We start from the raw sequence: 56322 nt of genomic DNA on the forward strand, positions 1-56322 counted from the left end.
CGGGGGCGCTGCCCCCGATGGCGGCCTGAGCTAGAAATCCTCGATCAGCCCTGGAGGGTGAGGAATCCCCTCCCTTCAGGGAGGGGAGGTTTCAAAGCGGATAACCCGTCATGGCAGATACCGTTCGATGGCGCCGGGACCCTCCTCGGCGATCAGACGCCTGGCCCATTCCAGGCTCGACGGGGTGGGCTCCCGACCGGAGGCCTTCACCAGGTCTTCCGGGTCGTACGGCCGCTCGCTACCGGTAAACAGCTCGGCCGGCCGGTGCTGGGCCGGCTGCTCCTTGCCATTGGTCGTCACAGGTCCTCCTCGTGTCCGCGCTCGCCGGGTCGCCGGGACCTCGCTCGGTTCCATCATGGACCGTGGTTCCATCATGGGACCCGCTCCGGGCAGCCGCACGGCGTGCACCGCGCCCCAGGCCGGTCCCGGACCTCCCCGGGCCTCCCGCCGCAGGTCAGTCGACCGGCCTCGGCGCCCCGGGGTACCGCGGCGGAAACGCCTGCTCCGTCCAGATCGTCTTGCCGTACGGCGTGTAGCGGGTGCCCCAGCGCTGCATCAGCTGCGCCACGATGAACAGCCCCCGCCCGCCCTCGTCGTCGGTCGCGGCGTACCGCAGATGCGGCGAGGTGTGGCCGGTGTCCGACACCTCGGTCAGCAGGGTCAGATCGCGCAGCAGCCGCAGATGCAGCGGCCCCGAGGCGTGCCGTACGGCATTGGTGACCAGCTCGCTCACCGTGAGTTCGGTCGCGTACGACAGCTCCTCCAGCCCCCACTCCCGCAGCTGCCCGGTCGCCAGTTCCCGGGCCGTGCCCGCCGCGGCCGGCTCGGCGGGCAGCTCCCAGGCCGCCACCTGCCGGGTGTCCAGCTCGCGGGTGCGGACCAGCAGCAGCGCCGAGTCGTCGTCGCCCGGCCCGCCCGGCAGCAGTGCGTCCAGTGCCCGGTCGCACAGCTCCTCCAGCGGTCTGCGGTGCTCGCCCAGCACCCCGCTGAGGATCTCCAGCCCCTCGTCGACGTCCCGGCCGCGGGCCTCGACCAGCCCGTTGGTGAACAGCGCGAGCAGGCTGCCCACGGGCAGCTCCAGCTCCAGCGATTCGTACGGCAGGCCCCCGAGCCCCAGTGGCGGGCCGGCCGGCAGCTCCGGGAAGCACAGGCCGCCCCCGGCGTCGACCACGGCCGGCGGCAGATGGCCGGCCCGTGCCATGGTGCAGTGCCGTGAGACCGGGTCGTAGACCGCGTACAGGCAGGTGGCGCCGGTGGCCACGTCGTCCGGGCCGGCGTCCGCGCCGACCGTGTCCGCCCGGCCGCCGGCGGTCTGGCCCACCAGGTCGTCCAGCCGGCTGAGCAGTTCGTCGGGCGAGAGATCCAGCTGTGCCAGCGCGCGTACCGTCGTCCGGAGCCGGCCCATGGTCGCCGCCGCCTGCAGCCCGTGCCCGGCCACGTCCCCGACCACCAGCCCGACCCGCGTCCCGGAGAGCGTGATGACGTCGAACCAGTCCCCGCCGACCCCGGCCCGCTGGTCGCTGGGCAGATAGCGGTAGGCGAGATCGACCGCGGACTGCTCGGGCAGATGCTGCGGCAGCAGGTTCCGCTGGAGGGTCAGCGCGGCGCTGTGCTCCCGGGTGAAGCGCCGGGCGTTGTCCAGGCACACCGCCGTACGGGTGACCAGCTCGTCGGCGAGGGCGATCTCGTCCTTGTCGAAGAACGCCGGCTGCCTGCGCCGGACGAAGGTGACCAGCCCCAGCGCGGCGCCACCGGCCCGCAGCGGTACCACCATGGAGCCCTCCGCGCGCACCGTTCCGCCGGACGACAGACTCCGGTACGGGAGCGAGCCCGGCGGGTACTCGATGCGGTACGGGCCGTCCGGCACCGCGTCCGGCGGGTCACCGGCGGAGCGCGTGGCCACCCGGACCAGTCTGGGCAGCCGGCCGTTGCCCGCTTCCGGCTCCTCGCCCGCCAGAACGGACTGGACCAGGTCGACGGCGACCGCGGCGGCGAAGTCCGGGACCGCCACCTCGGTCATCTCCCGGGCGGTGACGGCCATGTCGAGTGTGGTGCCGATCCGGGTGCCCGCCGCGACCAGCAGGTTCAGCCGCTGCTGCGCCTGGTAGCGGGCGGTGATGTCGAAGGCGTCCTCGCATACCCCGATCACCTGCCCGCCGGGGTCGTGCAGCCGGTAGTAGGAGCAGGACCAGACGTGGTCGGGGCCGGGGTCGGAGGGCTGCTGCCCGACGAAGTGCAGATCGAGGACCGGCTCGCCGGACTCCAGGACCCGGCCCATCACCGCGTCCAGCGTGCGCGGATACCCCTCGGTCACGAACCCCCCGTCCGGGTACAGCTCCTCGGCCCGGGTGCCGAGGAACTCCCGCAGCGGCAGCCCGATTTCCTTCACAAACGCGGAGTTCGCCCAGGTCAGCCGGAGGTCCTGGTCGTAGATGCCCAGTCCCACGGGGGACTGGGTCGCCAGCCCCTCCAGCATCGCCTGCTGGGACTCCCAGACCTGCTGGGCATCGAGGTGGGCCGCCACCAGGATGCGGGCCGGCACCCCCGCGGGGGCACCGGCCGCGACGCTCAGCGGGCAGACGGTGACCGCCACCGGCAGCAGCCGGCCGTCCCGGTGCCGTGCCGTCCGCGGTTCGCTGCCGCTGAGCGAGGTCTCCGGCGGCCCTCCGGACCACATGGGACCGGCCGCCTCGGCGGCCGGCAGGAAGGTCGTCAGGGGGCGGCCGATGATCTCCTCCGGCGAGTACCCCAGAAGCCGCCTGGCCGCCGGGCTCCACCCGACGACCAGGTCCCGGGCATCCAGCACCGCGGTGGCCGCCCTGGTCACGTCGAGGGGGCCACGCGAGCCGACCTGCTCCGCCGCGTTCCCTGCGTTCATCGCATCAACCCAGCCCGTTCGGTACCTACAGCATCGATCCTGATCAAGACCGGCACAACCGCGCTGCCCGGCGTCGCGCCCCCTTGGTGCGGGGCAGCGGGGGCGCTGGCACAGTGGGAGGGGGTGCGAGGGAGCGGGAAGCGACAGGAGGCGGATGTCATGTCGGCCGAGGGCCTCACGACGCCGGCACGGGGCGCTCCGTGCTGGGTCAGCCTGCTGGCCCGCGATCTCCAGGCCGCGCAGGACTTCTACTCCGCCGTACTGGGCTGGCGCTTCCGCCCGGCCAGCCTCGGTGAGGAGTTCTCCGTGGCCTTCGCGGACGGCCAGGCGGTGGCCGGCATCGGCGCGCTCGCCCGGAACTTGCGGGTCGCCGTGGCCTGGACCTCGTACTTCGCGGTGGAGAACGCCGATGAGACCGCGGACCGGATCCGCGAGCGCGGCGCCACCGTCGCGGTCGGCCCGATCAAGCTCGGCCCCGGCCGCGCCGCCCTCGCAGCCGACCGGGACGGCGCCACCTTCGGCTTCTGGGAAGGGCAGACGCTCGCCTGGTCCGTCGGGCAGGGCAGCGCCCCGGCGTGCCTGGAGCTCCGCACCCGGGACGCCTTCGAGGCCGCCATCTTCTACGCCGAGGTCTTCGACTGGGCCTCGGAGCAGCCCGGCGGCTGCGCGGTGACCTACGAGGACGACCAGGTCATCGTCCACGACGGTACGCATGTCGTCGCCACCCTGCGCGGCGGTGCCGTCGAGGCCGCCCCGGACCCGCGCGTACGGCCCCGCTGGCACGTCCACTTCCCGGTCGACGACATCGAGAAGGTGGTCGCCGCCGCGGTGGCCGCCGGCGGCACGGTCACTCCCGTGACCCCGACCCCGGACGGGGAGAGCGTCCAGGCCGTGATCCGCGACCCCGACGGTGGTCTCTTCACCGTCACCGCCCCGGGCTGACGGACCGCCCGCGGTCACCGTCCCCGCTCCGACTCCAGTGGCGGACACCACGACGACTGCGGCCGCCCGCCGACCCGGCCGCAGAACCCGGCCTGGACGGGCCTGCCCGTGTCGTCGATGTGCTGTACGGACAGCAGCTTGTCCAGCGGAACCTGGCGGTCCACGTCACCGCCGAAGCCGATGATGCCGCTCGCCCCGTCGAGTGCCTTCTGGCCGTGCACACCGCTGATCGCATGCCAGACCGCCGGCGGGGTCAGCGGCATCCCCGCGGCCTGCTCACGCAGCTGCTTGACCGCGTTGACGTACAGCTTGACGGCGTCGAAGCCGAGCGCCGCATGCCCGTCCAGTGAGGAGCTGGGCACCTTCGCGCAGTCCTCGGGGAAGATCCGGCCGAGCTCCGCGTACAGCTCGCTGGTGCCGTCGCAGCGCGCCGAGCCGAGCGTGAAGTCCAGGAAGTCGTAAGGGATCCCGGGGTACTGCACACGGCGTTCCGCGTCGGCGGCCAGCCGCGCGACGTCGTCCCCGCCGATGAGCACCGGCGGGTCCGAGTGGCAGGACTCGTTGATGCCGCCGAGCAGCGACTCGAAGTCCTCCGAGCGGCCCGCGAAGAACACCACACCCTGGTACGAGCAGGTCTGCCGGCCGACCGTCCCCGGGCCCGGAGCGTCCGAGGAGGGCTCCTCACCCGGCGGCGGGGGCGGCGTGAACAGCGCCTTGGCGGCCGCGAATCCGCGGGACCGGAACTGCTGGGCGACATCCTCGCCGAGGGACCTGCTGTAGGTGTCGCTGGGGTCGGCGGAGCTGATGATCCGCACCGTCCGGACCGGCTTCTTCGCGCCCGGGCCCACCAGGTGATCGGCGTACGCGGCGGCGACCTTCGCCTCCCGGGTGTTCTGCGGCGACACCTGGAAGTACATCGGTGACTGCCGTACCAGCGAATCCGCGGACAGGGTCGTGGCCACCATCGGCAGCCCCGCCGCGGTCAGCCTCCGTATCGTGCGGTTGGTCGCCTCGCGGCTCTGGTCGAGCCCGGTGACCCCGACGATGGACGGATCCTGCTGCCGGAGCCGGTCCAGGATGTCCACCGCCTGCGTACCGAAGCGCATCCCCGATCCGGCGTTGGCCGGGAAGATCCGCAGGATCGGCTCCCCGGGGCCGGTGCCGCGCAGCTGCCGGGACTGGGCGCTGGCCGCGCCCTGCAGCGCCTCGCGCCCGTAGGCGAGCTGGCCGGTGGGCTTGCCCGTGACGCTGAGCAGCGCGGACAGGTGGACGAGGGTGACGAACGGGCGGTCCGGCGCGGCCTGGTGCACCTCCTCGGCGCGCCGGTTCTGCGCGTAGACGGTGCGCAGGGTCTTGTCGAGCGCGGGGTCGGGGGAGTGGAAGGTGAAGCCGTACCGCGCCACCCCGATGCACTCGCCGGTCTCCGCGGTCCACAGCGTCGCCGCGTCCTCGTCGAACCGGCTCAGCCCGCAGTGCTCCTGCCGGTAGGCCCGCTCGGCGCGCAGCACCAGACCGCCACCGCCCAGCAGCGCGACAGCCACCGCGCAGGTCACCGCCAGGGACACCACCCGGCGTGCCCACAGCGGTGGTTCGGGGATCCGCAGCCGGGCGTCCTGGGCGACCTCCAGCCGTCGCGTCAGCTCGTAGCTCCCCTCGGACGGCGGCATCAGCCGGGGCACGGTCACCGGCAGGTACCAGGGCGCGCGGTTACGGGCCCGGCCCTGGTGGAGGAAGGTGTCCCGCCAGCCGCCGTAGAGACGCTCCGAGAGCTCCCACAGTGAGCTGTGGCCCCAGTCCGCCCGCATCCGGGTGCCTTCGGCGGGCGGCTCGGCGCCGCAGCTGATGACCAGCAGCGGGTCGAAGGCGCCGGTCTCATTGCGGACGTCGACGACGGCCCGCAGCAGCGGATAGCCGCAGTTGTCCGCCGCCACGCCGTCGAGCAGCGCCACGCAGTACGCGGTGCGCCGGGCCGTACGGGGCCGCCAGAAGCGGCGGCGGAACGCCACCCGCAGGTCCTCCAGGAACGCGTTGACCATCAACTTCCGCAGCTGGTCCGGGTCTTCGACCTGGTTGTGCGGGGCGGTCAGCCGCTCGGCGAACCCGATGAAGGTACCCGGGTCGCGCGGCGCGAGGTAGGGCTGGTTGAGCAGCCAGCGGTACTCACGTCCCAGCCCGCGGCGGATCCGGAACCACGCGAGGGGGAAGACATGGACCGCGAACAGCCATACCCACCAGGGCACTTTGCCGTCCACCGCGAGCTCGGTCTCCGGGGAGCGCAGCAGCCCGAACACCCTTCGGCGGCGGAACTCCCGCTCCCGCAGGCCCCGCAGCAGGGTGTGGTCACCGCCCTCCATGTCACCGGAGCGGCCGGGACCATCGTCCGCACCCGCCTGCGCCAGCCAGTTGACCAGACCGAACCGGCGGAAGCGGACCCGTCCGTCACTGCCGTTGACACTGAGGGCGAGGCCCTGGGCCAGCCGCTCCAGGGCGCGGCGGGCCGCTTCGACGGACTCGGGGCCGGACGACGCGCCGCCGGTTCCGAGGTCGTACACCACATGCGGCACCCGGCGGGGGTCGGCGTGGCTGAGGAAGTAGCTGATGCCCTTGGCGAGCTGGGCGTGGTCGTCCCCGGCGACCAGGCAGATCACCGGCAGGCCTTCGCGCCCCTGCGCCACTCCGCGGTGCCGCACCGGCTCGGGGCACTCCCGGCGCCGCGGTCGGCGCACCAGGTCGGCGATCAGCCGGAGCAGATGCCCGGCGCCGCGGAAGACGGGGATGTGGGAGGAGAGAGGGGAGGGGAGAGTGGAATCGAGTTCGTCCGATGCCATGGTGCCCCTGAGGAAGGGTCGGGGTCGGATGGCAATTCTGACACCGTCCCACGGGCGGTCGCTATGGTTCCGGCACACTCAGGGGCCCCAGGCGGCTCGGTCAACTCCCTTTTCTCTGCGGTCAGTTCAGCGACATCGATGCGGTGGGTGAGGTGTCGTTCGAGGTGCCGTTGCGGTCCGGCCCGCGGTCGCCGCCCGGCGCGCTGTTGCCGCCCGCGCTGCCGCCACCGGCGCTGCCGCCTCCCGTGCTCTCGTCGCCCCCGGTGCCGATCTGCGCCCCCGTGGCGGCGAGGGCGGCGGTGACCGGCTGGAAGAAGGTCTCGCCGCCCTGGGTGCAGTCACCGCTGCCGCCGGAGGTCAGTCCGACGGCCGCGTCGCCGGCGAACATCGAGCCGCCGCTGTCGCCCGGTTCGGCGCAGACATCTGTCTGTATGAGGCCGCTGACGACGTCGCCGTTCCCGTAGTTCACCGTGGCGTCCAGGCCGGTCACGGTGCCGTCGTGCAGCCCGCTGGTGGAGCCGGACCGCTGCACTCTCATGCCGACGGCGGCCTCCGCGGTCCGGCTGATCGGCTGGGTGCCGCCGTTGCCCAGGTCGACCGCGCTCTGCGGCCGGGCGCCCGGATCGTCGTAGGTGACGAGGGCGAAGTCGGTCCTCGGGAACTGGGAGTCGGTCACCGTACCCAGCGGCCGGCCGCCGCCCTGGTCCGCCGACCAGGTCCGGGAGTCGTTGCCGCAGTGCCCCGCGGTCAGGAAGGCCAGGGCGCCCTGGACCGTCACGTTGAAACCCAGTGAACAGCGGGCGCCGCCACCGAAGATGGCGCTGCCGCCGACCGGCCCGGCGGCCGCGCCGCCGCTGCCTTGACCGTCATCGCCCTGCCCGCCGGCTGCTTGTCCGTCGCTGCCGCTGCCCGGACTTCCTGAGGCCGTGCCTCCGCCGTCGAACCGCCGGAACTCGCCCCGGGAGTGTTTGACGGTGACCATGTCCGCACCCAGCCTGTCCGTGACGCCGGTGAGCGTGGCCATCCTGGCGCCGGTGACCGTCCGGTCGGCGAGCACCACGATCTTGTTGGTCGTGGGGTCGATCGACCACGCCGTACCGGGCACCGCGGCGGTCTCGCGCAGGGTCCGCGTACCGGACTTCAGCGCGGTCAGGCTGTTGTGGACGACCCTGGCCACCGCGCCCTTCGCCCGGACGCCCGCGGCGTCGTCCTCGGACAGCACGTTCATCACCAGGTGACCGTTCGCACCGTCCAGGTACCAGCCGGCGGCCCGGTCCCCGAGGTCCGCCTTCAAGGCGGTAGCCAGCCGGCCGGCCGCGGGGGCGCTGAACGTCCGCAGGGCCGTGGGCCGGTCCGTGCTCGCACTGGCGTCGGGGAGCAGGATCGCCGCGCCGGTGATGGCGACCGCGGCCGCGCCGGCGATGACGCCCGTCCGCTTGTTCACGTGTCGGTGGCTCACTTCACAGACCTCCAGGGACGCACAGGACGAGGCACACGGAGGCCGCGGTGCGTCACGCCGGCATCCGTGGGGGGTTGCCACCCAGTCCTACGCAGCCCCGCCCGCCTCGTCGCGTGGCCGCGCAACCTGTGATGAATTCCGGCATTCGCGATGGCGGCGCCCTACACTCCCCGGCTCGGCCCGGGCCCGTCCCCGGCCTGCCCCGGGCGGGCGTAAAGGCCAGCTGCGACCGTGCTTAAGAAATCCTCGATGGACCTGGCGGCGCGAATACGGGAGATTTCCTGACGAAGTTCGGGTGGCCCGGGTGTGGCCCCTGGCAGGTCACTTTCTCTTTTCTTTCGGGAGCCGTAGCGGTGAAGGCACTGGTCAAGCAGAAGGCGGAGCCGGGCCTGTGGCTCACGGACGTGCCGGAACCGGCGGTCGGCCCGGGGGACGTCCTGATCAAGGTGCTGCGCACCGGCATATGCGGCACGGACCTGCACATCCGTGCCTGGGACGGCTGGGCCCAGCAGGCCGTGGACACCCCGCTGACCCTCGGGCACGAGTTCGTCGGCGAGGTGGTGGAGACCGGCCGCGATGTAGCCGACATCAAGGCCGGCGACCTGGTCAGCGGCGAGGGACACCTGGTCTGCGGCAAGTGCCGCAACTGTCTGGCCGGCCGCCGTCATCTGTGCCGCGCCACGATCGGGCTCGGCGTCGGCCGGGACGGTGCCTTCGCCGAGTATGTGGCGCTGCCGGCCGGCAATGTGTGGGTCCACCGGGTCCCGGTCGACCTCGACATCGCCGCGATCTTCGATCCGTTCGGCAACGCCGTGCACACCGCGCTGTCGTTCCCGCTGGTCGGTGAGGACGTCCTGATCACGGGAGCCGGGCCGATCGGGATCATGGCGGCGGCCGTGGCCCGGCACGCCGGTGCCCGCAAGGTCATGATCACGGATGTCAGCGAGCCGCGGCTGGAGCTCGCCCGCAAGGTCGGCGTCAGCCTCGCGCTCAACGTCGCCGACCGCACGATCGCCGAGGGCCAGCGCGAACTGGGCCTGCGGGAGGGCTTCGACATCGGGCTGGAGATGTCCGGACGGCCCGAGGCGATGCGCGACATGATCGCCAACATGACGCACGGCGGCCGGATCGCCGTCCTCGGCCTGCCCTCCCAGGACTTCCCCGTCGACTGGTCCCGGATCGTCACTTCCATGATCACGATCAAGGGCATCTACGGCCGGGAGATGTTCGAGACCTGGTACGCGATGTCCGTGCTGCTCGAAGGCGGCCTGGACCTCTCGCCCGTGATCACCGGCCGGTACTCCTACCAGGATTTCGACGCCGCCTTCGACGACGCCGCCAGTGGCCGCAGCGGCAAGATCATCCTCGACTGGACCGCCTGACCCCGCACCGGTCCGCCTCCGGGCGTCCCGCCCCGTCGGCCCACTCGCCCTCACGCACCTTCAGGAGACCCCATGTTCGACTCCGTACGCGACGAACTGCGCACCACCCTCGACGAGATCCGCGCCGCCGGACTGCACAAGCCCGAGCGGGTCATCGGCACCCCGCAGTCCGCCACCGTCGCGGTCACGGCGGGCGGCAACCCCGGTGAGGTGCTGAACTTCTGCGCCAACAACTACCTCGGCCTCGCCGACCACCCCGAGGTCGTCGCCGCCGCCCACGAAGCGCTCGACCGCTGGGGCTACGGTCTCGCCTCGGTCCGCTTCATCTGCGGCACCCAGGAGGTCCACAAGGAGCTGGAACAGCGCATCTCCGGCTTCCTCGGCCAGGAGGACACCATCCTCTACTCCTCCTGCTTCGACGCCAACGGCGGTGTCTTCGAGACCCTGCTCGGCCCGGACGACGCGGTGATCTCCGACGCCCTCAACCACGCCTCCATCATCGACGGCATCCGGCTCTGCAAGGCCCGCCGCTTCCGCTACGCCAACCGCGACCTGGCCGACCTGGAGAGCAGGCTGAAGGAAGCCACCGAAGGCGGCGCCGGCCGCAAGCTGATCGTCACCGACGGCGTCTTCTCCATGGACGGCTATGTCGCCCCGCTGCGCGAGATCTGCGACCTCGCCGACCGCTACGGCGCCATGGTCATGGTCGACGACTCGCACGCGGTCGGCTTCGTCGGCCCCGGCGGCCGCGGCACCCCCGAACTCCACGGCGTCATGGACCGCGTCGACATCATCACCGGCACCCTGGGCAAGGCGCTGGGCGGCGCCTCCGGTGGCTATGTCGCCGCCCGTGCCGAGATCGTCGCCCTGCTGCGCCAGCGGTCCCGGCCGTACCTGTTCTCCAACTCCCTCGCCCCGGTCATCGCCGCCGCCTCCCTGAAGGTCCTCGACCTGCTGGAGTCGGCCGGCGACCTGCGCGAACGGCTGCACGCCAACACCGCGCTGTTCCGCTCCCGGATGGCCGAGGCGGGCTTCGACATCCTCCCCGGCGACCACGCCATCGCCCCCGTCATGATCGGCGACGCCGCCGAGGCGGCCCGGATGGCGGAGCTGCTGCTGGAGCGCGGGGTGTACGTCATCGGCTTCTCCTACCCCGTGGTCCCGCAGGGCCAGGCGCGGATCCGCGTCCAGCTGTCGGCCGCGCACTCCACGGAGGACGTCAACCGCGCGGTGGACGCCTTCGTGGCGGCGAGGTCCGCGATGGAGGCCGAGGCGAAGCCCGTCCGCTAGCCCCCCGGGGAGCGGCTCGGCCGGTGGTCCCGGCCTGAGAAAATGGCCGCATGATCGAAGCACGCCGGCTGCACATCCTGCGTGCGGTGGCCGACCACCGCACGGTCACCGCCGCGGCCGCCGCGCTCTACCTCACCCCGTCGGCGGTCTCCCAGCAGCTGGCCGCCCTGGAGCAGGAGACCGGGCACCGCCTGGTGGAGCGCGGCGCCCGCGGAGTACGGCTGACCCCCGCGGGCGACATCCTGCTCACCCACGCCCATGCCGTCCTCGCCCAGCTGGAGCGCGCCGAGTCCGAGCTCGCCGCGTACGGCTCGGGCGAGGCCGGCACGGTGACCGTCGCGGCCTTCGCCACCGGCATCTCCCTGGTCGTCGCGCCCGCGATCACCGCGCTGGCCCACTCCGCGCCCGGCATCCGGGTCCGGGTCCAGGACGCCGAGGGAGACGCCAGTCTGCGGATGGTGCTCGACCGGCAGGTCGACGTCGCGGTGGCCGTCGAGTACCGGGGCGCGCCCCGCGCGGACGACCCCCGGCTGACCAGGGTCCCGCTCTACGCCGAACCGTTCGACGCCGTCCTGCCGCCCGGGCACCGCCTCGCCGACGCCGCCCGGGTCGCGGTCGCCGACCTCGCCGACGACCCCTGGATCGGCCCCTACCCGGGCAACCCCTGCCATGACGTGGTCGTTCTGGCCTGCGAGTACGCCGGCTTCCAGCCCCGCCTGGAGCACTCCTCGGACGACTTCCGCGCGGTGGTCGCGCTCGCCTCGGCCGCGGCCGGGGTGGCCCTCGTCCCGCGCTCGGCGCTGCGCGATATGGACCTCACGGGCGTGACGGTGCGGCCCGTCGACGCCGCCGCCCCCACCCGCCGGGTGTTCGCCGCGGTGCGGCGGGGGGCGGAGGAACATCCGCTGTTCGCGCAGGTGCTGGCTGCGCTGCGCAAGGCGCTCCGCTAGGGGCTTCCCACGTTGTCGTCTGCGGCGCCGTGCTTGTTGCTCGCCGTTGCGCCTGCGGCGGGCGTGGGTTGGTCGGGCGCGGGTCCGCTCCTCCGGACTTCGTCCTGCGGAGCGGCCCCTCCCGGGAGTGGGAGGGAAGACGGTGAGTGGGGGTGTGCCTGAGTGGTCCACTGCGCGCGCATGACGGATGACGTGTACCCCCACCGGTCTCTTTCCACCCACCCACGGGAGGGGGCGCACCGCAGGACGAAGTCCGGAGGGGCGCACCCGTGACGTACAGCCCCGCGCAGCGGCAACAGCCCGCCGCAGGCGACACGGCGAGGAACGCCAAGAACAAACGGGGCGCCGCGACGGGCGCAACGGCGAAACGGAGGTACGGCGGGAAAGCCGAACACGTGGGAAGCAAGCCAAGCGCAGCGGAACGGCCGACAACGTGGGAGATATGCGAAGGTAGCCGCATGGCCACACTGTTCGACGCGATGCCGCCCGACCGGAGCCGGCGGCTGCACGAGATCGCCCATACGGTGTCGCTGCCCCGCGCCACCCGTGTCTTCGAGGAGGGCAGGCGGGCCGACCGGTTCTGGATCATCCGCAGCGGGCAGGTCGCCCTCGACCAGCGGGTTCCCGGGCGTCGCCCGGCGATCGTGGAAACCCTGGGCCGGGACGAGCTGCTCGGCTGGTCCTGGGCCTTCCCGCCCTACCTCTGGCACCTGGGCGCCGAGACCGTCGGCCCTGTGGAGGCGGAGGAGTTCGACGCCACGGTCGTCCGCGCCCTGTGCGAGTCCGATCCCGTCATCGGCCGGGCGATGTACCGCTATGTCGCCGAGACGGTGGCCGACCGGCTGCACGGCACCCGTACCCGTCTCCTCGACCTCTACGGACCCCAGGGCAGACCCCTCGAACCGTGACGCGCCCTGCCCGGCGGTCAAACCCAGTTAGTCGGGCCGGGACGCCGCCGAGTTCCGGCCGTGCGGCGGGACAAACCTCACGTGGCGAGGAGCCCGTGATCGGCCCCTCGGCGCCGCCGTCACCTGCCACGATGGCGCGATGTCCAGCTCTCCGGCCGACCGCCGTCGGCCTCCGCTTCCGTCTGCCGTCCGTACGTTGTTCGCCCGGCCGGTCCTGGCCTTCATCGCGCTGCTGGCGGTGCTCTTCGCGCTGTCGTACGAAGCCGGTGCACTCGTCGGCCCGGTGGCCCCCGGTCTGCGCCCGGCCGGCGGGACCGGGACCGGTACGGGGCCCAACGCCCCTGCCGACGACGGCGACATGGGCGACATGCACGGTATGCATGGCATGGGCGAGGTACGCGGTACGGGCGCGATACGCGGCATGGGTGCCCCGGCTCCCCGCTCTGTCACCGTAGGGGCGGCGACGCGATGACGCCCCCACAGCCCCCACAGCCCGCACCCCGGCAGCACAAAGCCGCCCCGGCACCGTCCCCCGCCCGTACCACCACCCTCACCATCGGCGGGATGACCTGCGCCGCCTGCGTGGGCCGGGTGGAGAAGAAGCTCGGCCGGCTGGACGGTGTGGAAGCCGCCGTGAACCTGGCCACCGGCCGGGCCACCGTCCACCACCCCGCCGCGGTGTCCGTCACCGACCTCGTCACCACCGTCGAGGCGGCCGGATTCACCGCGCGGCTCCCCGAACCCGAACGCGACCCCGAACACGACCCTGAACGCGGACCTGGGCCCGAGGGCCGGCCCGCCCCACGGCCGGACGTCCAGGACGACGACGGTGCCCGTGCCGAACGCCACCGGCTGCTGATCACCGCCCTGCTCTCGCTCCCCGTCCTGGCCCTGTCGATGGTGCCCGGCTGGCAGTTCCGCAACTGGCAGTGGCTCTGCTTCGCGCTCGCCGCCCCCGTCGCCGTATGGGGAGCCGCGCCGTTCCACGCCCGTGCGCTGCGCGGACTGCGGCACGGCGCCGCCACCATGGACACCCTGGTCTCGCTCGGTGTGGTCGCGTCGTTCGGCTGGTCCGGCTACGCGTTGTTCCTCGGCGGGGCCGGAGCACCCGGGATGACCATGCCGTTCAGCCTGCTGCCCACCGCCGGGGGCGGCACCGCGCACCTCTACCTCGAAGCCGCCGTCGGCGTCCCGCTGTTCGTGCTGGCCGGGCGGCGGATGGAGGCCAGAGCCCGGCACGGCACCGGGTCCGCCCTCCGGGCGCTGGCCGAGCTCGCCGCCAAGGACGTCGCGGTACGCACGGCCGACGGTGAGCGGAGCATCCCGGCCGACCGGCTCCGGGTGGGCGACCGCTTCCTGGTGCGCCCCGGCGAACGCGTCGCCACCGACGGCACCGTCGTCGAGGGCAGCTCCGCCCTGGACCTGTCCCTGATCAGCGGGGAGAGCCGGCCGGTCGAAGTGGGCCCCGGCTCGGCGGTCGTCGGCGGCGCGGTCAACTCCGGTGGTCTGCTGGAGGTGCGTGCCGACGCGGTCGGTGCCGAGACCCAACTCGCCCGGATCACCCGGCTCGTCGAGGACGCCCAGACCGGCAAGACCCGCGTCCAGCGGCTCGCCGACGCGGTCGCGGCCGTCTTCGTCCCCGCCGTACTCACCGTCTCGGTCACCGTCCTGGGCTTCTGGCTCGGCGCCGGAGCCGCCCCGCAGGCCGCCGTCACCGCGGCGGTCGCGGTCCTCGTCGTCGCCTGCCCCTGCGCGTTGGGGCTGGCCACCCCGACCGCGCTGCTGGCCGCCACCGGCCGCGGCGCCCAGCTCGGGATCCTGGTCCGCGGACCGCAGGCGCTGGAGCGGCTGCGCCGGATCGACACCGTCGTCCTCGACAAGACCGGCACCCTCACCACCGGGCGCATGAGCGTCACCGCCCTCACCGTGCGCCCCGATGGCCTGGACCCCGCCGAGGCGCTGCGCCTCGCCGCTCTCGTCGAGCAGGGATCCGAGCATCCGCTGGCCCGCGCCATCGTCGCCCACGCCCGTGCGCAACATCCACAGGACGGCCAACTCCTGGCGCCTGTACGTGACTTCACCGCGACACCCGGATACGGCGTACGCGGCGGGACGGACGACGGGCGCTTGGTGGAGTGCACCCGGCCAGGCACGCCGGCCGGGCTGCCGGCGCCCCTCGCGGATGCCGTGCGGGCGGCCGAGACCGCCGGCCACACCGCCGTCCAGCTCACCGTGGGCGGCACACCGGAAGCGGTCCTCGCCGTCGGCGACACGCTCCGTCCCGACAGCTACCGTGCCGTCCACCATCTGCGGCGCCTGGGCCTGCGGCCGGTCCTGGCCACCGGGGACCGTGCCGTCACCGCACAGACCGTGGCCGGGCACCTCGCCATCACCGAGGTCCACGCCGAGGCCCGCCCGGAGGACAAGGCCGCCCTCGTCGCCACCCTGAAGGAGCAGGGCGGCCGGGTCGCCGTCGTCGGCGACGGCGTCAATGACGCCGCGGCCCTGGCCCTGGCCGATCTGGGCATCGCCATGGGCAGCGGTACGGACGCGGCGATCGGCGCCGCCGATGTCACCCTCGTACGCGAGGACCTCCAGGCCGTCCCCGACGCGGTACGGCTGGCCCGGCGCACCCTGGCCACCATCCGCACCAACCTCGTCTGGGCCTTCGGCTACAACCTGGTCACCGTGCCGCTCGCCGCCATCGGGCTGCTCAACCCGATGCTCGCGGCCGCCGCGATGTCCGTCAGCTCGCTGCTCGTCGTCGGCAACAGCCTCCGCCTGCGCGCCTGGCGCCCGGGCGGCACGGAACGGAGAGCGTCGAGGAGGGCGTCGAGGAGGGTGTCGACAAGGACGGCCGCATCGAGGACGGCCCCTTCCGGGGCAGCCGCGTCCGGGACAGCCGCGTCCGGGACCGCCGTATCCAGGGGAGAGGCCGTATGAACCGCCCGTCCGTGGCATCGCTCGCCGTGCCGCTGGTCACCTGCCTGGCGACCCTGGGCATGCTCACCGCCTGGACCGTCACCGGCAACGCCGGAACTCCCGCGCAACTGACCGTCACCGAGGGCCTGGTGCTGGTCCCCTCCGGCTCCGAGGCCACCGCCGCGTTCTTCACCATCCGCAACAGCGGCGGTGCGGACGACGTGCTCACCGGCGTCACCGGCCCGGCCGGGCACCGGGCGATGCTCGGCCGCACCGTCGACATCGGGCGGAACGCCCGCAGTATGGCCATGGTCCGGACGGTCACCGTCCCGGCCGGCGGCATCGTGCGGATGACACCGACCACCCTGGACATCATGATCAGCCCGCCGCCGGCGCTCGCACCGGGTGACCAGCTCACCGTCACCCTGCACTTCCGCGACAGCCCGCCACAGACCGTGCGGGCCCGGGCGGTACGCCCCGGAGACTGACGCCGCGGGCACGGCATGAGGACGGGGTTCATGGCCCCACACCGGGAGCCATGAACCCCGTCGCCCGTCAGGCCATCGCTTCGCCCGTCAGGCCGCCGCTCCGGCCAGCTCCCGCTCCTCCGTTCGCTCCGCCGCCGTCACCAGCGCGACCAGCGTCTCCCGGGCCCGTGCCACCCGGGACCGTACGGTCCCCACCGGGCAGCCCACCACCCCGGCGGCCGCCGCGTACGGCAGCCCCAGGAGCTGGGTGAGGACGAACGCCTCCCGCCGCTCCGGTACCAGCGCGGCGAGCAGCTCGGCCAGCGCGATGCCCTCGTCGAATCCCGGCACGTCGTGCGGCTGCACCCGCTCCGCTGCCGACTGCCAGTCGTCGGTCGCCGCCAGCCGGGGCCGTACCGCACGGGACCGGATCCGGTCCGCGACCACCCGGCGGGCGATGGTCATCAGCCAGGTCCGGGCCGACGACCGGCCCTCGAACCGCGGCAGACTCCGCAGCGCCCGTACGTAGGTGTCCTGCACCAGGTCGTCGGTCGCCTGGGGGTCACCGCTGAGGTGCGTCACATAGCGCCGCACATCGAGCTGGGTGGCCCGGACGAACTGCTCGACGGCCCGCTCGTCGCCGCCGCGGGCGGCCAGCGCCCAGCCCGTCACCGCCTCGTCATTCCGCATACCGCGACCGCCCGTCACCGTGCCCCGGGGCTTCCGGGAGGATGGCCCCATGCACTGCTCGCGCGTCCGTACGGCCCTCTCCGCCCGCCTCGACGGGGAGGCGCTGCCCCCGGGTCTCACCGCCCGTGGGCTCGACGAGCATCTCGCGCGGTGCCGGGACTGCCAAGGGTGGGACGGGCGGGCACGAGCGCTGACGGCGCGCCTCGGGGGCGCCGTGGCACGGCCCGAAGACGATCCGGCCGATGTTGGCGCTGATGCAGATGCCGACGCGCTGCTGGCCCGACTGCGATCGGTATCCGCTTCTCCCGGCACAGGCACCGGTACGGGCACATGCACCGGTGCCGGCACTGGCACCGGCGCGGCCGTGCCGGACGGCGGACACGCCGGGTGACGCATGGGCGCCGGGCGGGCACCCTCCGGCACCCGGTGAGGCGCCGGTGGCGGAGGTGCACACCGCCACCACAGGCATCCGGACAGGATTCATCATCTGGAGTCCTTCGTAGGAGCCGGTCCCCGCGCGGCGGCGACCGGTGACGTCGGAGCCGGGGCCCTCGGGCGCCCCGCGCATCCGCGCAGCCCTCAGCGCCCGTCCGCCCCTCGGCTCGGGAATTCGACCGTGCTGTCAGCTGACAGCCGGCTCATACGGAGGACCCCGCAACGTCATCACATGGGCGAGCAGCAGCTTCCGTACCGCCCGCCGCGGCTCCTGCCGGGCCGAACGCACGACCCGCCGCACCTCGGGCAGCACCACCCGCAGCACCAGCACCAGTGGCGCGAACAGCCAGGCCGACACGGTCCGGACGAGCCGGAACGCCGCCCGTTCACCGCCCCACAGCCACCATGCGCTGAGCAGAGCGACCAGCAGGTGGGCCGCGAGCATGCCGGTGGGGCTGCCGTGCATCCCGGCCGGGCCGTCGTGCATCCCCGGCATCGGATCCGCGTGGCCCAGGTGTTGCTGCTGTCGCTGTATCAGCTCCAGCATCCGCGCGGCCTCACCGTCGGAGAACCGCATCCCCTGCGCACCGCACATCCAGGCGTTCGCCCACTGCCGGGCGGCCGGGAAACCTTCGCCGGAAGAGCTGGAAGCGCCGGTACCGCCGGCCCCGGCCGCCATCGCCTGGCCGAACGAGAACGCACTGTGCAGGGCGGTCTGGGCGCCGACGGTCAACAGTCCGACCAGCAGCGGACCACGTTCCCGGCCCGCGCAGCACCAGGCTCCTGCCGAGGTGCCCGCCCAGGCCGTGAGCAGCATCCAGGCGGGGATCGTGGCATCCGACATCACCGCATGGCCGAGGGCGGCGAGCAGTACACACACCGCGGCGAACACCGCGGCGCGCAGCCCTCTGAGAACCCACCCCGTATCCATGACAGGGGTCATCGTCGCACCCCGCCTCCGCGCCCGGACGGGAGGGGCACCCGGAAGCCGGACCTGCGCCCGCACCCGGGTCCGGGGACGATGGAAGGACGGCGAGGCACCGAGGCCGGAGGGAGTGCCGGTGATGAGCGCAGCCGACCCCTTCGGTTCCGCGGGCGAACCGTCCGCCTCCGGTTCCGAGGCGCCGCCACGGAGCGGGCTGCTGGACCTGCTCAGCGTCGCGGCGGTGCTCCTGGACGCCGAGGGGCGGATCGTGCTGTGGAGCCCGCAGGCCGAGAAGCTGTTCGGCTACTCGTCGCAGGAGGCGCTGGGGGAGTACGCGGCGCGGCTGCTGGTCCACGAGAAGGATCTGGACCTGGTGCTGAGGCTGTTCGCGGAGGTGATGGGGACCGGTGAGGTCTGGGCCGGAGCCTTCCCCGTCCGGCACAAGGACGGCAGTACCCGGCTGGTGGAGTTCCGCAATATGCGGCTGCTGGACGACCAGGGTGACTTCTACGCCCTGGGCATCGCCACCGATGAGGCGGTGCTGCGCCAGGTGGAACGGGATGTGGCCCTGTCGACGAGGCTGGTCTCCCAGTCGCCGATCGGGGTGGCGGTCCTCGACACCGACCTGCGGTATCTGGCCGTCAACCCGGCACTGGAGCGGATGAACGGCGTCCCCGCCCAGGAGCATGTCGGCCGGTCGGTCCATGAGGTACTGCCGTTGCTGCGGACCGATCAGCTGGAGGCCGCGGCCCGGCAGGTCCTGGAGACCGGGGAGCCGCTCGTCGACCAGTACACCGTGGGCCGTACCCCTGCCGACCCCGGCCATGAACACGCCTGGTCGCTCTCCATCTACCGGCTCGACGACCCTGGAGGGCGGGTACTGGGCGTGGCCGGCATGGTCGTGGACATCACCGACCGGCACCGGGCGGCCGCCGAGGCGGCCCGCGCGCGGCACCGCCTGGCCATGATCGCCGACGGTTCCGTCCGTATCGGCACCACGCTGGAAGTGGAGCGGACCGCCGGCGAACTGGCCGATGTCACGGTGCCCGAACTCGCCGATGTGGCTGCGGTGGACGTCCTGGACTCCGTCCTGGAGGACCGTCGTGCGGGACCGAGCGGTGAGTACGCGCTCTTCCGGGCCCTCGCGGTGCGGGCCGCCTACCCCACCGAGGCGGTCCGTGCCTCCGATCCGCCCGGGCACCTCGCCAGCTACGGACCCGACCGGCTGGTCACCCGGTGCGTGCGCACCGGCAGCCCCATCCTGCTGTCCCATGTCGACGAGCGGGACCTGCCCGGCATCGCCCGGTCCGCCGAGGCCGCCGCTCTCCTCGCGGCCGCCGGCGTCCACTCGTACCTCATCACGCCGCTGACCGCCCGCGGCGAGGTCCTCGGCGCACTGGTCCTCACCCGTGCCCGTAACCCCGTGCCGTTCGACGAGGACGATCTCACCCTCGCCGGTGAACTGGCCGATCGCGCCGCGGTGTGCATCGACAACGCCCGCCTGTACCAGCGGCTGCGCAACACCGCCGTCACCCTCCAGCGCAGCCTGCTGCCGGACCATCCGCCGCACCGGCCGGGCCTGGAGATCGCCACCCGCTACCAGCCCGCCGGGACCTCCAGCGAGGTCGGTGGCGACTGGTTCGACGTCATCCCGCTCACGGCGGACAAGACCGCGCTCGTCGTGGGCGATGTGATGGGCAGCGGCATCACCGCCGCCACCGCCATGGGGCGGCTGCGCACCGCCACCTCCACCCTCGCCGACCTGGACATCCCGCCGACCGGGGTACTGCGGCAGATCGACAAGATCACCGCCGATCTCCAGCAGTACGCCACCTGCGCCTACGCGGTCCACGACCCGCACGACGACACCTGCCGGATCGCCGTGGCCGGACATCTGCCACCGGTGCTGATGCGCCGGGGCGAGCCCCCCGAACTGCTCGACCTGCCCAGCGGCGTACCGCTGGGGGTCGGCGGCGTCCCGTTCGAGGACACCACCTTCCCCCTGCGCCCCGGCGATCAGCTGGTCCTCTACACCGACGGTCTCGTCGAGACCCGCCACCACACCATCGACGAACGCCTGGACCTCCTCCTCCGGCTCCTGGACCGCCCCGACCGGTCCCTGGAACACACCTGCGACCGCCTCCTGGAAGCCCTCCGCGACCCGGACGACCCGGACGACGTCGCCCTGCTCATCGCCCGGATCCGTCCCCGGGACCAGAAGAGCGGTGGCCTGGCCGACGCTCCGTGACCTCTACGTGGGGCGGGTCCGACGGCCGGGTCTGGTGCCGGGTCCGGTGGGAGCCGCTGGCTCCATCGTGCTGAGCATCGCGTTCAGCTCTCACCGGTGGGTGTCAGCCGTTCATGCCGCCCGCGAAGGGCATCGTCTGCCAGTGGTCGACGGCGGGCCCGAGGTACTCCATCAGCTCGGGCAGCTGCGGGACCAGCGTGAGAGTGGCGATGACCCGCAGCATGCCCAGGGCGTTGACGAAGCCCAGGACCTGCTCGTCGAGCGGCCTCGTGCCGTTGCGCCGCGCGCCGCGGTTGTAGGCGGATTCGTGCTCGGGGCCGAGAGCGGCCAGGTCCCACTCGACCGGGCCCAGTGTGACCAGTTCGAAGTCGGCGTAGAGGTCGCCGTCCACCCCGGAGTAGATGTTCGCGGGCGGGCAGTCGCCGTGGAGGGGCTGGAGGCCGATGCCCGGGTACCGGGCCTCGAAGGCCGTGCGTGAGCGGACAAGGGGTTGGAGAAGCTGCCACTCGCGGCGGGCGCGGTCCAGGTCGGCCGCGCCGATCAGGGTGGGGTGCCGGTCGAGCCGGGCGAGGCTCTCTGTGATGAACCGCGGATCGGCCGCGGACAGAAACTCCAGGCGGCCGGGGTAGGTGCGCATCGCCGCGTGCAGGTCGGCGACGCTCTCGGCGTTCGCCACATAGTCGGGTTCCTTGTCCCGGTTCTGCGGGACGAACGGCCAGAACGTCATCGAGAAACCGTCGCGCTGCACGGGTTCCCGCGGGACGAGCGGGCTGGGTGCGATCACGGGGACTCCCTTGTCGGCGAGCCAACGTGTCACATCCAACTCGTCCTGCTGGCGGCGCGCGAGGGCGGCCAGGTCGTCCGGGTGCGGCAGGACGGTGGGGATCCGGGCCACAACCGTCGAGGGCGCCAGGTGGACGACGACGGAGAAGACGTCGTGGAGCACTCTGGGGTCGGTGACGGTCAGGCCGAGCTCGCGCCCTGCCGCGACGGCCGCATCGACGGCGGCGGAGGTGCGGCCGGCGAGCTGTTGTGGTGTCAGGAAGGTGGTCATGGCTCCGTCGTTTCAGCGGGTTTTGCGGCTGTCGGGCAGGTCGGGACTGGCTGAGGGCCGTTCGCGGCGGAGAGGGACCCGAGGGGTCAGCGCCTGCGGCCGGCGTGCAGCTCCAGCTGCTCCCCTTCGAAGCGGGCGCGGAAGTCGCGGTCGTGCGAGACCACGACCACCGCTCCTGGGTACGCTGCGAGCGCCGCCTGAAGGTCCTCGATCAGGTCGAGCGCGAGGTGGTTGGTCGGCTCGTCGAGGACGAGGAGGTCCGCGGGACGGGTCACCAGGCGTGCGATCTGCAGACGCCGCTGCTGGCCCGCGGACAGGGCGGCGACCGGGACGCGCAGGTCCTCCTCACGGAACAGGCCGAGCGCCAGCAGCTGTGCGGCGTGCTCGTCCGGCGGTCCGGGCCGCCCGGCGGCGAATGCGGGGAGCAGGGGGAGCCGCGTGGAGTGCGCGGGCAGTTCCTGCGCCAGGTAGCCGATCCGGTCGGGGCGGCGTGCCGTGCCCGAGTCCGGCTCCAGGTCGCCCGCCAGGACGCGCAGGAGTGTCGTCTTGCCCGCGCCGTTCTCGCCCGTGACCAGCAGCCGCGCTCCGGGCGCGATCGCCAGGAGCCCGGCCAGGTGAAGCCGCTCGCCGACCCGTACCCCGTCGAGTTCGGCGAGGGGGCCCTGAGCGGTGTCGTCTGTGGCCGACAGTGCCGCCGTGAAGCGGAGCGGTGCCGGCGGCTCCGCGACCGGGTTGCGACGCAGGTGGGCCAGGCGCTCGCGGACGGCGCGCACCTGACCGCCGAGCTTCGCCTCGCTGGACCGGCGGTGCTTGCCGAAACCCTGCTGCGGGTCGCGGCCAGTGGTGGCAAGCCGCCTCCCCGCGGCCTCGAGCAGCTCTTCCATACGGGCCACCTCCTCGGCCCAGTCCGCGTACCGCTGCTCCGCGCCGCGCCGGGCGGCAGCCTTCGCGGCGCGGTAGCCGGCCCAGCCGTCGCCGTACCGGAGCACCGTGCGCGCATCCCGGTCGACCTCGAGGATCGTGGTGGCGACGCGTTCCAGGAAGCCGCGGTCGTGGGTGACCGCGACGACGGTGCCGCGGTGCTCGCGCAGATGCTTCTCCAACCAGAGCACGGCCGCCGCGTCGAGGTGATTCGTCGGCTCGTCGAGGAGCAGCAGTTCGGGGGCGGCGGCCAGGACGCAGGCGAGCGCGAGCCGCGACTGCTCGCCGCCGGACAGCGAGCCGAGCAGGCGGTCGCGGGTGAGGTGGGCGAGCCCGAGCCCGTGCATCGCGGCATCCACACGGGCATCCGCCTCGTATCCGCCGCGTTCCTCGTACGCGATCAGCAGTTCGCCGTACGCGGCGAGTTCCTCTGCCGCTGCCTCGCCGAGGGACTCCTCCGCCAACCGCAACTGGCACTCCATGTCGCGCAGTTCGGCGAGGGCGCGGTCGACGGCGTCCTGCACGGTGCGGTCAGCATCGAGGTCGAGGGTCTGGGCGAGGTGGCCGGTGCCGCCGGGGAAGCTGACGGTGATCTCACCGGCGTCCGGCATCTCGGCAGCGGCGAGCAGCCGCAACAGGGTCGACTTTCCGGAGCCGTTCTCGCCGATGACGGCAGCCTTCTCGCCCGGACGGACGGTGAAGCAGACCTGGTCGAGGATGGTCCGGGCGCCATAGGACTTGGAGACGTCCTTGACGGACAGCTGCGGCACGGCAGCGGGGGCAGTGGTGGGCAGGGCGGTATGAGCGCGGTCGCGCATATGACTTTCCCGGGGGATGCGAGGGTCTACGGGCGGCAGAAACGGCGGCATCGGCCGTGCCCGGACTCAGACGAAGAAGAGGAAAGCCATGCCCTCACCATAACAAGACGGACCGTCTCGCCTCAACCCGCGCGTGCCGCAAAGCCTGTGATCCGCGGCACCGCTGTCGGCCGACCGGGAAATGGATCGATTCCATACAGCGGACTTCGGGTCGAGACGGAGGGCTTCGGGTCGATCGGCCTGACATCCCAACGCAGTTCCCGACCGTCGTCGGCGATGCGAGTACCTGGGCGTCTCGGAATGCGCCGCGTAGTCGTCTCAAACAGATGCTGGAGCAGGCGAGTTCGAGGGGGCGCCGGTGGCGCCGTGATGCGGCGTCTTGTCGCGGTCACCCGGCCTGACCGGGGTGGCTTTCCTGTCGTGCCAGGGGGGTGGTGGCCCAGCCCTGTTCCAGCAGGGCGAACAAGTCGCGCATGGTCCGGGCCGGGTCTTCGCTTGCGCGGGCGATGCTGGGGGCTTCCAGCGTGAAGCGCGCCAGGCCGGTGACGGCGGGGGTGTCCGGGGCGAGCCCGGTGGCATCGGCGAGGGTGGCGGCCAGTGTCTTCTCGTGGCGCGACCACATGCGCCGGGCGTAATCCCGCAGTGCGGGGGTGGATTCGACGAGGACGAAAGTGGGGTCGTCGGTTCGCACGGCGGTACGGGCCTGCACCATGTGGTCGCGCAGGGCGTGCAGCACAGACTGGCCGGGGGCCCGGTCGCGAACAGCGGTGACCAGGGCGCTCTCGACGTCAGCGTCCAGATCGAAGACGAGGGCTTCCTTGCTGGGGAAGTGCTTGAAGAGCGTGCTCAACGAGACGTCGGCCGCCTCCGCCACCTCGCGGACACCGACGTTGTCGAACCCGCGCTCGGTGAACAGTCGCACTGCGGCATCCGCCAGAGCCTGCCTGGTCCGGGCCTTCTTGCGCTCGCGGCGTCCTGTCGTTGTCTCTGTCTCAGCCATCTTCCCACCCTACCTCCCGAGGGGATCCGATCGTAAAGGCGATCGGATAGAAAGTCGGAGCAGTTGTATTTTTGAATCGGCTGTGTTTCTGTGGGGTGGTGCGCCTGACCGACCGGCCCGTGGCCTGCTTCCTGCCCAAGGCGCCGAAGAAGAACCTGCGCCGCGCACGTGCCGGCCCGCCCCATTCCTCAGGGCGTCACCAAAGACCCGAGCACTGTCTTCATCCGTAGAACGGAGCGTGACTCTCATGTCCACAACCCCTCGCATCGCGATCGCCGGCGCCGGTCTTGGCGGCCTCGTCTGCGCACGCGTGCTGCAGCAGCACGGCGTGCCGGTCACGGTCTTCGAGCGTGAGTCCGGCCCCAACTCCCGCTCGCAGGGCGGCACCCTCGACATCCACGAAGACACCGGTCAGGTCGCCTTGCGCGCAGCCGGACTGTTCGACCGGTTCCTCGCCTTGTCCCGGCCCGACGGCCAGGAGTGGCGCCTGTACGACCGTCACGCGACCCTGATACGCCACGACCAGGCCGACGAGGGAAATCTGAGCAGGCCCGAGATCGACCGCGGACAGCTGCGGACCCTCCTGCTGGACTCCCTCGCCCCCGGCACCGTCCGCTGGAGCCACCCCGTCCAGGCCGTCGTCCCACTGCCCCACGGCAACGCCCGCCTGCACCATCACGACCGCACTTTCGAGGACTTCGACCTGGTCATCGGCGCCGATGGCGCCTGGTCCCGGGTACGCCCCGTGCTCTCCGACGCCCAACCCACCTACGCCGGTATCACGATGGTGGAAACCCACTTCGACGACGTCGACCAACGTCACCCCGGCATCGCCCATCTGGTCGGCGCCGGCACCATGTCGGCCAAGGCAGGCCGCCGCAGCCTGGTGATGCAGCGCAACAGCAACGGACACGTCCGCGCCTACATCACCTTCCGCGGCCCCCAGGACTGGCACGCCGGCCTCGACCTCGCCGACACCGAATCCGTACGCGTCCGCCTCCTCGCCCAGTACCAGGGCTGGGACGAAAGCTTGCTGGACATCCTGCGCGACAACGAGGGCGGTTTCATCAATCGGCCCATGTTCGTCCTTCCCGTTCCCCACTCCTGGCAGCGCGTCCCCGGCATCACCTTGCTCGGCGACGCCGCCCACCTGATGCCGCCCGTCGGCGTCGGTGCCAACCTCGCCCTGCTCGACGGCGCCGAACTCGCCCAAGCCGTCATCGGCCACCCCACCATCGACGAGGCCCTCGACGCCTACGAAAGCGTCATGCTGCCCCGCGCCATCGACAACGCGAAAACAGCCCAGCACATGCTCGCCACCCTCATGCCCGACACCGACTCCGACGACGCCCTCTTCCCCGACGCCGTCTGGCCGGCCGGCACCCTCCCTGACTCGCCCCCCGCTCACACCAGCTGAGCCCGGCCGCCATCGAACCGCCCCGACGCTTCCTCATGTTGTGGTCAAGCGGCTGTGATCGCTGGGGGCGCCCGATGAACTGGAGCGCGGTCACGACCACCGACGCGGCTCTGAATACCAGGCGTCCGCCGAGCCCCAGATCAACGGGACGCCCCCTTGGTTATCCTGGCTCGATCTCAACAGGCCACGGAGGTCCTTTCATGAGTAGCACCACGGCGTCCTTGCCCGAGCGGATCGAGCTCTCGGGGGAGGGGCTCGTCCTCCGTGACTGGACGGAGGCGGACCTGGCCGCGATGCCGGAGCTGTTCGACCACCCCGACATCGCGTACTGGACACCGATCGTCTCGCCCTTTGACGCAGCGGCCGCCCGTGCACGGCTGGACCGTGACCGGCAGCTCCGGCGAGAGGGTACGACCCTCCTGCTCGCGATAACCGTCGACGGCGGCGCACCGCTCGGCGAGGTCATGCTGCGGCGTGCCCCCGAGGGCACCGAGATCGGCTACGCGGTCGGCCCGGCGCACCGCGGCCAGGGGCTGGCGGCGCGCGCAGTCCGGGTGATGGCCGCGTATGCGTTCGAGCAACTGGGCGCGGAGCAGGTGATCCTGGAGTTGGAGGCCGAGAACGCCGCCAGCGTTGCCGTGGCCACCAAGGCGGGCTTCGCACTGCTCGACGTGCCGCTGATCACGGGGGAAGAGAAGGGACGCCCCTACGCCCTGCAGACGTGGGGCCTGAACCGCCCTTGATTCCCGCACAGCACCACCGTGGTCAGCAGGCTTCTTCACCCAGAGTCAATCCTGAAACGGCCATCAACTCACGTATCGCCCACGGAGGGCGCTCTTTCTGACCCCGGTCGCGGCTTCCGACTCGGCCATGACACGACGAGTCGCCGGATGACGGCCCTCGTGACTGAGACGGGGATGTTGGCCGTTGCCGGGCAGCCGCCTGTCGTGGATCTCGCTGAAGGACCATAGGATCAATCCTCATCCGGTTGGCAGCGAAGGAGGCAAGGTGCCCACAGGCGGTGACAACGTGGTTGACGGATCCGGGTGCGGTGCCGGTCCTCCGGTGGCTCAGGGTGGGCGGATCGTTTTCTTGAACGGTACGTCCAGTTCCGGGAAGTCGAGTATCGCCAGGGAACTGCTCCAGGTTCTGGACGCGCCGTACTTCCACATGCCCGTGGATGCCTTCCACGCCATGCGGTCTCGCCGCGAGGTAACTCCGGAGGAACTGCCCGGCATCCTTCGTCGCACGTGGATGGGCTTCCACCGCGCAGTCGCAGGTATGGCCGCAGCCGGCAACAACGTGGTGGTGGATCATGTGCTGAGCGAGCCTTGGCGTCTGCTGGACTGCCTTGGGCTCTTTGCTCCCGGAGATGTCGTCCTGGTCGGTGTGCGCTGCTCGCTGCAGGAGTTGGAACGGCGCGAGCGGGAGCGCGGTGATCGTCCGGCGGGCTTGGCGGCCCGCCAGTTCGAGCAGGTCCATGCCCATGGCCTGTACGACATCGAGTGCGATACGACCACGGCCGGCGCCGTGGACTGTGCTCGGCAGATCAGGGACTTCCTGCCGCGCCAACCGGCTCCTACCGCGTTCGGGCAGCTCAGGGCCAAGCTCCGCCCCGATCTGACGATCACTGGCTGATGCGCCGTCCGGCTCACGCACCAGGGCCTTGTACAGGGTCGGCGGCAACTGCTCAAACACCTTGCTGTGCTCGCCGACCAGCCGGAAGAACGGCGACCCCCATGGGGCCGGCGCGACAGGGTCCACGAGGGGCGGATCTGCGCGCTGTCGCGCCGGAGCGGAAACCACTGGGCCGCGCACCGTCGTAGCCCCTCAAACCGCGGCTGTCCCCGTGGCTATGGGCGCTACAGGGGGTGGAAGCGGCGACTGTTCGGACGATAGACGCATACCTGTCCGGTCTCGACGGCGTAGAACCAGGCGTGCAGGCGTAGCTTCTCTGCCGCGATCCTGCTGGCGACGAAGGGGTACGAGCGCAGGTGCCCCATCTGTATCAGAGTGTGCAGCTGCGCTGCCGCGTTGACGTCCGGCAGGCCGGTCCGTGCCGTTTGTGCCATCGGCAGTCCGGTCACGACGCGTGTCCCGTGGTCCGACAAGCCGAGCCACTGCCGCACCAGCGGCATGGTCGTCAGCTGGCGTGGGTGCAGCAGGCCCTGCACGGCTCCGCAGTACGAATGGCCGCATACGACGATGTCGGGTACGTCGAGGGCGGTGACCGCGTACTCGAGCGTCGCGGCAATGCCGCAGGTCGCCTGACGCCGGTAGCGGGGGACGATGTTGCCCGCGACACGCAGTTCGAAGAGTTCGCCGGGCAGGGCTCCGGTGAACACCGTGGGGACCACGCGGGAGTCCGAGCACGTGATGAACAGCGCCATGGGCCGCTGTCCGAGAGCGAACTTCTGCAAGTCCCACTGCCGTTGGGCGGCCTTGCGGGGAAAACTGCGGGCGTGCTCCAGGAGTGCTTGCATGATCGACCTCGTTTCCGGTGGACGGTCCTGCAGGAAGGGCACAGCGTTTTCGGGGCCGACGAGCTGCCGGCGCGTCGTCACGTGTCGGTGTCGGTGCCGGTGCGGTCAGCTCAACGGCCGACGGTTCCCACCGTCCAAGACGTGGTTCTGCGGTGTTCGGCGGAGAAAAGAAAACCGTACGTACGCCTGGGCGAGGCCGACGGCTGCTGCCGAGCGGGAGTCCTGGCCTGATCGGGGTGGCGGATCCCGTGAACCAGCCGGCGCAAGGCTGCCCTTGGTGTAGTTGCCGCGCCGGGCGCAGTGCGTCGCGCTTCCGCAGGAGCAGGGAGGCACTGTCGGTCTGCCGCAGGAGCGGGGAGGCACTGTCGGTCTGCCGTGTTTACGGGAGAACTGCCGTGCATGGCCGCTGAGCGACGGGCAGTTGAGCGCCTCGTGCTCCTCCTGCCAGTGATGACGGCACTGTGGACAGTTGAGCTCGGCAGCGTTGCCCCCGGGCCGGATGTCACCCGTTGCCCTCCCCCGTGGTTCACAACGAACAGATCCAGCCATTTTGCTGCGGAGCGATCGGTGTGTGAACCAAGGAAGTGGCAAGACGGCGCCGAGAGTTCGTTCAGGTCCTCCCACGCAATCCTCAAAAGCAAGGCCCGACTCCCGGCAGCCCCGGCGCTTCGGGAGGGGGTACTGGTGGATTCGTACGGATGAGTCTGCATTCTCCCACTTTGTATTTCCTATGGCAAAGAGCAGGAAAAATAAGTTCTAGGTGCACCAAATTGCCTAAAAAGAGATCCGTTCTGCGGACTGAGCAGGAGGAGCCTGGCCATCGTTCGTGACAGGAGCAGTCTGGCCATCGTTCGTGAAACGCCGGGCCGCGCGCTGTCGTAGCCGCTCCGCGGATCGTGAGGCGCGGAATTGCTGAAGTGTAGGAGTCTGTGGTGAGCCTGCTGCGCAAGATCCGTGACACCGGACGGGTGGCGGAGCCCGCTCCGCCGCGTCCCGCCGCCGCTCCTCCGTCCGTGGCCCGGGAGTTGGGCGGATCGGCGCAGGTGCGGTGTGTGGACGCGGGTTCGTGCAATGGCTGTGAGATCGAGATCGCGGCCGTCTTCGGGCCGGTGTACGACGCCGAGCGGTATGGCGCCCGGATGGTGGCCTCCCCGCGGCATGCGGATGTGGCGCTGGTGACCGGGCCGGTGACGCGGAACATGGCCGGTCCGCTGCGCCGCACGGTCGCTGCCATGCCCGAGCCGAGGGTGGTGGTCGCGGTCGGGGACTGCGCGCTGAACTGTGGTGAGTTCGCGGGGGGATACGGAGTTGAGGGCGCGGTCGGCGACGTGGTGCCGGTGGATCTGGAAGTACGCGGGTGCCCGCCGCGCCCGGAGGAGATCGTGGCGGCGCTGCGCACTGTGACCGGCCGGTGAGCGTGATCGGGCCCGCGCTCGTCGCGGCGTCCACGCTGGCCGGCGCGGGAGCCGCGGCCGGACTGCTGCTGCCGGGACGCGGGCGGGCCTCGGCGGTGGGAGCGTGCACCGCGACGGCAGGGGGCGCGGGGCTGGTCGCGGGTGTCGCGGCGCTGGGCGGTTCGCGCTGGTCGATGGAGCTTCCCGGGGTGCTGCCGCTGGCCGGGGTACGGCTGGCCGTGGACCCGTTGTCGGGGTTGTTCATGGCACTGGCCGGCGCGGTGATCGTGGCCGTTGCGGTGTACGGGATCGGGTACACGGGGCGGGGTGCACACGGTGCGGCGTCGCGCGGCTCGCAGGCCGTACTGCCGGTGTTCGCGCTGACGCTGGTGCTGGTTCCGACGGCGGCGTCGGTGTCCACGTTCTTGGCGCTGTGGGAGGTGATGGCGCTCGCGTCGTTGCTGCTGGTGCTGGCCGAGCACCGGGGGAGTGCCTCGGTGCGGCAGGCCGGGGTCTGGTACGCGGTGATGACCCATCTGGGTCTGGTGCTGCTCCTCATCGGGCTGGCGCTGTTCGCCGCGCGGGCCGGGGGTCAGAGCTTTGACGCGCTGCGGGCCGGAGCGGAGGGGATGCCGCCGTCGGTGCGTGGGGTGGTGTTCGTGTCCGCGGCGGCGGGGTTCGCGTCCAAGGCGGGCGGGGCGCCGCTGCACGCCTGGCTGCCGCGGGCGCACCCCGAAGCCCCCAGTCATGTCTCGGCGTTGATGAGCGCGGCGATGGTCAATCTCGGGATCTACGGGATCGTGCGGGTGGGCTTCGATCTGCTCGGCGGGGGTCCGCTGTGGTGGTGGCTGGGGCTGATCGGAGTCGGCGCGGTGTCGGCGGTGTACGGAATCCTGCAGGCGGCGATGGCCTCGGACCTCAAGCGGCTGCTGGCGTATTCGACAAGCGAGAACATGGGGCTCGTCCTGGTCGGCGTGGGGGCGGCAGGGCTGTTCGCCGCGTCCGGCAATCGGCCGCTGGCGGCGCTCGCGCTGGTGGCGGCGCTGCTGCATGTGGTCAACCACTCCGCGTTCAAGGCGCTGTTGTTCTGCGCAGCGGGGTCGGTGCTGCGGGCCACGGGGCTGCGGGACCTGGACCAGCTCGGGGGCCTGCGAGCGCGGATGCCGGTGACGGCCGGCTTGTTCGCGCTGGGGGCCCTGGGCGCGGCGGCACTGCCGCCGGGGAACGGGTTCATCAGTGAGTGGCTGCTGTTGCAATCGTTGATCCATGGGCTGGTGGTGCCGGGGGTGTCCACGGCCATCGTGCTGCCGGTGGCGGTTGCGATGATCGCACTGTCGGCGGGGCTGGCGGCCGCGGTGTTCGTCAAGGCGATGGGAGTGGGGTTCTTCGCCCGGCCGCGCAGCCCGGAGGCGGGCAGGGCCCAGGAGAGCCCTCCGGCGATGCTGGCCGGAATGGGGCTGTTGGCCGCGTACTGTGCCGGACTGGCCTTGTTCCCAGGGATGTTGGGGAGCGGACTGGACCGGGCGGTCTCGGCGGCCGGTCTCGCGGGCGGCGGGGCGCTGTCGGGTATGCAGGTGCAGGTAAGGTTGCAGACGGTGCCGGCGTCGCTGGCCCCGTTGTGGGTGGTCGTCGCGCTGGCCGCGGCGGTGGCGGTGGCGGCCGGGCTGCCCCGCCTGATGACGCACCGCCGACGACGGCGGAAGAACGCCAGACTGTGGGACTGCGGAGGCGGCGCACCCACCCCTCGCATGGCCTACACGGCGACCTCGTTCGCCGAGCCGCTGCAGCGGGTCTTCGACGATGTGCTGGCGCCGGAGCAGGACGTGAACGTCACCCCCGTACGCGAATCCGCCTACCTGGTGGAGCGGGTGCGCTACCAGCGGCGGGTGCCCGACCGGATCGAACACCGGCTGTACGAGCCGGTGTTGGCCGCTTTCGCACACATGGGCCAGGCTGCGCGGCGGCTGGCGGGCGGCAGCGTCCATCTCTACCTCGGTTACGGCTTCGTCGGCTTGGTCGCCCTGCTGCTGGTGCTGGCGGTGGGCTGGTGACCGGGACCGGATTCGTGGCGGTGGCCGCCCAGCTCGTCGTCGTCATCGGTGGTGCCCCGCTGCTGGCCGGACTGATGCGGCAGGTGCGGGCCGGTATGGAGGGCCGGGCGGGGGCCGGAATCGGCCAGCCCTGGCGCGATCTGCGCAAGCTGCTGCACAAGGAGCCCATCACCCCGGTCGGCACCGGCCCCGCCTTCCGTACCGCCCCGGCACTGCTGGTCGCCACCACAGCCGTGGTCGCCGCGCTGCTGCCGCTGTTGTCGACGAACACCCCCATCAGCGGCAACGCGGATCTGATCCTGGTCGTCGCGCTGCTGGCACTGGGCACGGTGGCACTCGCGCTGGCGGGGCTGGATTCGGGGACGGCGTTCGGCGGCATGGGTGCCTCGCGGGAGATGACGGTGGCCGCGCTGGTCGAACCGACCATCCTCGTGGCGGTGTTCGCGTTCTCGATGCCGTCCGGGTCGACGAATCTGCCCGCGATCGTGGCCGACGCGGTCCGTGAACCGTCCCGGATGGCTTCCCCCGCCGGGCTGCTGGCCACTGCCGCGCTGGCGGTGGCGGTGCTCGCGGAGACCGGCCGGATCCCGGTGGACAACCCCGCCACCCACCTGGAACTGACCATGGTCCACGAGGCGATGGTGCTGGAGTACGCGGGCCCCGATCTCGCGCTGGTCGAACTGGGCTCGCAGATGCGGCTGACGGTCCTGCTGGGGCTGCTGGCCTCGCTGTTCGCGCCGTGGGGCATCGCCACCAGCAGTTCATGGGGGGCGCTGGCGGTGGCGCTGGTGCTGTTCGTCGTGAAGGTCGCGGTACTGGGCGTGGCGCTGGCGACGGCGGAGGTGTGCTGGGCGAAGCTGCGGCTGTTCAGAGTGCCGGAGCTGCTGGCCGGGTCCTTCCTGCTGGCGCTGCTCGCGGTCACCGCCTCGTACTTCCTGGGCGGGGAGTGAGGGCCGATGAGCAGGGGTACGTACACCCAACTTCTCGACCTCGCCTGCGGGGCGTTCCTGCTCGCGGCCGTGGTGGTGCTGTGGCGGCGCGAACTGGTGGCGATCGTCCGGATCTTCGCCTTGCAGGGCATCGCGCTGGCTGCCATCCCGCTCCTGACGGGGCTGTTCGAGCGGCGCTGGGATCTGCTCGTCGTCGCCGCCGGGATCGGGGCGCTGCGGGCCGGCGTACTGCCGTATCTGATGCGCCGCGCCCTGGCCGCCCTTGCGCCCCCTTCCGGCTCCGAGCATCGCTACGAGGAGGACGTCAGCGAGGCCCGCGAGACCCAGCCGCTGGTCAATGTCGCCACATCCCTGCTCACCGCGGCCGCGTTGACCCTGCTGGCGTACGCCGTCGCCCGGCCGCTGGTCGACCTCCACCCCACGCCCGCCACCCGGGCCCTGCCGGTCGGCCTGGCGGCGGTGCTGATCGGCCTCTTCGTCCTGACCACCCGGTGCCGGGCGCTGGCCCAGGTCGTCGGCTTCCTGCTGCTGGACAACGGCATCACCGCCACCGCCTTCCTCGCCGCCTCCGGAGTGCCGCTGATCGTCGAACTCGGCGTCTCCTTCGACGTGCTGCTCGCGGTCCTGGTCCTGCAGATCCTCACCACCCGTATGCGAGCCGCCTTCGGCACCACCGACATCGATGATCTGCGGGAGCTGCACGACTGATGCTGCCTTCTCTCGACGGGACCACCGCCTCCGCCCTGTGGCTGTCCGCCCCGATCGCGCTTCCTGCGGTCACCGGTGCCGCCTACGCTGCCCTCCGACGGCATGTACCGACTTCCTGGCCGGGCCTGCTGCCACCCGTCGCGATCCTGATCTCCGCCGTCGTGCTCCTCCCGACCGTGAGCGGCGGCGCGGCGGTCACCGCGTACGGGGGTGTGCTGCGCGCGGATGCCCTGACGGTGTGGATGCTGCTGGTGGTCGGCGCGGTCGCTGCCCTCGCATGCGCCACCGGCCCTGCATACCTGGCGCACGAGCGTGCCGCCGGTCACGCGACCGACCGCACCGCACGCCGCTACCACCTCCTCGTCCACGCCTTCCTGGCCGCCATGTGCGCTGCGGTGCTGGCCGGCAATCTGGGGGTGCTGTGGGTGGCCATCGAGGCCACCACCATCGTCACCGCGTTCCTGGTCGGCCACCGCCGGACCCGCGCCTCCGTCGAAGCCGCCTGGAAGTACGTGGTGATCTGCTCGGCCGGGATCGCCCTCGCCTTTCTGGGCATCGTCCTGCTGTACTACGCGGCACGAGCCGCGGGCATCCCCGAGGCGTCCGCCCTCGACTGGCCGACCCTCGTCGCCCACGCCGGCCGCATGGACCCCGCCGTCACCCGCCTGGCCACCGCACTGATCGTCCTCGGCTTCGGAGCCAAGGCGGGCTTGGTCCCGCTGCACGCCTGGCTGCCCGACGCCCACAGCCAGGCCCCCGCCCCCGTATCGGCCCTGATGTCCGGGGTGCTGCTGTCCGTCTCCTTCGCCGCCGTTCTGCGTGTCAAGGGCATCGCCGACGCGGCGCTCGGACCCGGCTATACCCAGACCCTGCTGGCCGTCGCTGCCCTGCTCACCCTCGCCGTGTCCGCGGCGCTGCTGCTGGGCCAGCGCGACTACAAGCGGATGCTGGCGTACTCGAGCATGGAGCATATGAGCCTGATCGCGCTCGGCGCCGCCATCGGCACCCCGCTCGCGCTGGCCGCCGTGCTCCTGCACATCGCCGGGCACGGACTCGCCAAGACCGTCGCCTTCTGCGCCTCGGGCCACCTCCTGCATCTGCGGCGTACCACGCGGATCGGGCGGGTACGCGGCCTCCTGGCCCATGCCCCCGGCCTCGGCGCCGCCTTCGGTCTCGCCGTCGTCGCGCTGCTGGGATTCCCGCCCTTCAGCCTCTTCGCGTCCGAACTGGGCATCGTACGGGCCGGTTTCGCCGCCGGGCTCGGCTGGCTCACCGCCCTCGCCCTGCTCCTGGTCCTGACCGCCTTCGCCACCCTGGCTCTGCGCACCGCCCGGATGGTGCTCGGCCCGCCGCCGCTCGCACCGGGCACCCCCGCCGTCCCCGTACGCCTGGGTCCTGCTGCCGCGCTGCCACTCGCCGCGGGGCTGCTGGCCTGCGCCGCGCTGGGGGTGTCGGCCGGCCCGCTGACCGATCTGCTCACCGCCGCCACCGCCATCCTCGGAGGGCACTGACCCCGTGCACCCACGCCGCCCCGCCGAACGCGAGATCATCGACCTCACCCCATCCGAACTGCCCGTGCGCGTCACGGCGTTGCTGGGCTCCGGGCATCGCATCGCCCTGGTCGCCGCCCACCACGACCCGGACCACGCACCTGGCGGGTGCGCCGTCCGGGTCGTCTACCTCTTCACCTCCGGCCCGCCCGACACCCGTACCGAACTCCACGTACGCCTCGACCCCGACCGGCCCGAGCTGCCCACCCTCGCCCACCTCTCCTTCCCCACCGGCCGGTTCGAGCGCGAAATGCGTGACCTGCACGGCATCGTCCCCCTCGGCCACCCGCTCCCACAGCGCCTGGTCCGCCACTTCCACTGGCCCAAGGGCTGGTACCCCGGCCGCCCCGACGCCGGCCCCCCACCTGCCTTCGCCGAACAGGAAGGCCCCTACCCCTTCCTGGAGGTCGAAGGCGACGGCGTCTACGAAATCCCCGTCGGCCCCGTCCACGCCGGACTGATCGAGCCCGGCCATTTCCGCTTCTCCGTCGTCGGCGAGACCATCCTCAGGCTCAAGGCCCGCCTCTGGTTCGTCCACAAAGGCATCGAGAGACTCTTCGAAGGCCGCACCGTCGAGCGCGGACTGCCGCTGGCCGAGCGCATCAGCGGGGACACCGCCGTCGGCCACGCCCTTGCCTACTGCCTCGCCGTCGAAGAAGCCACCGGCACCCCCGTCCCCGAGTCCGCCCAGCGAGCCCGCGCCCTCCTCCTCGAACTCGAACGCCTCCACAACCACACCGCCGACCTCGGCATGCTCTGCAACGACGTCGGCCACTCCATCCTCAACGCCCACGCCCAACGCGTCCGCGAACAACTCCTCCGCCTCAACGAAGAGATCACCGGCCACCGCCTCCTGCGCGGCGGAGTCATCCCCGGCGGCGCCGTACTCCGCTGTGTCCCCGACCCCGACCGGATGCGCGCGCTACGTGACGACATCCGCGAGATCGCCGACCTCGCCCTGGGCCACTCCACCGTCCGCGACCGTTTCACCGGCACCGCCTGCCTGACCACCGCGGCCGCCCGCGACCTCGGCTGCCTCGGCTACGTCGCCCGCGCCAGCGGCCTGCCCACCGACGCCCGCACCGCCCACCCCTTCGTCACCCTCGACACCCTGCCCGCAGCGCCCACCCACACCCGCGGCGACGTCCTGGCCCGCTTCCTCGTCCGCGCCGAGGAGATCGACACCTCCACGGCCCTGATCATCCACCTGTCCGACGGCCTGTCCCCCGGCGCGATCACCACCTGGCCACCACTCCCCGGCACCGAGGCTCCCGGCTCCGGCGTAGGGATCGTCGAAGGCTGGCGCGGCACCATCACCACCCGCGTCGAACTCACCCCCGACCAGGCCCTGGCCCGCGTCAAGCCCGTCGATCCGTCCTTCTTCAACTGGCCCGCCCTGCCCATCGCCCTGGCCGACACCATCGTCCCCGACTTCCCCCTGACCAATAAGAGCTTCAACCTCTCCTACGCCGGCAACGACCTGTGACGACGACCCGGGCGTCCGGGCGTCCGGGTGCGCGGGGCGATATCGCAGGTGAGAGAAGGCGCAGCCCGTCACGCCGTGCCGGCCACCGGACGGCGGGTCGTCCCGGACCGCCGGTACGGGAAAGCCGGCGCTGTTCCCGCGACGTCCCTGACCGGCCGGCTACTTGCCCGCGTGATCGCCGAGGTAGAACAGGAGCGCCATGAAACCCAGCAGGAGGTGGCTGCCCGCGATGTAGAGGAACACCCGCAAGGACGCTCCCCGCTCCTTCTTCGCCTCGCTCATGCCTCCGCCGTACAGCGGTCGGTCGGGAGCGGACTTGTCGGTGGGATGGTCAGCCATGGCCGGTCTCCTGTCGTAGGACGTCGGTGTCCTGAACCGTGAGGGCGCGTATGCGTACGGGAACTCCTGTCCGGCCGGCCCACTCCACCAGTACGTTGATCTCGGCAAGGTCCGTCGTATGGGCGGAGGGATCACCGTCGCCATGCAGGAACGTGATCTCGAATGTCATGAGACAGGGCTCTTGTGCCATGGCTCAACCCGCGGTGGCGTCGGCATCGGGAAGGACGAAGCGGGCCAGCACGTCCTTGCCCTGGCCGGCCGAGTCGGGCTCGACGGTGAGCGTGCCGTCGTACCGCGCCGTCAGCTCCGCGATGGTCCGCAGCCCCGCACCCAGCGCATCGCCCGCCACGTCCGGTATCCGGGGATCCCGGTCGGCCACACCGATCACCAACTGCCCGGCGCCGACCGTGACTCCGACATCCGCCGTGGGCGACCGGTCCGCGGCGTGGCGCAGCACATTGGCCACCAGCTCGCTGACGACCAGCAGCGCAGCGTCCGAAAGCAAGGAGTTCGGGGTGATCCCGAACTCGGCAAGCTTCGCGGCCGCCTCCTGCCGGGCAGCGCGCACCGCACCGGGCTGGACGGGCAGCGTGAACACATGCCGCCGTACCCGCGGCAACGTGTGCTCACAGGCCGGGGCGGGCGGTGACTGCCGCCGCCATGGCAGAAAGCGACCCACCCACCTCATGACGCCTGGTCTTCCCGTGTACCCACGCCGGACTCCCGTAGCTGGGCCAGCAGGTCCTGCTGTCCGGCAAGCAGCTCCACCAGGATCCGCCGCGCCGCCCCCAGCAGCTCCGCCACATCCCCGCCCGCCAGCTCGTACACCACGGTCGAACCGCCCCGGGTCGCCGTCACGATCCCCGCCCGCCGCAGCACCGCCAGCTGCTGCGAGAGACTGGACGGCTCGATCTCGATCGCCGCCAGCAGCTCCCGTACCGGCCTCGGCCCGTCCTGCAACAGCTCCAGCACACGGATACGGACCGGATGCCCCAGCATCCGGAAGAACTCCGCCTTCGCCTGATACAGCGGAACCTGCGCACCGATCACGCCCGGCCCCCCTCGGATTCCACGTCCGGATCGACTCCGACGTTCCGGGCCATCCGCAGCGCGTCCTCCCACTCGTCCTCCGCCACAGCCACGGCGTAGACGTCCCCGGCCTCATGCGCGGCCGCAACCGCGGCCCGCGCCGCCCGCACCCGCTCCCGTAGTGCCTCGGCGAACCCGCCCACCCCAGACCTCCCTGCCCCGGACCGAATGACCGACACGATAACTAGCGAATTGAAGAACTCTGCAAGTCTATATCCCGGCGAGTCCAGGCTCTACGGCACCTCGGCCTGGCTCACCCTGCTCTCGGTCAGGGGGTCTCGCCCAGGACGGTGTCGAGGCGGTCCAGGACGTGGGGCCAGCCCTTGCCCATGCCGTGGTGTGCCTGTCGGCCCATCTGGGAGTCGAGGTCGAAGCCGGTATGGGTGAGGACGAGGCGGGTGCCCTCGCCTTCGGGGTGGAGCTTCCAGGTGATGGTGGTGTCGAGCGTGCCCTCGGCGAATCGGTAGGCCAGCAGCCGGTGGTCGTCCACCTCGGTCACCTCGCAGGGCTGGCTGCCGAAGTTGCCCATGTCGAGGGTGAAGCGGTGCCCGACGACGGGCTTGACGTCACCGGCAGCCCACCAGCGGGCATGGAGGCCGGGTTCGGTCAGGGCCTTCCACACCGCCGCCGGGGGGTGGGGCAGGAACTTCTCGCAGGTGATCGTGTTGTTCTCGGTCATGTCTTGTTCTCCTCGTCCAGAAGGTCGGCCGGCGCGTCCAGGCGCTGCTTCCAGTAGTGCTCGAACGGATGCAGCCACTCGCTCGGTCCGCTGTCCGGGTGGCGTCGTCAGGCGGGAACCTCATCCCCGTCGGCCAACTGATCGGCCCGGTGGAGAGGTATAGCCGTATGTGTAAGGGTCTTTGTGATGACGTCGATAGTATGCGCGAGGTGTCGCATTGAGAGCGTTGCTCGTCACACACGGCAGCCGGGGTGATGTCCAGCCATTCGTTGCTTTGGCGCGTGGCCTGTCAGCTGCAGGGCATGACGTTTCCATAATTGGTCCGCAACGTACATTCCAGGTAGCGCACTCAGTGGGAATACCCTACGTCCCTGTTGCAGACGGTCCACTTGAGCTACTCACCGACCCGGTCATAGTCAAGGTCAATGAGTCGAGCCGCCTGGGACCCGTACTGGCCACGCGATGGCTGCGCCGTAACCGCCCGCGTTATGTACAGGTTCTGGAAGAAACGACCGCCGCGGTCAGGGCTCAACCCAGGCCCGATGTCATCCTCTTCCAGCCTGCGGTGCCGGTGCATCACATAGCCGAGAGTCTCGACGTCCCGGCCGTACCGGTATGCCTGCAGCCCGGTTGGGTGCCCACGCCTGATTTTGCCAACCCGCTCCTCGACACACGAATACCTCACGCGCTGAACAAGGCCTCCTACGCATCGACCCAGCTGACTGTCCGTCTCCTCTACGGATCAGCAATCGACCGTGTGCGTCAGCAGGAACTGGGGCTGCTGCCCCGCCGCGGGCGGCATAATATGCTGCTGCGCTCCGACGGGAAGCCGGCCACTGTCCTGCAGCCATTCAGCCCCCATGTGCTGCCGGCAACTCCGAATTATCCACCCGCGACGCACACGACAGGTTTCTGGCACCTTCCTGCTCCACAAGAATGGAGCGTGCCACCGCGTCTTGCCGCTTTCCTCGATGCTGGTCGTCCGCCTGTGTACATCGGATTCGGCAGTCTTAGCGGAAGAAATCCCTTGCGTCTGCGTGAGGCAGTGATCGCGGCTGTTCGCAAGACAGGGGTCCGCGCTGTGGTCGCGACCGGGTGGGGCGGTGTCGCCGGACCGGAGCAGGAGGAGCTTTCGACCCCGGAGGAGGTTTTCTTCCTGGATGAGGCGCCCCACGACCAGCTTTTCCCTCATATGGCTGCGGTGGTCCATCACGGTGGCGCCGGCACCACCGCTGCCGCGCTGGCCGCAGGGCGGCCACAGGTCATCTGTCCTTTCGGATTCGACCAGCCGTTCTGGGCCCGTCGGATGCAGGCGTGCGGTGTGGCGCCACGGCCTGTGCCTCAGCGCCGCCTTACTGCCGAGCGTCTCGCCGCCGCTATTGACCGCACTGTCCTCGACAGCGGCATGACGCAGCGCGCCGAACGTCTGGGCGTACTGATACGTGCCCAGGACGGCGTAGCGGAAGCCGTAGAAGTCATCGAGAACATGGTGGAACTCGTCTGAGAATCTCACATGCCGGGCGAGGCACCCGAGGGCGATTTCTTCCAGCCCTTTCCCCGCATCTGGCTGTGCTGCCCGACGGGCACCGCCCTTGCTCCCGCCTCTGTGCGGAACGTTCTGCGGTACGCCTGCGGCGACACCCCGATCGCTGCGTGCAGGTGCTGCCGCAGCGACGTGCCCGTGGCGAAGCCGACCTCCGCCGCGATGCGGTCGACCGGCAGATCGCTGGACTCGAGCAGGTGCCGCGCCCGGTGCACCCGCTGCTGGATCAGCCACCGGCCGGGGCTCGTGCCCGTCTCCTCCTGGAAGCGCCGTGCGAACGTGCGCGGGCTCATCCGGGCATGCGCCGCCAACTCCCGCAGGGCGAGCGGCCGTTCGAGGTTCTCCAGGGCCCAGGCGCGGGTGGCGGCGGTGCCGCTGGCCCCCTCCTCCGGCACGGGCTGCTCGATGTACTGGGCCTGCCCGCCCTCGCGCCACGGCGGCACGACACAGTGCCGGGCCACCCGGTTGGCGACCGCGCTGCCGTGGTCGGACCGCACCACATGCAGGCACACGTCGATGCCGGAGGCCGCACCCGCCGAGGTCAGCACGTCGCCGTCGTCGATGAACAACACCTCCGGATCCAGGGCGACCTGAGGGAACAACTGCCGGAACGCGTCCGCCAGTGCCCAGTGCGTCGTGGCGGGCCGCCCGTCGAGCAGGCCGGCCGCGGCGAGTGCGAACGCGCTGGAGCAGATGGAGACGAGGCGGGTGCCCGGCCTGATCCGGGCGAAGGCGTTGCGCACCGGCTCCGGCAGTTCGCGCGTGAGGAGCCGCACGTCGTACGGCGGTATGACCACCGTGTCGGCCGTCTCCAGCGCCTGCGGTCCGTGCTCGACGGTGATCGTGAAGTCGGCGTCGGTCGCCACCGTCCGGTCGTCGGTCGCCGTGCACGTCACCACCTGGTACGCCCCGGGGACCAGCGGGAAGACCCGGTTGGGGATGCCCAGCTCGAAGGGGTAGACGCCGTCGAGGGCGAGGACGACGACACGGTGCGGGCGGCGCGCAGCAGGCATGGCACGATTCTATCGGCGAATGGCAATCTTGCCATTGCCCAGGTCACACGCGGCGCGGCAGGCTGCGTACATGACTGAGAACACCACTTCGGACACGACCGAGATCACCACTGAAGACATGACCGGGAACACCGCTTCCGCCCCGGCCATGAAGGTCGTCACCCAGCACACTTTCGGCGGCCCCGATGTCCTTGAGGTGGCCGAGGCCGCGCGCCCCGAGCCCGGCATCGGACAGATCCTCGTCGCCGTCCACGCGGCGGGGATCAACCCCACCGACTGGAAGCACCGCAAGCAGCGCATCTTCCTGGGCGAGCCCCCGTTCACGCTCGGCTGGGACGTGTCGGGAACCGTCGAGGCCGTCGGGTTCGGCGTCTCCCTCTTCCAGCCCGGCGACGAGGTGTTCGGCATGCTGCCGTACCCGCACGGTGCCGGTTCGCACGCCGAGTACGTGACCGGTCCCGCCCGCGCCTTCGTACCCAAGCCCGCCGCCCTGAGCCATGTCGAGGCCGGCGCGCTGCCGCTGGCGGCCCTGACGGCCTGGCAGGCGCTGGTCGACAACGCTCATGTGGAGCCGGGACAGCGCGTCCTGGTGCACGCGGCGGCCGGGGGCGTGGGACACCTCGCGGTGCAGATCGCCAAGGCGCGGGGCGCGTACGTGATCGGCACGGCCAGCGCCGCCAAGCACGACTTCGTCCGTGGCCTGGGCACGGACGAGGTCATCGACTACCGCACCGTCGACTTCGCGGAGGCCGTCCGCGACGTCGACGTGGTGCTCGACGCGCTCGGCGGCGAGAACTGCCTGCGCTCCCTGCGGGTGCTGCGGCCCGGCGGCATCCTGGTGTCGATCCTTCCCGAGAACTGGGACGACGTGCCGGGCCGCGCACGGGAGTTGGGGGTGCGGGCCACGTTCATGGTGGTCGAGCACGACCAGGCGGGCATGGCGGCGATCGCGGAGCTCGCCGAGTCCGGGCAGTTGCGTGCGCATGTCTCCGGCACGTACACGTTCGCCGAGGCCGTGAAGGCCCACGCGGAGGCCGAGACGGGCCGCGTCACGGGCAAGCTGGTGCTCACCGCCCGTCCGTGACGTGGACGCGCCCGGGCCCCGGTCGCCCGCGGGCCCCGGGCACCCACGGGTGATTCACGGAGGCCGACTCGGATCACCGGCCCGTCAGCCGGAGACCAGCGACAGCCCGTCAGCCGTAGATCAGCGATAGCCCGTCAGCCGTAGACCAGCGAGCGGGCGTCGGCGTACGCCGCGCGGACGCGCCGGCCGGCGGAGGCGTCGCCCGGAGAGGGGATCTCCCGGGCGGCGGCGAGCGGCCAGTGCGGCGGCTCGGGGGTGCCGGCCAGGGCCCAGGCGGCCTGCCGGGCCGCACCCAGGGCGACGTACTCCTCCGGTTCGGGCACGGTGACCGGGGTACCGAAGATCTCCGTGGCGATCTCGCCGACCACGGGGGCCTTGGCCGCTCCGCCGATGATCAGGACCCGCCGGGCGCTGACGTCCTGAGCCCGCAGCCGGTCCAGGGCATCGGCCATGTTGCAGAGCATGCCTTCGACGGCCGCCCGGGCGAGGTTCGGCGGGTGCATGTTCGCCTTCCGCATGCCCATCAGACTGCCCGCGGCCTCCGGGAGGTTGGGGGTGCGCTCGCCGCCCAGGTAGGGGAGGAGCACCAGACCGCCGGCGCCGGACTCGGCGTCGCGGGCGAGGGGGCCGAGCTCGTCCAGCGGGATACCGAGCATGCGGGCGCTGGAGCTGAGCACCCGGGCGGCGTTGAGGGTGCACACCAGCGGCAGGAAGCGGCCGGTGGCGTCCGCGTACCCGGCGACGGCGCCGGACGGGTCGGCCGACGGCCGCTCGGCGAGGGCGAAGGCGGTGCCGCTCGTCCCCAGCGAGATCACCGCATCGCCCGGCTGGAGGCCCAGTCCCAGGGCCGCACCCATGTTGTCGCCGGTGCCGGCCGCCACCAGCGCCCCGTGTGGGGTGCGCCCGGCGGCCTCGTACGGGTCGAGCACACGCGGCAGTTCGGGTGTGCGGTCGCCGAAGGCGAGGCCGAGGAGGTCGTGGCGGTAGGCGCCGTCGGCCGGTGACCAGTAGCCCGTACCGGAAGCGTCTCCCCGGTCGGTGACCGGTGCGGTCCCGCTACCGGGGCCGCCGCACAACTGCCAGGTCAGCCAGTCGTGCGGCAGCAGGACCCGGGCGGTACGGTCCGCGAGCCGCGGCTGGTGCTCGGCCAGCCAGCGCAGCTTGGCGACGGTGATCGCCGCGACCGGTACGGTGCCGACCGCCTGGGCCCACTTCTCCGGCCCGCCGAGGTCGTCGACCAGGTCCGCCGCGGCCTGCGCCGAGCGGGTGTCGTTCCAGAGCAGCGCGTCACGCACCGGCTCTCCGGCCGCGTCCAGGGCCACCAGTCCGTGCTGCTGCCCGGCCACGGCGATGGCGTCCACGTGTTCCAGCAGGCCGTCGCCCGCTTCCAGGAGCGCCTGCCACCACGCCCCGGGGGCGACTTCGGTCCCCTCGGGATGGGTGGCGCGGCCCCGGTGGAGGACCTCCCCGGTGTCGGCGTCACAGACGACGACCTTGCAGGACTGGGTAGAGGAGTCCACCCCGGCAACTGTGGGCATGACGATGTCGCTTCCGTGCAACGAGACGAGGGAGGAAGGGCAGGAGGCAGGAGACAGGAGGCAGGAGCAGGAGCAGGAGCAGGAGGGGAATCAGCCCCGGGGGTGGACCTGGGGGCGGAGCTGGATCTTGCGGCCGGAGCCGTCGCGGAACGCCTGCAGAGCGGCGCCGAACTCGTCCAGCGCGAAGCTGTGCGTGATCATCGTGTCGGCGTCGATGACGCCCTTCGCCATGAGGTCCACGGCGCGCCCGAAGCTGTGCAGCACGGCCATCGAGCCGACGATGGTGATCTCGTCGTTGTACACGCGGAACGGTGAGAAGGACGCCTTGGCGGCGGAGGGCGCCACGCCGAACTGCTGGAAGGTGCCGCCGCGGCGCACCCGGCCGAGGCCGTCTTCGATGACGGGGATGACGCCGGTGCAGTCGATGACGGTCTCCCAGCCCTGCGGCCGGCTCAGATCGTCGGCGCGCACCGCGGTGGCGTCCGCGCCGAGCGCTTCGGCGACCTTCAGCCGGTCCGTGTTGATGTCGACGACCGAGAGGGATGCCGCGCCGGCCGCCTTGGCGAGCTGAAGCATCATCAGGCCCATCGTGCCCGCACCGTAGATGAGGTAGTGGTCGCCGAGGCGGCGCGGCAGCACGTCGAAGCCGCGTACCGCGCACGACAGCGGTTCGATCAGCGTGCCCTGGGTGACGTCGACGCTCTCCGGCAGCCGGTAGCAGTTGGCGGCCGGCACCTTGACGTACTCGGCCATCGCGCCGTCCACGGTGTCGCCGATCGCGCCCCAGTTCTCGCACAGGTTGCCGCGCCCGATCGCGCAGTAGTGGCACGCACCGCAGAAGAGCGACGGGTCGACCGCGACCTGCTCGCCGGTGCGCAGACCGCTGACTCCCGGCCCCAGCGCGACGATCTCGCCGGTGAACTCGTGCCCGGGGATGATCGGATAGGGGGTGGGCGCGAACTCCCCCTGGACGATGTGCACATCGGTGCCGCAGATGCCCACCGCGGCGGGCGCCACTATGACCTCGCCGGGGCCCGGGGTGGGGTCGTCGACGGTGGTGACCTCGTACGAGCCGGGGGTGTGGATGACGACAGCGCGCATGGATGGGGGGCCTTTCTCGGGGAGGGGGGAGGGAGGGGGCGCTCGGGATTCGGGGGAGGAGCGCTGGGGGAATCGCGGGGGGAGAGAGAAGAGAAGATCGGGGACGGGCTCGGAGCGAGCTCGCGGATGAGGGCGTCGTGGCTCGCGGGTCAGCGGTGGGGGTCGTCCGCGGGCACCTCGACGGTGCGGACCTCTACGCCGAGATCGCGGACCGGACGGAGTTCGCTCTCGGGGGTCCCGGCGTCGGTGACCATCAGGTCGTAGCCGCTGACATCGCCGTACGGATACGTGGCGGTGCGGCCGAACTTGCTGTGGTCGACGGCCAGTACGGACCGGTCGGCGGCCTGCAGATAGGCGCGCTTGCTCTCGGCGTACTCGCGTACCGGGTGGAAGAGCCGCCCCTCGCTGACCGAGGTGGCGGTGACGAAGGCGACGGTGGCGCGGATGTCCTGGAGCTGGCGGCGGGTCTGCGGACCGGCACAGGACTCGAAGTCCTCGTAGTAGCGGTCGCCCAGCAGCGTCACTTCGGCCGGTGTGCCCGCCAGCAGGTAGGTGATGCGCAGCGAGTTGGTGATCACGCGGATCCCGTCGACGGAGGCGAGCCGACGGGCGAGCGGGAAGAGGGTGGAGCCGCAGTCGATCAGCACCGTGTCGCCCGGGGAGACCTCTTCCGCGAGCGCGTCCGCGAGGGCGTTCTTGACTGCGACATTGGCGTTCTCCCGGAAGCGCAGCGCGCTTTCCATGGCGACGTTGGAGAAGGCCGTGGCCACACCGCGGCCCTTGCGCAGCAGCTGCCGGTCATGGAGGTTGTCCAGGTCCCGGTGCATGGTCATCACGCTGACGCGCATGCGCTGGGCGAGGTCGGCGATCCGGATCTCGCCCTCCTGCGCGACCTGGCGCAGAACCGCCTGGCGGCGCTCCTCCACCTCGGCCTCGGAGCCGCGGCTCGCTCTCATCGTGGGTACCTCTGTTCGTCTCCACGGCGGCGTCTCGCCGTATCCGCGCTCACCTTAGAACATCACACACTTTATGTGAAGCTCTTGAAATTCAGTGTGAGGTTGTCCAGTCTGTTGCACACCCGTGGCCGAAAACGTGCGGCCAGTCAGGAGGTCCTGCCGTGCTGTCCCCCTCCCCGGAGCGCGCTCTGCCGCAGCCCCGCCCCGCCGTCCTCGGCATTCCCCGCGCTCTGATCTGGGGCTATGTCGGCGTCCTGCTCTTCATGATCGGCGACGGGGTGGAGACCAGCTATCTGCCCACGTACTTCAGGACCGACCTCGGCTTCGCGGAGGCGAGCGTCGGCGTGATCTTCACCGTTTACGGCGTCACCGCCGCGGTGGGCGCCTTCCTGGCGGGCGGGCTCTCCGACCAATGGGGGCCGCGCCGGGTGATGATGGCCGGCGCCGCCTGCTGGGTGGTCTGCCACGCGCTGATGCTCGCGGTCGCCGTCCCCGCCCACTCCTACGGGCTGATCCTGGCCAGCTACGGCCTGCGCGGCTTCGGCTATCCGCTGTTCGCCTACGGATTCATGGTCTGGATCATGGCGGGCGCCCCGGAGCGCCAGCTCGGCAAGGCGCTCGGCTGGTTCTGGTTCTGCTTCACCATGGGCTACCCCGTCCTCGGCTCCGCCCTGGTCTCGTTCCTCAAGCCCATGATCGGCTTCTACCACACCCTGTGGGTGTCCCTGGCGATGATCGTCGCCGGCGCTCTGGTCGTGCTCCTCCTGCTCCGCGAACGCACCGGATTCCAGGGCCTGTCCAGAGGGCCGGAGCGGCTCAGTCTGCCGCGTACCTTCCTGGGCTGCTTCACCATCATGTTCGCCAAGCCGCGGGTCGGTATGGGTGCGGTGGTCCGGCTCATCAACACCACCTCGCAGTTCGGTGTATGGGTCTTCACCCCGCTCTTCCTCGTCGACCGGATCGGCTTCAGCGCACAGGAGTGGGCCTCCCTGCTGATCGTGATGATGGTCAGCAACCTCGCCTGTGTGGTGCTCTTCGGCGCGCTGGGCGACCGGTGGAGCCGGCGGAAGACCGTGGCCTGGCTGGGCGGGGTGGTATCGGCCCTCGCCTGCCTGGCGCTGTACTACGTACCGCAGACCGCGGGGCACGACTACCCGCTCGTCGCGATCGCGGCTGGCGCACTGGGCGTCGGCATGGCCGGATACGTCCCCCTGCCCCCTCTGATGACCGCACAGGCCCCGGAACGCAAGGGCCAGATCATGTCGGCCTACACCCTGGGTGCCGGTGCCAGCATGGCCTTCGGCCCGCTCATCGGCACGGTGTTCATCGGCTCGATCGGCATCGGCGGGGTCATGGGAATCTACGCCGCCCTGCACCTCCTCAGCACCGTCCTCGTCCTGTGCATAAAGACGCCCCCGCTGCCTGTGGACCCCGCCCGCCCCGCCCCGCTGGCCGCCACCGCGACGCGCACCACGGACGCCTGACACGCACCACGGACGTCCGACACGCAACTCGTAACAGCGCTTTTGCAACCACTTCCATAAGTGCTTACGTAAGTGCTGTTACGATCCCGATATGACCGAGCCCCGTAACCGTCCCGATTCCCGTACCCCGGCCGCATCCGCCGCATCCGCCGCATCGAATGAATCCGACCCGACCGAGCAGAGCCTCTGGCGCCCCCTGCGGCTGCTCCAGGCGGCGATGGACGCCGACATCGCCCGTGTCTACGCGGAGGCCCGGATCGACGGGCTCAAGCCGAGCTTCGTCCTGGAACTGCTCCGGCTGCACTCCCGCGGACCGATGACGATCACCGAGCTGGCCGAGTCGGTGGACCGCACCCATTCGGCACTCAGCCAGAAGGTGGCCGCGATGCGCGCGGCCGGCCTGGTGCGGACCGTGGCCGGCCCGGACGCCCGGAGCAAGAGGGTGACGCTCACGGCCAAGGCCCGCCGTATGGCCGGCCGGCTGGCGGCGGAGTGGCGAGCCACCGAGGCCGCCCTCGCCGAACTCGAGGCGGAGATCCCCTATCCGCTCAGCCAGGTCGTCACGGACCTCGAACAGGCGCTGCAGCGCAAGAGCTTCCACGACCGCATCACCGAGAAGCTCGCGGCGGACCCGGAATGGGAGTAGCGGCGCTTGTCGACGTGCCGGACAACGACGACACCTAGCCCTCCGATGTGACCGGGGAGGGGCGGACGATCGTGTCCGGACCAGGGCTCATGATGGTTTCGTGGCCGTCCTCGAACCGGACGCGATAGGGCGGTCCGCCGTCCTCTCCCAGTACTTCGATCACCTCTGCCGTCCGGTCGTGCTGGCCCACGATCCGTCCGTGGACAAGGAGCCGGTCACCCACACTCGCCCGCATACTGCTCGTCCTCCTCCGCTTGGGCAGGCCTCAACCCTGGGCAGCCCTCGACGCTTGAACGTCCTGTTGCTGAACACCGCGGAAGTACCCACGGCACATGGAGATATGCCCGCTGTCACTCGAATGGCGCGAGATGACGCCGAGGCGGTGGGGCGCCGGTCAGTGCAGCAGCTCCAGGTCGCCGTCCAGCCGGACGTCGGGGCAAGCGGAGTTGGTCACCACGGCCAGTTCGTGGGGGTGCCGGTCGCCTCTTTTCCACTGCCCGCCGGCCAGTCGCACGGTGGCGACATTGGCGACCGGCCCTGCGGTCCAGTCGAGTGTTCCGGCCATGGTCTCCAGCCGCGTCCGGCCGATCGCGGCCGCGACGGCCTGCGGGTCCAGGGGGTCGTCGGCCGTCGCCAGAGCGTGCACCGCGACCTCGAACAGGGCATACGCCAATCCCAGTGGCTGGAGCCATTGATCACCCGTCGATTCCTCGTAGCGGTCGGCGAGTTCAGCAGCCGGCATGCCGTCCAGTGAGGACCGGTACGGGTGCCGTGGCGTCCAGTAGACCAGCGACGCCACCTTCGCCTCGGCGGGATCGTCCACGCCCGTGGCGCCCACCGGGTAGGCGAGCCAGCGCGAGCAGGTGGTCAGCCGGGGCCGCAGACCGCGCTGTACGGCCTGCCGGTGGAAGAGGGCGAGGTCCGTGGCGGTCGCGGCGCTGGTGACGATCTCCACGCCGTCGTTGAGGAAGGCGGTGAGGTGAGGGTCGAAGTCGGTTGCCGGTTCCCGGTATCCGGGTGGGTCGATGAGGGTATGGCCGCGGGCGGTGGCGACGGGCAGGAAGCCTTCTTCCCGGTGGCGCGTCCAGTTCCCCTGTGGCCCGTCGTTCCAGAGACAGCCGACCGTGCGCCCCGGCCCCACCCTCTCCCACATGTCGGCGAAGACGTTTGCGATGTCGTCCAGCCCCCAGCAGAAGTGGTACGTCCAGCGGAACGGCCGGTCCCGGGTCGCGCCCCGGCCGAAGTAGTACACCTGCCAGGGAAAGGTGCTGGTCACGCAGGGGGTGTGCAGCGCTTCGCAGGTATCGGCAACGGCCGGCAGTACCTGCGTACCGGCCAGGGTCACGATGACATCGGCCCGCTCGTGCCGGATCAGCTCCTCAGTTGCCCGGCGAGCGGCTTCCGGGTCCGAGTGGCTGTCCCGGCTCACCAATCTCAGCTCATCAGCGCGTCCTCGATTTCGTACGTGGCGCAGTCGGGAACGCAGGAGCCCCATGACGAACATCAGCGGATCGCCGAGTTTCGCCAGGCGTCCGCTGCGTGGTGCCACCACGCCGATGGTGAGCGGTGCCTTCCTGCGCCGTGCGGTGCGCGGGCTTCCGCCCGTCGGCTGCTGCATCTGTGCGCCCGCCTTCTCTGCCGAGGATGGGGTGAGGGGCGTAGGGGAGGGACGTAGGGGACATGGGGCGTCTGCGATTTTTCCCTTGTCAGGGCTGATGAAGCCTCAGTTATCTGGTATTCCCCATTCCGGCGGTAGCGCGGAGAGCGGAGCGTGGCCGGTGGCCGTGGGGCTCAGGTCTCGGCGACGGTCCGGCGGGGCAGGCTGAACCAGATCCACTTGCCGCGGTCGCCGACCGTGGCCACTCCCCATGACTCGGCCAGGGCGTCCAGCAGGTCGAGGCCGCGACCCGTCTCCAGGTCGTCCGGCTGACCGTCCGCGGAGCAGCGGGTGCCGCGTCGCATCTCCGGGTTGCGGTCGAAGACCGCGACGACGATGACGTCCTTGACCTGATCGTGGGCGATCGCCACCCGTAGCTGGGTGCCGTGGGCATGGCGTACGGCGTTGGACACCAGCTCCGACAGCAACAGGGCGGCTGTATCGATCAAGGTGTCGCCGTGGGAGATCACCGAGCCGAGGACCTTGCGGGCCTGGGCCGCGGCGCGCGGGTGGAGGGGGAGGACGGCGTTGGCGCCGTTGTCGGTGAAGGTGACGGCGAGCACGAGGGGATGAGCTCCAGGGACGCTGAGCGGGGCGGGCGGGGCGGCAGGTGTCGCCGCCCGGATGTCTCCAGCATGGCGTGCGGAGGGCCCGTGAATGCGTGCCATTGGGGATGAACCGGCATAACTTTCGTCAGGTGCGGAGGGATTCCGGGGCGGGAACTTTACGCATGGTGACGCCCGTTTCACGGATGGTGGAGGAGAGGGGGAGACAACGAGGCGAGAGGGCGAGATGGGGAGATGGGGAGATGGGGAGATGGGGAGATGGGGAGATGGGGAGATGGGGAGGCGAGAGCGGTGTGCGGAGTGGACGCGAGGCGCGGGAGGTGACGGATGACGGGGGTGATTCAGGTCCTGGTGGCGGACGACAGTGAGATCGTCCGGCGCGGGCTGAGCGAGGTGATCGAGGCCAGCGGAGATCTGCATGTGGTGGCGCAGGCATGGGACGGGCGGAGCGCGGTGGAGGCGGCGCGGCGCTTCTCGCCCGACGTGGCGCTGGTGGACATCCGGATGCCGGGCATGGACGGGCTGACCGCGACGCGGGAGCTGCGGGCGTTGCCGCGGCCGCCGCGGGTGGTGATCCTGACGACGTTCGGTGAGGACGAGTATGTCGACGAGGCGGTGCGGGTGGGGGCGAGCGGGTTTCTGGTGAAGGACACGCCGCCGGAGGAGTTGGTACGGGCGGTGCGCCAGGTCGCGGAAGGGAAGGCGGCCCTGGACCCGGCGGTCACGGGGCGGGTGCTGGATGCGCTGGCCGAGCAGGTGCCCCGGCTCAGCGCCGAGGAGAAGGCTGCCCTGGCCTCCTTGACGGACCGCGAGCTGGAGGTCGTACGGCTCGTGGGGCGCGGGTTGTCCAACACGGATATCGGCGCGGCGCTGCATATCACCGAGGGGACCGTGAAGGGCCAGGTGAGCCGGCTGATGGCGAAGCTGGGCGCGGACAACAGGGTGCAGGTCGCCCGACTGGCCTACCGCGCCGGACTGGATCGCTGACCGGACTGGATCGCTGACCGGGCTGGACTGCTGACCGGGCAGGAGGCGTGAAACCAGGGGAGGCGAGAGCGGAGAGGGTGGGTGAGAAGGGCGCGAGCGGGAGTGCTCGGCTGTCGTCAGGGCGCGGCCTCCAGGCCCGGGCCTCCATGGCCGGTGCGCGGTGGGTGCGGAATATCGGCACGGACCTGGAATCCGTCCTGGTGCGGGCCGTAGGCCAGGGTGCCGCCCAGGAGGGTGACGCGCTCGGTGAGGCCGATGAGGCCGTTGCCGCCACTGGGCGGCAGGCCGAGTGGGAGCGGTCGGGTGGCGGGGCCGTTGGTGACAGCCATCCGGATGCGGTCCAGACGGCAGTCGACGGTGACGGTGACCTCGGAGCCGGGCGCGTACTTGGCCGCGTTGGTGAGGGTCTCCTGGACGATCCGGTAGAGCGCGCGCTGGACCTGGGTGGGGAGAACCTCGGGGTGGCCGTTGACGGCCAGCCGGGCACGCTGACCGCGCGCGTTCGCGTGCTCCACGAGCTGGGACAGCTGCAGGGCATCGGGCTGGGGTGTGCGCGGTGCACGCCGGCCGCCCCGGCTCGGGGCGAGGACGCCGAGGATCTCGCGGAGCTCTTCGAGGGCGTGGTGGCCTTCGGCGCGGATCTGCTCGGCGGCGTCGCCGACGGCCGGCTCCGCGCGTGCCAGGGGACCGACCTTCAGCGCGCTCGCGGTGAGCACGATGTTGCCGACCCGATGGGCCACCACATCGTGCATCTCGCGGGCGATACGGGCCCGCTCCTCGGCCTGTGCCCGCTCCACCACCAGATTCCGCTCACGTTCCAGCCCCGCCACCTCGGCCCGGGCGGCCGCGACAAGATCGCGGCGCATGCCCACGGCGGACCCTACGACCAGCGGCCCGAGGATCAACGCCAGTACATAGCCGGCCTCCCGGGGGTCGATCGGGGCGTGATCCGCTGCCAGGGCGCCGAGGCCGACCGCGCAGCCGGCCAGCCCGTACAGGACCAGGACGCGCGTGGCACGGTGGGCGGCGTCGCCGACCGTGTACAGCGCCACGGCCAGGGCGACCGGGGTGAACGCGGTCAGGTAGCCGGCCATCACGGCGACGCAGACCGTGCGGGGCCGGCGACGGCGCCACCACAGCACCGCGCCGACGGCTCCGGACACCGCCGCGACGACAGGGGTCGGTGCCCCGGTGAGCAGACCGTTGGACGGCTTGATCCACGTATCGACGACGCCGATCACCACGACGACCGCGGTCAGTGCGGCATCGAGTCCGTGTGCCGGCCCACGGGCAGAACCATCTGCTGCCACCACTCCACCGTAAGTTCCCGCCCGTGCCCCCACACGCCACCACGCGACCCGTGCCCCCACACGCCACCGCGCGAAATGAAGCGCACGGGACGTGCACGTCCCTACGGATGCGCTTGGACCTGGGCCCGCACCTGGCCCTCGTGGTTCCCGGGCAGTGCGCATGCCGCCGTACCGCCCGGCATCCGCTGACGGTTGTCGGCGACGAGCCGGTACACGCGGTGGGCGGCCCACCGCAGAGGCGGCAGCGTGAGCAGCGCACCCAGCGGTGCCCACCCCCGCCCGGCGCTCAGCAGCAGTTTCGCCACCGCGTGGGCACCGCCGTACACCGCCCCGGTCGGCGTCACCCACAACACTTCGTGCTCGGCCCGCTCCTGTGTGACGCCAAGGGCTCCCAGGTCGGCGAACTGCCAGGGGACGGACCGGCATCGGGGCCGGACGCGCCGCTCGGCGAACGCCACCGACGTGGTGCAGAAGCCGCAGTCCCCGTCGAAGACGAGCACAGGTTGACTCCGCATGTTCCCATCATGCCGCGCTGTCACTCCGTGCCGACCGGGGCCGGCCGGGGCCGGCCGGGGGTCGGCCGGGGGTCGGCCGTGGGGAGCATGACGCGAACGGCACACTCCCCACAGCAGGCACCCTGAGTTCGCCGGCAGGCGTCCCGAGATCGCTGGTTCCGGTGCCCGGTGCCCGGTGCCCGATGGCCGCTACGGCCGGGGGCCGATGACGTCCTCACCGTCGTGGACCGTAATGGCGATGGCGGGGCACACATCGGCGGCGTCCAGCGCGCGCTCGTCCTCCTCGATGCGTTCCTTCAGCGGACGGGCATGGGCGCCGTCAACCGTGAACAGATCAGGGGCGATTGCGGCACAGGAGCCGGAAGCGATGCACTGGCGCGGGTCGATCTCCACCTTCCAGGCCATGGCGGTTCACCACCCCACCGGCATGACCCGTGGGCCACGCACCAGCATCTGGCTCTTCCACTCGATGTCGCCGGCCAGATGGAGCGTCGGGAACCGGGTGATCAGCGCGCCGAGTGCCTCCTGGAGTTCCAGTCGGGCGAGCGGGGCTCCCAGGCAGTGATGGACGCCGTGGCCGAAGCCGAGGTGCTGGTTGCCCGCCCGGGAGATGTTCAGGGTGCCGGGGGAGTCGAAGCGCAGTGCGTCGCGGTTGGCGGCGCCCACGGCTACCAGGACGGGCGTCCCGGCCCGTACGAGCGTGCCGCCGACCTCGACGTCCTCCGTGGCATAGCGGGGCTGGGCCGCGCCGCTGCCCAGTGGGACGAACCGGAGTAACTCCTCCACCGCGCCGCCGATCAGCTCGGGCCGCTCGCGCAGCAGCGCCAGCTGATCCGGGTGATCCATCAGGGCGAGGACGAAGTTGGGTATCGCGGTGGCGGTGGTTTCATGGCCCGCGACCAGGATGCCGATGCACAGGTCGACGAGTTCGAGCTCGGAGAGGCGGTCGCCCACGTCCCGGGCATCGATGAGCGCCGTCATCAGATCATCCTGCGGCGCGCGTCGGTGCTCCTCGATCAACTTCCCCATATAGGCGCGGAGTTCTTCCTGGTTGGCGTCGAACTCCTCGGCGGTGAGGGAGCTCGTCGACAGGGCGGCATCGCTCCATACCCGGAAGCGCGGCCGGTCCTCGGTCGGTACGCCGAGCAGCCGGCAGATCACCGCGACGGGGATGGGCAGCGCGTAGCGGTCCACCAGATCGACGGGCGGACCTGCCGCCGCGAGCTCGTCGAGGAGTCCGTGCGTCAGCTCCTTGACCTGCGGCCGGAGTTTCTCGACCTGACGGACCGTGAAGGCCTTGGCGACCAGGGAGCGCAGCCTCGTATGGTCGGGCGGGTCCATGCTCAGGATGCCGCTGTCGCGCTGGCCCGCGGATGCCCGGGGCTCGTCGTGCTGGGTTGCCTCGGCGCGGCTGAAGCGGGCATCGCCGAGGACGAACCGGGCCTCGGCGTAGCGGGTGGCGAGCCAGGCGGGCTCTCCGTACGCCATCTGTACTTTCAGCAGCCCCGGGCGGTTCCGGGCCCGCTCGTACTCGTCGGAGAGCTCGATGCTCTCGGCGACATTGAAGGGGTAGGACAGGGGTGCTGTGTCGGCTGTGGTCACGGCGACCTCCCTCGTGTAAGCACCTGCTTACATAAGGTAGGCCGCTCACCGTGGGATGGTCAACGGCGTATTACGGTCGTCATGGTGACGGGCCGAAGGAGAGGAGCGTGACAAGACGGTGACGGTGGAGGAGACCCCGCAGTACGGCACGGCGCATGCCCATCGCCGGGACGCCCAGGGCACCCGCATGCGGTTGCTCGACGCGGCCTCGGAGCTGTTCGCGGAGCGCGGATACGAGCGGGCGACGGTACGGGACATCGCCTCCCGGGCCGGCGCCAATCAGGCCCTGCTGTTCCGTTACTTCGGTTCGAAGAAGGCGCTGTTCGGGGAGGTGATGGCGCGTGGCGGACAGGAGCAGCTGCGCACCACGCCCGCCGAGCGGCTGTTCGAGGTCGCACTGCGCGGCATGCTGGCCGGCGGCGAGGGCGCCGACCGGTCGCTGGAGGTGTGTCTGCGCTCTGTCGGCGGCAGCGACGAGATCGCGGAGGCGCTGCGGGGGCTGGGGGCGGAGTACGCGGACGTCCTCGCCACGCTCTCCCGGTCCGACGACGGCGGACTCCGCGCCGACCTGGCGCTGTCCTGGCTGCTGGGCATCGGTCTGATGCGGGTGGTCGTCGCCAAGGAGCCACTGGCGAGCGCGGACCCGGACGCGGTCTGCGCGCTCGTCGTGGGCGCCCTGGAGAACCTCCTGGACAGCCTGCCGGCGCATCCCGAGGGAGAGCCCGTCGGCAAGGGCGACGCCGGGTGGTGAAGGGGGCGGCGGGCTGCGCGGGTGAGCGGAGTGAGCGGGGTGGACCGGAGCGTGGTCTGGAGTGCGGGCCGGAGTGAGGTTTCGGAGTGAGGTTCGGGTGCGGATCGGGGTGTGGCGGCGGCATGGGCCGGGATGGCGCGTGCTGCGTTCCGGTGACTCCACGGCGGGTCTCAGCCCGGTCGCGAAAAGCCACTTTATCGTCGCCATGGCAGAGAATATCCCTTTTCTGCAGAGTCGAGTGAAGGTGGAAACATGCTCCGTTCGATCCCTCACGGTCTCGCGGTGGCCGGTCTGACCGCCGCTGCCCTGGTGGTGCCGGCGGGCGCCGCCACTGCCGCGGCCGCGGCTCCCGGCACCGCGCAGTGCTTCTCGCAGTGCGACACGGGTCAGCACAGCACCCCGCACAAGAACAGCAAGAGCCGTGATGTCCAGGACGGCTACGACGACGACGGCCGTGACAACAGCAAGGACAAGGACAAGGACAAGGGGAAGGGCAAGGGCAAGGGGAAGGGCAAGGACAGCCACGCCAAGGGCAAGGACGGCCGTGACAACGGCGGCGGCCGGGACGACGACGGTGGCCGTGACGGCGGCGAGGGTGGCGGCCGTGAGGGCGGCGGCGAAGGCGACATGCGCGCCCCCGGCGAATCCGGCTACTACGGCCTGGGCAAGGAAGGCCTCCTCGGCCTCGGGCTGCTCGGCCTCATCTGACAGTCATCAGGCAGTCCCACAGTGGGCCCGGGGGAACCGTCCCGGGCCCACTGCCGTGTGCGTACGGGGTCCGGCAACGGCCGCGCGCCCGAAGACGTCCCGTCAAGTGGCGGCCCCAGGGCAACGATCGGCCCCCGGACAACGATCGGTCCGTGAGGCCGTCGCGCCCGCCAATGAAGCCGTCGCACTCGCCAGCGAGGCCGTCGCGCCCGCCGAACGAGACCGTCGCACCCGCCCATGGGTCCGTCGCACCGGCCGCCAGGGCAGCCGTCGCATGAGATCCGCCCGCCGTGGAGCCGAGTCCCTATGTCAACCACATCCGTAGGCCACCGGACCCCGCCACGCACCCTCCGTACCTTCCGGTCCGTGGCCGTTCTGCTGGCCGTCGGCGCCGTCGTCACCAGCCTCGTCCAGTCGGCACCTTCCTCGCCGACGACGCACGACCACGGCGCGCCACACCTCCACCCGTCCCTCGACCCAGGCGTCGAGACGATCATGCGGAAGCCCGAGTACCGGCACGCCCAGTGGGGGCTGTTCCAGCAGAACCCGCAGACGGGCGAGGTCACCCAGTCCCAGCACGCCGACCAGTTCTTCATCC

Annotated in this window: 54 protein-coding genes (1 of these 54 only partly in view); 27 read left to right on the forward strand and 27 right to left on the reverse strand. The window is 71.4% G+C overall.

The window, feature by feature from the left end:
* Window positions 1-108: 108 nt before the first annotated feature.
* Together ACFY12_RS09010 and ACFY12_RS09015 are read right to left on the reverse strand one after the other, a co-directional pair.
* On the reverse strand, window positions 109-300 hold the full coding sequence (locus ACFY12_RS09010) for a hypothetical protein (protein WP_390715097.1): 192 nt from the start codon (window positions 298-300) through the stop codon (window positions 109-111).
* Between the two features lie 154 nt (window positions 301-454).
* Window positions 455-2878 (reverse strand): SpoIIE family protein phosphatase, encoded by a 2424-nt coding sequence (locus ACFY12_RS09015; RefSeq protein ID WP_390715098.1) that lies wholly within the window; start codon window positions 2876-2878, stop codon window positions 455-457.
* Between the two features lie 159 nt (window positions 2879-3037).
* On the opposite strand from ACFY12_RS09015, the gene ACFY12_RS09020 reads away from it, so the two are divergent.
* Complete coding sequence (locus ACFY12_RS09020) at window positions 3038-3820, forward strand: VOC family protein (protein ID WP_390715099.1); 783 nt, start codon at window positions 3038-3040, stop codon at window positions 3818-3820.
* 14 nt (window positions 3821-3834) lie between these two features.
* Here the strand turns inward: ACFY12_RS09020 and ACFY12_RS09025 are convergent, their stop codons facing one another.
* Together ACFY12_RS09025 and ACFY12_RS09030 are read right to left on the reverse strand one after the other, a co-directional pair.
* Complete coding sequence (locus ACFY12_RS09025) at window positions 3835-6648, reverse strand: hypothetical protein (RefSeq protein ID WP_390715100.1); 2814 nt, start codon at window positions 6646-6648, stop codon at window positions 3835-3837.
* 121 nt (window positions 6649-6769) lie between these two features.
* On the reverse strand, window positions 6770-8092 hold the full coding sequence (locus ACFY12_RS09030) for a S1 family peptidase (protein ID WP_390715101.1): 1323 nt from the start codon (window positions 8090-8092) through the stop codon (window positions 6770-6772).
* A 368-nt stretch (window positions 8093-8460) separates the two neighbouring features.
* On the opposite strand from ACFY12_RS09030, the gene tdh reads away from it, so the two are divergent.
* The 7 genes from tdh (at window position 8461) to ACFY12_RS09065 (ending at window position 16047) form a co-directional block, all read left to right on the forward strand.
* Entirely contained in the window at window positions 8461-9489 is a 1029-nt protein-coding gene (gene tdh / locus ACFY12_RS09035; protein ID WP_390715102.1) for an L-threonine 3-dehydrogenase, read from the forward strand.
* A 72-nt stretch (window positions 9490-9561) separates the two neighbouring features.
* Window positions 9562-10779, forward strand: a complete 1218-nt coding sequence (locus ACFY12_RS09040) for a glycine C-acetyltransferase (protein WP_390715103.1) — start codon at window positions 9562-9564, stop codon at window positions 10777-10779.
* Window positions 10780-10829: 50 nt separating this feature from the next.
* A complete protein-coding gene (locus tag ACFY12_RS09045; RefSeq protein WP_390715104.1) occupies window positions 10830-11729 on the forward strand; it encodes a LysR substrate-binding domain-containing protein in 900 nt (299 codons plus the stop codon).
* 458 nt (window positions 11730-12187) lie between these two features.
* Window positions 12188-12637, forward strand: a complete 450-nt coding sequence (locus ACFY12_RS09050) for a cyclic nucleotide-binding domain-containing protein (RefSeq protein WP_390715105.1) — start codon at window positions 12188-12190, stop codon at window positions 12635-12637.
* A gap of 139 nt (window positions 12638-12776) precedes the next feature.
* Window positions 12777-13109: a hypothetical protein gene (locus tag ACFY12_RS09055; RefSeq protein WP_390715106.1), complete on the forward strand. Its 333-nt coding sequence runs from the start codon at window positions 12777-12779 to the stop codon at window positions 13107-13109.
* Window positions 13106-15580: a heavy metal translocating P-type ATPase gene (locus ACFY12_RS09060; RefSeq protein ID WP_390715107.1), complete on the forward strand. Its 2475-nt coding sequence runs from the start codon at window positions 13106-13108 to the stop codon at window positions 15578-15580. The genes ACFY12_RS09055 and ACFY12_RS09060 overlap by 4 nt, the downstream gene beginning before the upstream one ends.
* Window positions 15577-16047 (forward strand): copper chaperone PCu(A)C, encoded by a 471-nt coding sequence (locus ACFY12_RS09065; RefSeq protein ID WP_390715108.1) that lies wholly within the window; start codon window positions 15577-15579, stop codon window positions 16045-16047. Before ACFY12_RS09060 ends, ACFY12_RS09065 begins: the two co-directional genes overlap by 4 nt.
* An 87-nt stretch (window positions 16048-16134) precedes the next feature.
* Here ACFY12_RS09065 and ACFY12_RS09070 read toward each other — a convergent pair whose 3' ends face one another.
* On the reverse strand, window positions 16135-16716 hold the full coding sequence (locus ACFY12_RS09070; RefSeq protein WP_390715109.1) for a sigma-70 family RNA polymerase sigma factor: 582 nt from the start codon (window positions 16714-16716) through the stop codon (window positions 16135-16137).
* A gap of 49 nt (window positions 16717-16765) precedes the next feature.
* Here ACFY12_RS09070 and ACFY12_RS09075 point away from each other — a divergent pair, with 49 nt between their 5' ends.
* Window positions 16766-17107, forward strand: a complete 342-nt coding sequence (locus ACFY12_RS09075) for a zf-HC2 domain-containing protein (protein WP_390715110.1) — start codon at window positions 16766-16768, stop codon at window positions 17105-17107.
* 231 nt (window positions 17108-17338) lie between these two features.
* Here ACFY12_RS09075 and ACFY12_RS09080 read toward each other — a convergent pair whose 3' ends face one another.
* Entirely contained in the window at window positions 17339-18094 is a 756-nt protein-coding gene (locus ACFY12_RS09080; RefSeq protein WP_390715111.1) for a PE-PGRS family protein, read from the reverse strand.
* 121 nt (window positions 18095-18215) lie between these two features.
* Here ACFY12_RS09080 and ACFY12_RS09085 point away from each other — a divergent pair, with 121 nt between their 5' ends.
* Entirely contained in the window at window positions 18216-20324 is a 2109-nt protein-coding gene (locus ACFY12_RS09085) for a SpoIIE family protein phosphatase (protein WP_390715112.1), read from the forward strand.
* A gap of 103 nt (window positions 20325-20427) precedes the next feature.
* Here the strand turns inward: ACFY12_RS09085 and ACFY12_RS09090 are convergent, their stop codons facing one another.
* The 3 genes from ACFY12_RS09090 to ACFY12_RS09100 form a co-directional block, all read right to left on the reverse strand.
* Window positions 20428-21378, reverse strand: coding sequence for a phosphotransferase (locus tag ACFY12_RS09090; RefSeq protein WP_390715113.1), 951 nt, complete (start codon window positions 21376-21378; stop codon window positions 20428-20430).
* A gap of 86 nt (window positions 21379-21464) precedes the next feature.
* Complete coding sequence (gene abc-f / locus ACFY12_RS09095; protein ID WP_390715114.1) at window positions 21465-23117, reverse strand: ribosomal protection-like ABC-F family protein; 1653 nt, start codon at window positions 23115-23117, stop codon at window positions 21465-21467.
* Window positions 23118-23505: 388 nt separating this feature from the next.
* A complete protein-coding gene (locus ACFY12_RS09100; protein WP_390715115.1) occupies window positions 23506-24117 on the reverse strand; it encodes a TetR/AcrR family transcriptional regulator in 612 nt (203 codons plus the stop codon).
* Window positions 24118-24364: 247 nt separating this feature from the next.
* Here ACFY12_RS09100 and ACFY12_RS09105 point away from each other — a divergent pair, with 247 nt between their 5' ends.
* From ACFY12_RS09105 to ACFY12_RS09115, 3 genes are all read left to right on the forward strand, one after another.
* On the forward strand, window positions 24365-25534 hold the full coding sequence (locus ACFY12_RS09105) for an FAD-dependent oxidoreductase (protein WP_390715116.1): 1170 nt from the start codon (window positions 24365-24367) through the stop codon (window positions 25532-25534).
* A 200-nt stretch (window positions 25535-25734) separates the two neighbouring features.
* Entirely contained in the window at window positions 25735-26277 is a 543-nt protein-coding gene (locus ACFY12_RS09110) for a GNAT family N-acetyltransferase (RefSeq protein WP_390715117.1), read from the forward strand.
* A gap of 286 nt (window positions 26278-26563) precedes the next feature.
* On the forward strand, window positions 26564-27172 hold the full coding sequence (locus ACFY12_RS09115; protein WP_390715683.1) for a chloramphenicol phosphotransferase CPT family protein: 609 nt from the start codon (window positions 26564-26566) through the stop codon (window positions 27170-27172).
* Between the two features lie 224 nt (window positions 27173-27396).
* Here ACFY12_RS09115 and ACFY12_RS09120 read toward each other — a convergent pair whose 3' ends face one another.
* Window positions 27397-28017 carry a carbonic anhydrase gene (locus ACFY12_RS09120; protein WP_390715118.1) on the reverse strand — a complete coding sequence of 207 codons (621 nt, stop codon included), beginning with the start codon at window positions 28015-28017 and terminating at the stop codon, window positions 27397-27399.
* Window positions 28018-28949: 932 nt separating this feature from the next.
* Between ACFY12_RS09120 and ACFY12_RS09125 the strand changes: the two genes are divergently transcribed.
* Genes ACFY12_RS09125 through ACFY12_RS09150 form a run of 6 tightly spaced genes read left to right on the forward strand, consistent with a single transcriptional unit; the run spans window position 28950 to window position 36156 of the window.
* Window positions 28950-29432 carry an NADH-quinone oxidoreductase subunit B family protein gene (locus ACFY12_RS09125; RefSeq protein WP_390715119.1) on the forward strand — a complete coding sequence of 161 codons (483 nt, stop codon included), beginning with the start codon at window positions 28950-28952 and terminating at the stop codon, window positions 29430-29432.
* Complete coding sequence (locus tag ACFY12_RS09130; protein WP_390715120.1) at window positions 29429-31462, forward strand: proton-conducting transporter membrane subunit; 2034 nt, start codon at window positions 29429-29431, stop codon at window positions 31460-31462. Before ACFY12_RS09125 ends, ACFY12_RS09130 begins: the two co-directional genes overlap by 4 nt.
* On the forward strand, window positions 31459-32412 hold the full coding sequence (locus tag ACFY12_RS09135; RefSeq protein WP_390715121.1) for a respiratory chain complex I subunit 1 family protein: 954 nt from the start codon (window positions 31459-31461) through the stop codon (window positions 32410-32412). Before ACFY12_RS09130 ends, ACFY12_RS09135 begins: the two co-directional genes overlap by 4 nt.
* 6 nt (window positions 32413-32418) lie before the next feature.
* Window positions 32419-33120 carry a hypothetical protein gene (locus tag ACFY12_RS09140; protein WP_390715122.1) on the forward strand — a complete coding sequence of 234 codons (702 nt, stop codon included), beginning with the start codon at window positions 32419-32421 and terminating at the stop codon, window positions 33118-33120.
* Entirely contained in the window at window positions 33120-34631 is a 1512-nt protein-coding gene (locus tag ACFY12_RS09145; RefSeq protein WP_390715123.1) for a proton-conducting transporter membrane subunit, read from the forward strand. Before ACFY12_RS09140 ends, ACFY12_RS09145 begins: the two co-directional genes overlap by 1 nt.
* A gap of 4 nt (window positions 34632-34635) precedes the next feature.
* A complete protein-coding gene (locus ACFY12_RS09150) occupies window positions 34636-36156 on the forward strand; it encodes an NADH-quinone oxidoreductase subunit C (protein WP_390715124.1) in 1521 nt (506 codons plus the stop codon).
* A 159-nt stretch (window positions 36157-36315) separates the two neighbouring features.
* On the opposite strand, the gene ACFY12_RS09155 is transcribed toward ACFY12_RS09150, so the two are convergent.
* The 6 genes from ACFY12_RS09155 to ACFY12_RS09180 form a co-directional block, all read right to left on the reverse strand.
* Entirely contained in the window at window positions 36316-36495 is a 180-nt protein-coding gene (locus ACFY12_RS09155) for a DUF6126 family protein (protein WP_390715125.1), read from the reverse strand.
* Window positions 36488-36664, reverse strand: coding sequence for a hypothetical protein (locus ACFY12_RS09160; protein ID WP_390715126.1), 177 nt, complete (start codon window positions 36662-36664; stop codon window positions 36488-36490). The genes ACFY12_RS09155 and ACFY12_RS09160 overlap by 8 nt, the downstream gene beginning before the upstream one ends.
* Before the next feature lie 24 nt (window positions 36665-36688).
* On the reverse strand, window positions 36689-37093 hold the full coding sequence (locus ACFY12_RS09165) for an ATP-binding protein (protein WP_390715127.1): 405 nt from the start codon (window positions 37091-37093) through the stop codon (window positions 36689-36691).
* Window positions 37094-37179: 86 nt separating this feature from the next.
* Window positions 37180-37545, reverse strand: a complete 366-nt coding sequence (locus ACFY12_RS09170) for an ArsR/SmtB family transcription factor (protein WP_390715128.1) — start codon at window positions 37543-37545, stop codon at window positions 37180-37182.
* Window positions 37542-37727, reverse strand: a complete 186-nt coding sequence (locus ACFY12_RS09175) for a hypothetical protein (protein ID WP_390715129.1) — start codon at window positions 37725-37727, stop codon at window positions 37542-37544. Before ACFY12_RS09175 ends, ACFY12_RS09170 begins: the two co-directional genes overlap by 4 nt.
* Window positions 37728-37852: 125 nt before the next feature.
* Window positions 37853-38263 carry an SRPBCC domain-containing protein gene (locus tag ACFY12_RS09180; protein WP_390715130.1) on the reverse strand — a complete coding sequence of 137 codons (411 nt, stop codon included), beginning with the start codon at window positions 38261-38263 and terminating at the stop codon, window positions 37853-37855.
* 226 nt (window positions 38264-38489) lie between these two features.
* Here ACFY12_RS09180 and ACFY12_RS09185 point away from each other — a divergent pair, with 226 nt between their 5' ends.
* Window positions 38490-39767, forward strand: coding sequence for a glycosyltransferase (locus tag ACFY12_RS09185; protein ID WP_390715684.1), 1278 nt, complete (start codon window positions 38490-38492; stop codon window positions 39765-39767).
* A 5-nt stretch (window positions 39768-39772) separates the two neighbouring features.
* Here ACFY12_RS09185 and ACFY12_RS09190 read toward each other — a convergent pair whose 3' ends face one another.
* Window positions 39773-40819, reverse strand: a complete 1047-nt coding sequence (locus ACFY12_RS09190; RefSeq protein ID WP_390715131.1) for a GlxA family transcriptional regulator — start codon at window positions 40817-40819, stop codon at window positions 39773-39775.
* Window positions 40820-40937: 118 nt separating this feature from the next.
* Here ACFY12_RS09190 and ACFY12_RS09195 point away from each other — a divergent pair, with 118 nt between their 5' ends.
* Window positions 40938-41903 carry an NADP-dependent oxidoreductase gene (locus ACFY12_RS09195; protein WP_390715685.1) on the forward strand — a complete coding sequence of 322 codons (966 nt, stop codon included), beginning with the start codon at window positions 40938-40940 and terminating at the stop codon, window positions 41901-41903.
* 134 nt (window positions 41904-42037) lie between these two features.
* Here ACFY12_RS09195 and xylB read toward each other — a convergent pair whose 3' ends face one another.
* The 3 genes from xylB to ACFY12_RS09210 all read right to left on the reverse strand — a co-directional run bounded on the left by xylB (window position 42038) and on the right by ACFY12_RS09210 (window position 45498).
* Complete coding sequence (xylB, locus tag ACFY12_RS09200; protein ID WP_390715132.1) at window positions 42038-43441, reverse strand: xylulokinase; 1404 nt, start codon at window positions 43439-43441, stop codon at window positions 42038-42040.
* A 90-nt stretch (window positions 43442-43531) separates the two neighbouring features.
* Window positions 43532-44542 carry a zinc-dependent alcohol dehydrogenase family protein gene (locus ACFY12_RS09205; protein WP_390715133.1) on the reverse strand — a complete coding sequence of 337 codons (1011 nt, stop codon included), beginning with the start codon at window positions 44540-44542 and terminating at the stop codon, window positions 43532-43534.
* Between the two features lie 149 nt (window positions 44543-44691).
* Window positions 44692-45498 carry a DeoR/GlpR family DNA-binding transcription regulator gene (locus tag ACFY12_RS09210; RefSeq protein ID WP_390715134.1) on the reverse strand — a complete coding sequence of 269 codons (807 nt, stop codon included), beginning with the start codon at window positions 45496-45498 and terminating at the stop codon, window positions 44692-44694.
* A 161-nt stretch (window positions 45499-45659) separates the two neighbouring features.
* On the opposite strand from ACFY12_RS09210, the gene ACFY12_RS09215 reads away from it, so the two are divergent.
* Window positions 45660-46982, forward strand: a complete 1323-nt coding sequence (locus tag ACFY12_RS09215; protein ID WP_390715135.1) for an MFS transporter — start codon at window positions 45660-45662, stop codon at window positions 46980-46982.
* Window positions 46983-47073: 91 nt separating this feature from the next.
* Complete coding sequence (locus tag ACFY12_RS09220; RefSeq protein ID WP_390715136.1) at window positions 47074-47628, forward strand: MarR family winged helix-turn-helix transcriptional regulator; 555 nt, start codon at window positions 47074-47076, stop codon at window positions 47626-47628.
* Between the two features lie 34 nt (window positions 47629-47662).
* Here the strand turns inward: ACFY12_RS09220 and ACFY12_RS09225 are convergent, their stop codons facing one another.
* From ACFY12_RS09225 to ACFY12_RS09235, 3 genes are all read right to left on the reverse strand, one after another.
* The gene (locus ACFY12_RS09225) at window positions 47663-47863 is read right to left on the reverse strand and encodes a DUF1918 domain-containing protein (protein WP_390715137.1); all 201 of its coding nucleotides are present in this window, start codon (window positions 47861-47863) and stop codon (window positions 47663-47665) included.
* Window positions 47864-48022: 159 nt separating this feature from the next.
* Window positions 48023-49246: an ABC transporter substrate-binding protein gene (locus tag ACFY12_RS09230; RefSeq protein WP_390715138.1), complete on the reverse strand. Its 1224-nt coding sequence runs from the start codon at window positions 49244-49246 to the stop codon at window positions 48023-48025.
* Window positions 49247-49419: 173 nt separating this feature from the next.
* Window positions 49420-49848, reverse strand: coding sequence for an ATP-binding protein (locus ACFY12_RS09235; protein WP_390715139.1), 429 nt, complete (start codon window positions 49846-49848; stop codon window positions 49420-49422).
* Window positions 49849-50178: 330 nt separating this feature from the next.
* Between ACFY12_RS09235 and ACFY12_RS09240 the strand changes: the two genes are divergently transcribed.
* Window positions 50179-50838 (forward strand): response regulator, encoded by a 660-nt coding sequence (locus tag ACFY12_RS09240; RefSeq protein ID WP_390715140.1) that lies wholly within the window; start codon window positions 50179-50181, stop codon window positions 50836-50838.
* A 116-nt stretch (window positions 50839-50954) separates the two neighbouring features.
* Here ACFY12_RS09240 and ACFY12_RS09245 read toward each other — a convergent pair whose 3' ends face one another.
* The 4 genes from ACFY12_RS09245 to ACFY12_RS09260 form a co-directional block, all read right to left on the reverse strand.
* Window positions 50955-52148, reverse strand: a complete 1194-nt coding sequence (locus ACFY12_RS09245; RefSeq protein ID WP_390715141.1) for a sensor histidine kinase — start codon at window positions 52146-52148, stop codon at window positions 50955-50957.
* A 101-nt stretch (window positions 52149-52249) separates the two neighbouring features.
* A complete protein-coding gene (locus tag ACFY12_RS09250) occupies window positions 52250-52663 on the reverse strand; it encodes a thiol-disulfide oxidoreductase DCC family protein (RefSeq protein ID WP_390715142.1) in 414 nt (137 codons plus the stop codon).
* A gap of 189 nt (window positions 52664-52852) precedes the next feature.
* A complete protein-coding gene (locus ACFY12_RS09255) occupies window positions 52853-53068 on the reverse strand; it encodes a ferredoxin (RefSeq protein ID WP_390715143.1) in 216 nt (71 codons plus the stop codon).
* A 6-nt stretch (window positions 53069-53074) separates the two neighbouring features.
* On the reverse strand, window positions 53075-54265 hold the full coding sequence (locus tag ACFY12_RS09260; protein WP_390715144.1) for a cytochrome P450: 1191 nt from the start codon (window positions 54263-54265) through the stop codon (window positions 53075-53077).
* A 187-nt stretch (window positions 54266-54452) separates the two neighbouring features.
* Here ACFY12_RS09260 and ACFY12_RS09265 point away from each other — a divergent pair, with 187 nt between their 5' ends.
* The 3 genes from ACFY12_RS09265 to dacB all read left to right on the forward strand — a co-directional run.
* Window positions 54453-55016 carry a TetR/AcrR family transcriptional regulator gene (locus ACFY12_RS09265; protein ID WP_390715686.1) on the forward strand — a complete coding sequence of 188 codons (564 nt, stop codon included), beginning with the start codon at window positions 54453-54455 and terminating at the stop codon, window positions 55014-55016.
* Between the two features lie 252 nt (window positions 55017-55268).
* Window positions 55269-55724 carry a hypothetical protein gene (locus ACFY12_RS09270; protein WP_390715145.1) on the forward strand — a complete coding sequence of 152 codons (456 nt, stop codon included), beginning with the start codon at window positions 55269-55271 and terminating at the stop codon, window positions 55722-55724.
* Window positions 55725-56090: 366 nt separating this feature from the next.
* Window positions 56091-56322: the start of a D-alanyl-D-alanine carboxypeptidase/D-alanyl-D-alanine-endopeptidase gene (gene dacB / locus ACFY12_RS09275; RefSeq protein ID WP_390715146.1), read on the forward strand. 1352 nt of this gene lie beyond the right edge of the window; the window shows 232 of its 1584 coding nt (coding positions 1-232); its start codon is at window positions 56091-56093; the stop codon falls past the right edge of the window.

The sequence above is a fragment of the Streptomyces sp. NPDC001339 genome (assembly GCF_042895955.1).
Lineage (GTDB): Bacteria > Actinomycetota > Actinomycetes > Streptomycetales > Streptomycetaceae > Streptomyces.

Bases quoted from the DNA above. Each gene is read 5' to 3' on its own strand.
- ACFY12_RS09110 (WP_390715117.1), top strand. From the start codon at position 25,735: ATGAGTAGCACCACGGCGTCCTTGCCCGAGCGGATCGAGCTCTCGGGG.
- ACFY12_RS09055 (WP_390715106.1), top strand. From the start codon at position 12,777: ATGTCCAGCTCTCCGGCCGACCGCCGTCGGCCTCCGCTTCCGTCTGCC.
- ACFY12_RS09225 (WP_390715137.1), bottom strand. From the start codon at position 47,863: ATGCGGGCGAGTGTGGGTGACCGGCTCCTTGTCCACGGACGGATCGTG.
- ACFY12_RS09070 (WP_390715109.1), bottom strand. From the start codon at position 16,716: ATGCGGAATGACGAGGCGGTGACGGGCTGGGCGCTGGCCGCCCGCGGC.
- ACFY12_RS09240 (WP_390715140.1), top strand. From the start codon at position 50,179: ATGACGGGGGTGATTCAGGTCCTGGTGGCGGACGACAGTGAGATCGTC.
- ACFY12_RS09090 (WP_390715113.1), bottom strand. From the start codon at position 21,378: ATGACCACCTTCCTGACACCACAACAGCTCGCCGGCCGCACCTCCGCC.
- ACFY12_RS09075 (WP_390715110.1), top strand. From the start codon at position 16,766: ATGCACTGCTCGCGCGTCCGTACGGCCCTCTCCGCCCGCCTCGACGGG.
- ACFY12_RS09020 (WP_390715099.1), top strand. From the start codon at position 3,038: ATGTCGGCCGAGGGCCTCACGACGCCGGCACGGGGCGCTCCGTGCTGG.
- ACFY12_RS09155 (WP_390715125.1), bottom strand. From the start codon at position 36,495: ATGGCTGACCATCCCACCGACAAGTCCGCTCCCGACCGACCGCTGTAC.
- ACFY12_RS09195 (WP_390715685.1), top strand. From the start codon at position 40,938: ATGACCGGGAACACCGCTTCCGCCCCGGCCATGAAGGTCGTCACCCAG.
- ACFY12_RS09190 (WP_390715131.1), bottom strand. From the start codon at position 40,819: ATGCCTGCTGCGCGCCGCCCGCACCGTGTCGTCGTCCTCGCCCTCGAC.
- ACFY12_RS09085 (WP_390715112.1), top strand. From the start codon at position 18,216: ATGAGCGCAGCCGACCCCTTCGGTTCCGCGGGCGAACCGTCCGCCTCC.
- ACFY12_RS09140 (WP_390715122.1), top strand. From the start codon at position 32,419: ATGAGCAGGGGTACGTACACCCAACTTCTCGACCTCGCCTGCGGGGCG.
- ACFY12_RS09250 (WP_390715142.1), bottom strand. From the start codon at position 52,663: ATGCGGAGTCAACCTGTGCTCGTCTTCGACGGGGACTGCGGCTTCTGC.
- ACFY12_RS09210 (WP_390715134.1), bottom strand. From the start codon at position 45,498: ATGAGAGCGAGCCGCGGCTCCGAGGCCGAGGTGGAGGAGCGCCGCCAG.
- ACFY12_RS09160 (WP_390715126.1), bottom strand. From the start codon at position 36,664: ATGACATTCGAGATCACGTTCCTGCATGGCGACGGTGATCCCTCCGCC.
- ACFY12_RS09230 (WP_390715138.1), bottom strand. From the start codon at position 49,246: ATGCAGCAGCCGACGGGCGGAAGCCCGCGCACCGCACGGCGCAGGAAG.
- ACFY12_RS09220 (WP_390715136.1), top strand. From the start codon at position 47,074: ATGACCGAGCCCCGTAACCGTCCCGATTCCCGTACCCCGGCCGCATCC.
- abc-f (WP_390715114.1), bottom strand. From the start codon at position 23,117: ATGCGCGACCGCGCTCATACCGCCCTGCCCACCACTGCCCCCGCTGCC.
- ACFY12_RS09025 (WP_390715100.1), bottom strand. From the start codon at position 6,648: ATGGCATCGGACGAACTCGATTCCACTCTCCCCTCCCCTCTCTCCTCC.
- ACFY12_RS09040 (WP_390715103.1), top strand. From the start codon at position 9,562: ATGTTCGACTCCGTACGCGACGAACTGCGCACCACCCTCGACGAGATC.
- ACFY12_RS09100 (WP_390715115.1), bottom strand. From the start codon at position 24,117: ATGGCTGAGACAGAGACAACGACAGGACGCCGCGAGCGCAAGAAGGCC.
- ACFY12_RS09050 (WP_390715105.1), top strand. From the start codon at position 12,188: ATGGCCACACTGTTCGACGCGATGCCGCCCGACCGGAGCCGGCGGCTG.
- ACFY12_RS09045 (WP_390715104.1), top strand. From the start codon at position 10,830: ATGATCGAAGCACGCCGGCTGCACATCCTGCGTGCGGTGGCCGACCAC.
- ACFY12_RS09015 (WP_390715098.1), bottom strand. From the start codon at position 2,878: ATGAACGCAGGGAACGCGGCGGAGCAGGTCGGCTCGCGTGGCCCCCTC.
- ACFY12_RS09120 (WP_390715118.1), bottom strand. From the start codon at position 28,017: ATGCAAGCACTCCTGGAGCACGCCCGCAGTTTTCCCCGCAAGGCCGCC.
- ACFY12_RS09265 (WP_390715686.1), top strand. From the start codon at position 54,453: ATGCGGTTGCTCGACGCGGCCTCGGAGCTGTTCGCGGAGCGCGGATAC.
- ACFY12_RS09060 (WP_390715107.1), top strand. From the start codon at position 13,106: ATGACGCCCCCACAGCCCCCACAGCCCGCACCCCGGCAGCACAAAGCC.
- ACFY12_RS09080 (WP_390715111.1), bottom strand. From the start codon at position 18,094: ATGACCCCTGTCATGGATACGGGGTGGGTTCTCAGAGGGCTGCGCGCC.
- ACFY12_RS09180 (WP_390715130.1), bottom strand. From the start codon at position 38,263: ATGACCGAGAACAACACGATCACCTGCGAGAAGTTCCTGCCCCACCCC.
- ACFY12_RS09270 (WP_390715145.1), top strand. From the start codon at position 55,269: ATGCTCCGTTCGATCCCTCACGGTCTCGCGGTGGCCGGTCTGACCGCC.
- ACFY12_RS09145 (WP_390715123.1), top strand. From the start codon at position 33,120: ATGCTGCCTTCTCTCGACGGGACCACCGCCTCCGCCCTGTGGCTGTCC.
- ACFY12_RS09065 (WP_390715108.1), top strand. From the start codon at position 15,577: ATGAACCGCCCGTCCGTGGCATCGCTCGCCGTGCCGCTGGTCACCTGC.
- ACFY12_RS09205 (WP_390715133.1), bottom strand. From the start codon at position 44,542: ATGCGCGCTGTCGTCATCCACACCCCCGGCTCGTACGAGGTCACCACC.
- ACFY12_RS09255 (WP_390715143.1), bottom strand. From the start codon at position 53,068: ATGGCCTGGAAGGTGGAGATCGACCCGCGCCAGTGCATCGCTTCCGGC.
- xylB (WP_390715132.1), bottom strand. From the start codon at position 43,441: ATGCCCACAGTTGCCGGGGTGGACTCCTCTACCCAGTCCTGCAAGGTC.
- ACFY12_RS09105 (WP_390715116.1), top strand. From the start codon at position 24,365: ATGTCCACAACCCCTCGCATCGCGATCGCCGGCGCCGGTCTTGGCGGC.